The organism is Amycolatopsis sp. cmx-11-12 (assembly GCF_046269425.1).
Classification (GTDB): domain Bacteria; phylum Actinomycetota; class Actinomycetes; order Mycobacteriales; family Pseudonocardiaceae; genus Amycolatopsis.
In genome coordinates, this window is record NZ_JADNQM010000011.1 from 1 (window position 1) to 55,281 (window position 55,281).

Genomic DNA, 55,281 nt, shown 5'->3' on the forward strand with positions numbered 1-55,281 from the left:
CGGCCAGCCGCAGCACCGGCACCAGCCCCGCGCACGACACGAGACTTTCATCATCGAACCTCACCGACACCGATCCGGCAGTATGAGATGATCGCATCCAGCAGATGCCCTCTCGCTCAGTGGTTTTGTTCCGTCGCAAGAACAATCATCCCAAGCCAGAGGGCATTTGCGTACCCGGACACACCCCAAACACCCACGTCACACCGGTGGATCCAGGTTGAGTGTCCCAATTCCTTCATAGACGAGCAGGTGGGGTTCATTCAGCGATGGGTGACCGGATTCCAGCATCAATTTACGGCGCGAATTTCAGACGCACGACACTAGATACAGGAAGGGGTCCTTCACGTACTCGCGGCGCGAGAGCCGCAACAGGAGGGCTAGACGCGATCCTCAGGCAGGGTCGTCCGGCTTCGAGAGGTCCCGGATCAGCGAGACGATCTCCCGGCTCACCGGCCGCAGTACCCGCAGTCGCGACAGTCCCACCAGTCGCGCGATCAGTGGCACCGTCCGTTCCACCAGCACCCGGCTCCGCTTCTGCCCGCGCGACCGGTCGTGGACCCAGAACAGCACGACGCCCATCTGGTACAGCCACAGCAGGTCGGGCAGGTCGTCGCGCAGGTCCGGGTCGAGTTTGACGTCGGAGTCGGCGATGACGTCACGCATCAGGCTGACGGAGGCGTCCCGCGCGGGCGACGACTCCTCGCTGAACGGGCTCAGCGGCGAGTCCGGGTCGGCGGCGTTGACGAACAGTTGGGTGCCGAAGCGGTGGTACGGCTCGGCGACGTCGAGCCAGGTGAGCAGGACCGTCTTGAGCCGGGCGCTGAAGTCCCGCTCACCTTCGATCGCCTGGCGCACCGTCGTCAGGTGCGCGTTGGCTATCTCGTCGTAGAAACCCTGGATCAGCTGGTCTTTCGAGGCGAAGTAGTAGTAGGCGTTCCCGACCGACACGCCCGCTTCGCCCGCGATGGCCCGCATGGTCGTGCGGTCGTAGCCGTTCTCGGCGAACATCCGCAACGCGGTCGCCACGATCAGCGACCTGGTTTCCTCACTCTTCGCCACCATTGCACGTTATCCGGTCAGGGCGCCGGATGTGGAGCGGGCGCCGGGTAGCCGGGGTAGGGCGGCGGCATCGGCACGGGCCGTGCGGCGGCGTGGTTCAGGTGCTTGCGCCGGATTCCGTTGAACACCAGCACGTTCCCGACGTGCATCACGCCGAGCACGAGCGCCACGGTGCCGACCTTGACCGACAGCATCTCGAAGACGTCGCGAGCGTCGAGGACGGTGTCGTTGCTGGTCAGGAACAGGGTCACGAAACCCAGGCTGACCAGGTAGAACCCGACGACGAGCAGTTGGTTGACCGAATGTGCCAGTGCCTGCTTGTCCTGGAAGACATCCTCCAGGAACGTCTTGCCGTGTCTGCTCAGCGTACGGGCGACCAGCACGGTCAAGGGGACGGTGATGGCCAGGTAGAGCGCGTAGGCCACTACTACGGGTTGCATGGGGACCTCCTTTTGAACGTGTTCAAGAAGAACCGTAGCCCAGATTTTGAACACGTTCAAGAGATGCTGTTCACCTGAAGCTCACCCAGGCGGCCGCGCGGGGTGCGTAAGGTCGCATCGGAATCTGGGAGGTAAGACCGTGAAACGCATCGCCGCCGTGCTCACCTCGGGCGCCTTGCTCGCCGGGACGCTGCTGGCCGCCACCCCGGCGGAAGCCACCGTCGGACAGAACGTCCGCTTCGCGACGTACAACGCTTCGCTCAACCGCGGAGCCGCGGGCCAGCTGGTGACCGACCTGTCGCAGCCGGGCAACGCGCAGGCGAACGAGGTCGCCGAGGTGATCCAGCGCAACCGGCCGGACGTGCTGCTGATCAACGAGTTCGACTACGTGCCGGAGAACCGCGCCGCGAACCTGTTCCGCGAGAACTACCTGAAGCGCGGCCAGAACGGCGCCGCGCCGATCGACTACCCGTACGCCTTCACCGCGCCGTCGAACACCGGCGTCGCGACCGGTTTCGACCTCGACCGCAACGGCCAGGTCGGCGGCGGCAACGACGCGCACGGCTTCGGCCTCTTCGAGGGCCAGTACGGCATGCTCGTGCTGTCCAAGTACCCGATCGACACCAAGAGCGTGCGGACGTTCCAGCAGTTCCTCTGGAAGGACATGCCGGGCGCGCTGCTCCCGGACGACCCGGCCACCCCGGCGCCGAACGACTGGTACTCGCCGCAGGCACTCGACGTGCTGCGCCTGTCGTCGAAGTCCCACTGGGACGTCCCCGTCCGCGTCGGCCGGTCCACCGTGCACTTCCTGGCCGCGCACCCGACACCGCCCACCTTCGACGGCCCCGAAGACCGCAACGGCACCCGCAACAACGACGAGATCCGTTTCTGGGCGGACTACGTGTCCCCGGGCAAAGGCCGCTACATCTACGACGACAACGGCCGCCGCGGCGGGCTCGGCGCGCACGAGAAGTTCGTCGTCGCCGGTGACTACAACTCCGACCCGCTCGACGGCGACAGTGTCCCCGGCGCGATCTCCCGTCTGCTGAATGCGCCTCGTGTCATCGAGACGCGCCCGGGCAGCGAAGGCGCGGTGCGCGCCGCACAGGACCAGGCAGGCGCCAACATCGGCCAGAAGGGCGACCCCTTCTTCGACACCGGCGACTTCAACGACAACGCGCCGGGGAACCTGCGGATCGACTACGTCCTGCCGTCGAAGGGTCTGTTCCCCTGGCGTGCCGAGGTTTTCTGGCCGCTGCCCGATTCACCGCTGGCACGGCTCAACGACGCCTCGGACCACCATCTGGTGCGGGTCGACATGATCGTTGCGCGCTGGTAGGTCTCAGACCGAAATCGGCGGATTGCAGTGGGCGCCGATCTGAGCCTTGCCCGAGCCGGTGAGCGCGGCGAGGCCGGCGCCCCGGCCGGTCGCCGCCATGAGCAGATCGGCGAGCGGGCCCCGTACTTCGCCGGGCCCCTCGCCGCCGGTCCAGTCGGCGTCGGTGGCGATCATCTTCACGCCCTTGCAGCGTTTGCGGGCGCCCCAGAACGGGCTGGCGAGGATGTGCTCCAGCGACGCGATCGCCGGCTCCTCGGGCATCGGCCGGGTGCGGCCCAGCGGGCGGACGATGTCCTGGCCGTGGATGAGGACATCGGCGAGCGAGTCGATCTGTTTGGCGCCGGGGGAGCGGCGGTCCGACCCGGCGTCCTTCCGGATCTGGGCGACGAGTTCGGCGGGGGAGAACCGAGTGGCGTGGCCGATGGCCTGATCGGCGGTCATCCGGTCCCAGTTCCCCTTCGCCTTGAGGGCGCCCAGGATGGTGTCCTTGAGGCCGGTCCTTGGCGAGAGCGCCAGGTGGGCGGCCAGTTCGTGGACGGTCCATTTCGGGCACAGGGTGCCTGCCGACCAGTCCTTCTCGTCGAGTCCTTCGAGCAGATCCGCCACGCTCAGCCGCTCGGCCTCGGTCCAAGCCAGGATCTTGCCCTCGTCCGCGTCCATCTCGTCCTCCCCGGGTAGCCCGCGAGCCAGCACCCTAGCCTGGGGGGATGAAGATCGCGATTCTTGACGACTACCAGGAAGTGGCGCTCGGCTTCGGGGACTGGGCCTCCCTCGGCGCCGAGATCGAGGTGTTCACCGAGCCGTTCGTCGACGCCACCGACGTGGTGGCCCGCCTGCGGGAGTTCGACGTCGTGGTCGCGATGCGCGAGCGCACCCGCTTCCCCGCCGAAGTCCTCGACCGGTTGCCCGCGCTCAAGCTGCTGGTGAGCACCGGTCACCGCAACGCCGCGATCGACGTGGCCGCCGCCCGGCGCAACGGCGTGGTCGTCTGCTCCACCGGGTACATCGCGGCCCCGGCGGCCGAGCACACCTGGGCGCTGATCCTCGCCGCCGCGCGGAACGTGCCGGTGGAGTCGCGGAACATGCGCGAGGGCGGCTGGCAGACCACGGTCGGCACGATCCTGCACGGCAAGACCCTCGGGCTGCTCGGGCTCGGCAGGCTCGGCGCCGGTGCGGCCAAGATCGGGCAGGCGTTCGGCATGGAGACCATCGCCTGGAGCCAGAACCTGACCCAGGAGAAGGCCGATCCCCACGGCGTGACGGCGGTGTCGAAGGACGAATTGTTCGCCCGCGCGGACGTCCTGTCGGTCCACCTGGTGCTCAGTGACCGCAGCCGGGGGCTGGTCGGCGCGCCGGAACTCGCCGCGATGAAGCCGACGGCGATACTCGTCAACACCTCGCGCGGACCGATCGTGGACGAGGTCGCGCTGGTGGACGCCTTGCGCCGCAAGGAGATCGCGGTCGCGGCGCTCGATGTCTACGACGTCGAACCGCTGCCGTCGGAGCATCCACTGAGGACACTGGACAACGTCGTGCTCACCCCGCACATCGGCTACGTCACCCGCGAGGCCTACGAGATCTTCTACCGCGACGCGGTCGAGGACATCGCGGCCTTCCAGGCTGGTTCGCCGGTCCGCGTCATGGAGTGAGGCCGCGCAGTTCCGAGAGGACGGCGTCGGTGTAGGGCGGCCACACCTCGGCCGCCCACGGGCCGAAAGCGCGGTCGGTGAGCGCGACACAGGCCACACCGGCGTCGGGATCGACCCACAGGAACGTGCCGGACTGGCCGAAGTGGCCGAAGGTCCGCGGCGAGCTCGACGCGCCCGTCCAATGTGGACTCTTGTGGTCGCGGATCTCGAAACCGAGGCCCCAGTCGTTCGGCTTCTGGTGGCCGAAGCCGGGAAGGACACCGGAAAGGCCAGGGAAGACCACGGAAGTCGCCTCGCGCACCGTCTCGGCGGCGATCAGCTTCGGGGCCTGCAACTCGGCGGCGAACGCCACCAGGTCGTCCACAGTGGACTCCGCGCCCGAGGCGGGGGAGCCGGTCAGCTTGGTGGACTTCATGCCCAGTGGCTGGAAAAGCGCCTCCGCCTGATAGTCGGCGAAGGGGATGCCGGAGTGCTCGGTGAGCGCGTCGGCGAGCTGTTCGAACCCGGCGTTGGAGTAGAGACGCCGGTTGCCGGGCGCGGCCATCGGCTTGTGCTCGTTGAAGGCCAGGCCCGAGGTGTGCGCGAGCAGGTGCCGGATCGTGGAGCCCTCCGGCCCGGCGGGGGTGTCGAGTTCGACGACGCCCTCTTCGATGGCGATCAGTGCGGCGTAGGCCGTCAGCGGCTTCGTCACCGACGCCAGCTTGTACACCTTCGTCGTGTCGCCGTGCGTGCCCAGCACGTCACCGGCGGCGGTCACCACGGCCGTGGCGGCATTGGCAGAAGGCCACTGTTCGATCTCGCGCACGCTCTCCATGCCCAACACCCTACGAAGCCCGGGCCGGTCGGGGCGGCCCGGGCTTCGCAGGGAGTGGATCAGGCGTCGAGGTCGGTCGCCACCAGCTCGGCGATGGCGTCGACGGCCGCCTCGGCGCCCTCACCTTCGGCACTGATGATGACCTCGTCGCCGTAGCCGGCGGCGAGGGTCATCAGGTTCAGCACGCTGCCGGCCGCGACCGGGTCGCCGCCCGCCTTGGCGATGGACACCGCGACGGGCTGCGCCGCGGCCGCCTTGGCGACCGTCGCCGCGGGCCTGGCGTGCAGGCCCACCTTGCTGGCCACGGTGACGCGTTTCTCCGGCATGTTCTTTCCCTTTCGTGCCTTCGGTTCTTCTGAGCTGAAACTACTTGACGGGCTTCGCCGCGGTGGCTTCGAGATCGGCCTCGATCGCGTCGTCCTCACGGCCCGGCGTGCGCAGGTTCCACTTCTTGATCACGAAACGGAAGATCACGTAGTAGATGACCGCGTAGGCCAGGCCGATCGGGATGAGCAGCCAGACGTTGCCGCTCGCCGCCGGGAGACCGCTGTTGAGCGCGAAGTCGATCGCCCCGGCGGAGAATCCGAAGCCGAGGTGGATGTCGAGCGCGTTCACCAGTGCCATCGACGTGCCGGTCAGGACCGCGTGGATCAGGTACAGCGGCCAAGCGACGAACATGAACGAGAATTCGATCGGCTCGGTGATACCGGTCAGGAACGAGGTCAGCGCACCGGCGATCATCACACCGCCGACGATCTTCTTCTGGCTGGGCTTCGCGCTCTGCCAGATCGCCAGCGCCGCGGCGGGGATGGCGAACATGAAGATCGGGAAGAAGCCGGTCATGAAGGTGCCGCGGGTGGGGTCGCCCTCGAAGAACTTGGTGAGGTCACCACCGTCGAAGATGAACCACACCGGCACGTTCAGCAGCTGGTGCAGACCGACCGGGATCAGCAACCGGTTCAGCACACCGTAGATACCGCCACCGACGACCGGTGCGCCGGTGACCGCCTCTCCCGCGGCCTGGATGCCTTCGTTGACCCAGTGGAAGACCAGGCCGAAGGGCACCGCGAGGATCATCAGCGTCAGGGCGGTGATGATCGGCACGAACCGGCGGCCGCCGAAGAAGGCCAGGTACGGCGGCAGCTTGATGCGGTAGAACTTCTGCCACAGCAAGGCGGTGACCAGACCGACGATCACACCGGCCAGCACACTGTAGGGCCACTTCATCGGGTTGAGCATCAAGCCCGCGGGCTTCTCGGGGTTCCAGCCCGGCAGGTCGGAGAACGGCGCGAAGACCTGGAGGACGCTGGTGAACACGAAGAAGCCGACCACGGCGGCCAGCCCGGTCGCGCCGTCGCTCTTCCGGGCGAAGCCTACGGCGATACCCACTGCGAACAGGAGCGGCAGCCAGTTGAACAGCGAGTTGCCCGCCGCACCGAGAACCTCGGCCACTTTGGTCCAGCCGAGCCCTTTCTCGCCGAGCAGGTCAGGCTGACCGAACCTGTTGAGGAGCGCGGCGGCGGGCAGGGCGGCGATGGGGAGCATGAGGCTGCGGCCGAAGCGCTGAAGCCCGGCCAATCCCTTGCCCTTGCTCTTCGCCCCCTCCGCGGTGGTGGAGCTCATCGGGTACCTCCATAGTGAGGATGGTGACCGGAATCCGGGCTGTTCCGGTCCAGCTGCATGGTGACCTGGTAGTGATCGCCCCGGTACCAGGAAGTCATGTCTTCGATCGGTTCCCCGTTGACGCTGGAGACCCGGCGGAAGACAAGAAGCGGACTGCCGGCGCGCATGCCGAGCAGGCGTGCCGTTTCGCGGTCCGCGGATTCGGCCCAGACCGTCTGCCACGCGTGGTCCGGGCGGAGGTCGTACGACTGGGCGAGTTGGACGTACAACGATCGGGTGAGATCGAGGTCGAGCAGACCGGGCATCCGGCCCGCGTGATACCAACCACGTTCGACCGCGAGCGGCACCCCGTCGGCACGGCGGAGCCGTACCAGCCGGTGTGCCGGAGTTCCGGCGGTCAGGCCGAGAGCGTGCGCCGATGGGGCGGGCGGGACCTCGGTGGCGGTCTTGACGACCTCCGTGGTCGGTGTCATCCCGCGACGGCGCATGTCCTCGGTGAAGGACATCAGATAGAGCTGCAGTTCCATCCGCCTCGCGGCGGTGAACGTCCCTTTGCCGCGCACCCGCGACAAGAGCCCTTCTTCGACCAGCTTGCCGATCGCCGACCGGACGGTGAGCCGCGACACCTGATATGTCTCGGCGAGGTCACGTTCCGAGGGGATGGGCGAGCCTGGGGGTAGCTCACGCTCCACCGTGCGGCGCAGGATCTCCCGCAGCTGGGCGTGCTTGGGCGTCGGTCCGTTGATCACACGGTCGGACGGCGGCAGCTGCGCCGAAGCGCTCATGACGGTCACCGTCCTTTCGGGTCGGTCGATTGGGGAACCCGTACTCGCGTCTGGTCCGGAAGATTGGTACGTTCCGGTCTAGACCAATGATCCGATGGGGCAGGATGCTCCGTCGCACGAGCGGGTGTCAACCACCGTTACGCGTTCGTGGCCAGGGATCACGTGCGAGTCGGCGAACGGCGTAGTACAGCTGGTTCGCATGTGGGAAACCGACAGGGAACAGGGAGACCGCGATGGCGGATGACAGGGCGGAAAAGATCCTCGCGGGCCTCGGCGGTGCCGAGAACGTCATCGAGGTGGAGGGCTGCATCACCCGGCTGCGGTGTGAGCTCGAAGACATGAGCCTGCTCGACGAGGCGGCGCTGAAGGCGGCCGGCGCGATGGGCGTCGTCCGCATGGGCGCCGGTGTCCAGGTGATCGTGGGGCCGGAGGCCGACACGATCGCCAGCGACATCGAGGACCTGCTGTGAGCCTCGAAATTCTGAGCCCTGTGAGCGGTAAGACGACCGCTATGACCGAAGTGCCCGATCCGGTCTTCGCGCAGGCGATGGTCGGCCCCGGTCTCGCGGTCCTGCCCTCGGGCGGGCGTCAGGACGCGGTCTCGCCGGTCGACGGGACGGTCGTGACCCTGCACCCGCACGCCTTCGTGGTGGCCACCGAAGACGGCCGCGGCGTGCTGGTCCACCTCGGGATCGACACGGTCAAGCAGAAGGGCGAGGGGTTCACCCTCCACGTCGTCAAGGGTGAGACCGTCCGCGCCGGACAGCCGGTCGTGGAGTGGGACCCAGAGGCGGTCAAGGCGGCTGGCTACTCGCCGATCGTGCCCGTGGTGGCGCTGGACGCGAAGGCCGAGGTCCTTTCCGGACTGCTCACCGGCGGCGACGTCCAGGCGGGCGACCCGATCTTCACCTGGGACAGCTGAAAACACCCGTACCACGAAGGTCCCTTTAGGACGAATTCCGTCCTAAAGGGACCTTTATGTTTTTCAGGCCGTGACGACCTGACCGTTCGTGACCTTGACCGCGACCGAGGGCAGCGGTTTGTCCGCCGGCCCCTTTTTGACCGCGCCGGTCGCCGCGTCGAAGATCGAGTTGTGGCAAGGACATTTGAGCTCCGCGCCGTCCGGGACGACCGCGCAGCCCTGGTGCGTGCAGATCGCGCTGAACGCGGCCGCGGCGCCTTCGGCGGTCCTGGTGACGATGACGTCCTTGCCGTCGGCGGTCTTGGCGGCCTTCGCCTGGCCGACCTCGATGTCGGAGAGCGCGGTCAGGGTCTCGCCCGGAGCCGCGGCGGGCGGTGCGGCGGCAGGGCCGGACGACGGGGCGTCGCTTCCGCAGGCTGTGAGGGCCACGGCACCGACGGCCGCGCCGGCGACGGCGGCCCCGGTGGTCAGGACGGTGCGGCGGGAGTGGAGTTCGGCAGTCATGCCCCTACACACGGTCGGAGCACCCATCCGGTTCAATTTCGCCGACCATCGGGTGCCGGATTGAACCGAACGCCCCTCTTTTCCGTGTTCAAAGGCATAGGGGAACCGAACACGCGGAAAGAGATACGGACATGATCCGGTGGTTGTTGCGGGCGGTGGTGGCGGCGGGCCTGCTCGGCTCGGCGTGGGTGCATTACGTCGTATGGCAGGACTGGGCGTCCGAAACGGATGTGGTCGGCCCACTCTTTCTGGTGAACGTGGTAGCCGGTGTGGTCATCGCGGTCGCCGTCCTGGTGTGGCATCACCGGCTTCCCGCGCTCGCGGCGATCGGCTTCGGCCTGGCCACCCTGGGCGCGTACGTGCTTTCGCTGACGACAGGGTTCTTCGGCGTCTCGGAGCGCTTCACCACCCAGGCCGAGCTCTGGGGCCTGATCACCGAAGTGGTTTGCGTGGTCTTCGCCCTCCCCTTGCTCTTCGCCCGCGAAGGCACGGATCGGTGAAGGAATTCGCGGAGGACCGGCTGATGCGGGCTTTGCACGAAGAGCACGCCGCGGCGCTCTGGTCCTACGCACTGCACCTGACCAGCGGTGACCGGGTCCGCGCGGAGGACGTCGTCCAGGAGACGTTGCTGCGGGCCTGGCGCAACGCCAAGGTGCTCGACCAGTCCGAGGGATCGGCGCGGGGCTGGCTGTTCACCGTGGCGAGACGGATCGCCATCGACGACTGGCGTGCCGCCGAGGCACATCCGGAGGTGGTGACCGGCGAACCGCCCGAAACGGCGGTCACCGACGGCACCGAACGGGCGGTTCAGGGCTGGCTGGTGGCCGAAGCCCTCCGCGAGCTCTCGCCGAGACACCGGGACGTGCTCGTTTTGTGTTATTTCCAGGGCTACTCCGTCGCCGACGCCGCGAAGCGCCTGGGCGTGGCCGAAGGAACGATCAAGTCGCGGACGCATTACGCCTTGCGGGCGTTGCGGCTGGTATTGGAGGAAAGAGGGGTGACTCAATGACCGACCCCTTCGCCACCTACGACGCGGCCTACGTGCTCGGGGCGTTGTCCCCGGAAGACCGGTTCGCGTACGAGAAACACCTTCGCGGGTGTGCCGAGTGCGCGGCGTCCGTGCGCGATCTGGCCGGGATCCCCGGTCTCCTCGCCCAGGCAGGCTCCCCCGCGCTGCGAGAGGAAGAACCGGCGCCCTCGCCGGAGCTGCTGCCGACCGTGCTCAAACGGGTCCGCCGGGGAAGGCGGATCCAACGGGCGATCACCACCTCGGCGGCCGGAGTGGCCGTCGCCGCCAGTGTCACGCTCGCGGTCGTCCTGACCGGGCCGGTCGCGGCGAGCGGCAACCCGATGACCCTGCTCGGCGACTACCCAGTGACCGCCGAGGTCGCCATGTCCGCCACCGACACCGGCACGAAGGTCGACATGACGTGCAGCTACGGCGGCAACCGCACCGGGGACTACATCCTGGTCGCGGTCGGCGGCGACGGCGGCACCAGCGAACTGGCGTCCTGGCGCGCGATGCCCAAGGACACCGCGCACATCGTGGTCGGCACCGCGATGCGCGCCGCGGACATCAAGGCGCTGGAGATCCGCACGCCCTCGGGCCTCCCACTGCTGCGGATGAACCCCTGATCCCAGTGTCCGCTCGCCCGCAATTGGTCACCTACTTGCGACCACCCAGCGCAAGTAGGTGACCAATTGCGGGACGCCCGAAGCGAAAGTGCGTGAAAGTACCTGTCACGAAAAGAAATCCTTGCCTCACCGAGTGCGACGGGCGCACTCTTGATCTTGTGTTCATGCCGATCGCCTTCGCGGTGGCGGGCGCCGGATCGGCGCTCGCCACCCGCTCTTGCCTGCGCCGCGCGGGAGCACCGGTGACGGCTTGGGCGGCGGCGCTCGCGGCGGCGTTGCTCCTCGCGGTCTGCCTCCGGCACCAAGGCGGGGCCTGGCCGTCGTGGTGGCTCGCGGTTCCGGCCGTGCTGACCGTCTTCGCGGTCCCGTTGGCGCTCGCCGACCTCAAGTACCGCCGCCTGCCCGACGTCCTGACCCTGCCCGCGTATCCGGCGCTGGCCATCGCGCTGGCGGTCGCCGCGGCCGGGGGAGGGGCGGGCATCGCCTGGCGGGCCGTGTTCGGCGCGCTGGTCTTCGGAGGTGCGCACGCGCTCGTCCACGCGCTGTCGCCGCGTTCGCTCGGCGCCGGTGACGTGAAGCTGGCCGGGAGCCTTGGCGCGGTCCTCGCCGCGACGGGCTGGCCGTCGGTCGTGCTCGGCGCCGTCGCCGCGGCGCTACTGAGCGTGGCGCTCGCGGTGGGCGGGCCCCGGCATCCCACGGTGCCGCACGGGCCCGGTCTCCTGGTCGCGGCGTGGGTGCTCGCCGTCTTCGCCGGACCTGGTCCTGGATAGCCCGGCCTGTCCAGGAACGGAAGGGAGACTGTGACAGGATCTGTCAGGTGTTGCGCTGGATAACCGCAGGGGAATCGCACGGACCCGCCCTCGCCGCCATCCTGGAAGGGATGCCCGCCGGGGTCGAGGTCACCACCGCCGAAGTGGGCGAGCAGCTCGCGCGACGGAGGCTCGGCTTCGGCCGCAGCCCCCGGATGGGCTTCGAGACCGACCACATCGAGTTCACCGGCGGCGTCCGGCACGGACTCACCCAGGGTGGCCCCGTCGCGGTCCAGATCGAGAACGCCGAGTGGCCGAAGTGGGAGAAGGTCATGTCGGCCGATCCCGTGCCTGCCGAGGAGCTGGAAGGCCTGGCGCGCAACGAGCCGCTGACCCGCCCCCGGCCCGGCCACGCGGACCTGCCCGGTATGCAGAAGTACGGCTTCCCCGAGGCCCGTCCGGTGCTGGAGCGCGCGAGCGCCCGCGAGACGGCGTCCCGCACGGCGCTCGGCACGGTGGCCCGCGCGTACCTCAAGCAGCTGCTCGGGGTCGAGATCCTCAGCCACGTCGTGTCCATCGGCGGCGCCTCGGCGCCGGAGGGCCCGCTGCCCGTGGCGTCGGACCTGCCCGCCATCGACGAGAGCCCGGTCCGGGCCTTCGGCAAGGAGGGAACCGACGCGATGGTCGCCGAGGTCGACGCCGTGCGGAAGGCGGGTGACACCGTCGGCGGCGTGATCGAGGTGATCGCCTACGGGCTGCCGCCGGGCCTCGGTTCGCACGTGCACTGGGACCGCAGGCTCGACGCCCGGCTCGCCGGCGCGCTCATGGGCGTGCAGGCGATGAAGGGGGTGGAGGTCGGCGACGGCTTCACCACGGCCAAGCGCTGGGGCAGCCAGGCCCACGACGAGATCGACCGCGGCACCGGCCCGGTCGGGGTGACCCGCCGGTCCAACCGTGCTGGCGGTCTCGAAGGCGGCATCACCAACGGCGAACCGCTGCGTGTGCGCGTCGCCATGAAGCCGATTTCGACCGTCCCCAAAGCACTGTCCACTGTGGATGTCACGACCGGCGAACCCGCGGTGGCCATCCACCAGCGTTCCGACGTCTGCGCGGTACCCCGCGCCGGGGTCGTGCTGGAGTCGGTGGTCGCGCTGGTCCTCGCGGATGCCGCGCTGGAGAAGTTCGGCGGCGACTCGCTGATCGAGGGCAAGCGCAACGCCGAGGCCTACCTGAAGGCGCTCGAGGAGCGCTGGTGACCCCACGCGCGGTGATCATCGGGCCGCCTGGCTCGGGCAAGAGCACGGTCGGCCCGGCGCTCGCCGCCCGGCTCGGCCTCGCCTTCCGCGACAGCGACGACGACATCGTCGCGAGCGCGGGCAAGCCCATCACCGACATCTTCGCCGAGGAGGGCGAGCCCGCCTTCCGCGTGCTGGAGGAGGAGATGGTCGCGAAGGCGCTGGCCGAACACGACGGTGTCCTCTCCCTGGGCGGGGGAGCGCCGATCACCCCGGGCACCCGTGAGCGGCTGGCCGGGCACACCGTGGTCTTCCTCAACGTCGGGATGGCCGCGGGGGTCCAGCGCGCCGGGCTGTCGACCGCGCGCCCGCTGCTGGCCGGGGTGAACCCCCGCGCCACGTACAAGGCACTCCTCGACGCCCGGCTGCCGGTGTACCGCTCGGTGGCCACGATCGAGATCGAAACCGACCACCGCACCCCGGACGAGGTCGTCGAAGCCGCCTTCGCCGGGCTGACCGAGAAGGAACAGGCATGAAGCGCACCGCCACCGGCGTTCTCCTCGCCGTCATGGCTCTGACCGTGACCGCCTGCGGCGAGGAGAAGCAGCCCGCCGGAGCGGACGTGATCCAGACCAGCGCCGCGGCGACCGGCTCGGCCGCCGCCACGGCCTCGGCAGCACCCGACATGGATGCCGCCGCCGACGTCCAGGTCATGAAGTGCGAGAGCACCAGCTACACCCCGAAGGTCACCATCGAGGTCACGAACAGCACCGGTGAGGACGCGCGCTACGCCGTCACCATCGCGATCAAGGACGCCGAGGGCAAGGCCTCCGGTGAAGCGCTGTTCGCGAAGAACCGGATGACGCCTGGCCAGAAGGTGACCGAAGAGATCCCGGGGGACACCCCTGTCAAGGGCAAGATCTCCTGCGAGGTCGCCAGGGCCAAGCGGCTTCCGCCGAAGTGAGCGCCTGGTGGCGGAGCTGAGAGGTATCCGGAAAACTAGCCACCACGCGTGAACCCGCCCGGCCGAAGGCCCCGCTATCGCGGTGGCAGGGCGCCCCACCCGCCCACTGTCACGTGGATGACCAGCCGGCGCCCTGCCGACGTCGATCGCGGACGCGGGTTCACCCCAGAAACTGAGGAAACGATGACCGAGCCGGTTCGCATCACCGTCAACACCGCCAAGCCGTACGACGTCGTCATCGGCCGGGGGCTGCTCGGCGAGCTCACCCAGCAGCTCGCCGACGCGTCCAAGGTCGCGCTGATCCACCCGCCGACGCTGACCGCCACCGCCGAGGCGATCCGCGACGAACTGGCCGAGGCCGGGATCGACGCGCACCGGGTCGAGATCCCCGACGCCGAGGACGGCAAAGCCCTCTCCGTCGCCAGCTTCTGCTGGGAGGTCCTCGGCCGCATCGGCCTCGACCGCCAGGGCGTGGTCGTCGGGCTCGGCGGTGGCGCCGTGACCGATCTGGCCGGGTTCGTCGCCGCCACCTGGATGCGCGGCGTCCGCCTGGTCAACGTGCCCACCACGCTGCTGGGCATGGTCGACGCGTCCGTCGGCGGGAAGACCGGCATCAACACCGAGGCGGGCAAGAACCTCGTCGGCGTCTTCCACGAGCCGAGCGCGGTCCTGGTCGACCTCGCGACACTGGAGACGTTGCCGCCCAACGAACTCGTCGCCGGGATGGCCGAGGTCGTCAAGACCGGGTTCATCGCGGACCCGCGCATCCTCGAACTCGTCGAGCAGGACTCCGCCGCCGCGCTGGACTCCACCGGCGAGGTACTCGGTGAGCTGGTCCGCCGTTCGATCCAGGTCAAGGCCGACGTCGTCGCCGCCGACCTGCGCGAGTCGAACCTGCGCGAGATCCTCAACTACGGCCACACTCTCGGCCACGCCATCGAACGCCGCGAGAAGTACCGGTGGCGCCATGGTGCCGCGGTCAGCGTCGGGCTGGTGTTCGCCGCCGAACTCGCGCGCCTGGCAGGCCGTCTCGACGACGCCACCGCGGAGCGGCACACGTCCGTGCTCAAACTGCTGGGCCTGCCGACCACGTACGACCCGGACGCGCTCCCGCACCTGCTGGAGACGATGAAGGGCGACAAGAAGACCCGGTCGGGCGTGCTGAGGTTCGTCGTCCTGGACGGGCTCGCCAAGCCCGGCAGGCTGGAAGGCCCGGACCCGTCGCTGCTCGCGGCGGCGTACTCGGTGGTCGCGGGCGACGCCCCCAAGGCCGGCGGGAGCGTGCTGCTGTGAAGGTGCTCGTCCTCAACGGCCCCAACCTCGGCAGGCTCGGCCTGCGCGAACCGGAGATCTACGGTTCGGCCACGCACGCCGACCTGGTCTCGACCTGTGTCGACACCGGGAAGGAACTCGGGATCGACGTCGAGGTCCGCCAGACCGACCACGAGGGCGAGATGGTCGGCTGGCTGCACGAAGCCGCCGACGCCGGCTGGCCGGTGGTGCTCAACGCGGCCGCGTGGACGCACTATTCGATCGCGGTCCGCGACGCCGCCGCCCAGCTCAAGGCGCCGCTGATCGAACTGCACATCTCCAACGTGCACCAGCGCGAGCAGTTCCGGCACCACAGCGTGCTTTCGGATATCGCCACCGCCGTCATCGCCGGGCTCGGGGTCGACGGCTACCCGCTCGCCCTGCGCTGGATGGCCGCGAACGCGGCATGAACAACCCGCCCGAGGTCAAGACCGCGCGGCTGCGGCTGCGCGGGCTGACCGAGGCCGATACCGAGGCGATCGTCAAGCTCTTCGCCGACCCGGCGTTGAGCGCGCATTTCGCGGCTCCGCTGACCGAGCCGGACAAGATCCGCGAAATGGTCGGACGGCGACTGGCGTACAACGGCCCGGCCGGGATGGGGCACTGGGCGATCGAACGTGACGGCGAGGTGATCGGCCTCGCGCATCTGCGGCCGTCGGAAGAGCTGCCCGGCGGGGTGCCGGAGATCGGCTATTACCTGGCGCGTGCGCACGGCGGGCAGGGCCTGGCGACCGAGGCCGCGAGTGCGCTGCTCGACCACGGACTACTCGGACTCGGTCTGTCGTCGGTGTGGGCTCTGGTCGGCGAGTCCAATGTGGCCAGTCTGAACCTGGTGCGGCGCTTGGGTTTCCTGGACGTCGGCAGTGGCGACCATTACGGCAGCGGGCCGCACCGCGTACTCGTCGCGCTGCCGTCGGAGCACGGGCGGGCCCACCACATCGAACTGTGGGTGCCGGATCTCGCGCGCGCCGAAGAGAGCTGGGGCTGGCTGCTCGGCGAACTCGGCTGGCGGGAATTCCAGCGCTGGCCCGCCGGTGTCAGCTGGAAGCACGGCGCGACCTACCTCGTCGTCGAACGCTCTCCCGCGCTCAGCGGCGAAAAGCACGAGCGCACCGCACCGGGCCTGAACCATCTCGCCCTGCACGTCGATACCCGCGATCGGGTGAACGAATTGGCTTCGAAGGCTCTCGAACACGGTTGGTCGGCGATGTTCGCGGACAAGTATCCGTATGCGGGCGGTGATCACCACTACGCCGCCTACCTCGAAAACGCCGACGGCTTCGAGGTGGAGTTGGTAGCCCTCCCAGGGAGTGACGTCACCCAGCTGGGTTAAGTCTCGCTACACTCGGCCATCATGCGCCTTTTTCGTGGGGGTCGGCGACCCGCCCGTGTCGTGGTGGCCGTCCTCGCGGCCGGCGCGGTTCTCGTGGCGTGCAGTGACGGCCTCGCCCAACCCCAGGCCGACGGCAAGGGCGGCGGGATCGGCGGAGCACAGCTGACGCCCGGTGAGAAGCCCCGGCCGATGGACGTCGAACTCGCCACGAGCGATCCCCGGGCCAGCGGTGGCGTGGTCGCCGCGGGCGATCAGGACGCGGTCTACAACTACGGCCCGACCGTGATGCGGGACGGAGGCAAGCTCCGGATGTGGTGGTGCAGCCAGTACGGCAGCGCCCAGCCCCCCGGCGACGACGTCCTCTACGCGGAGTCGGCGTCGCTCGACGGTCCTTTCACCGGTCCGTCCGGTGGCGGTCCGGCGGCGGTGTTCTCGGGCGCACCCGGCGGGTTCGACGGGATGCACACCTGCGATCCCTCGGTGCTCAAGGTCGGCTCGACCTACTACATGTACTACACCGGCGCGGCGGGCGACCACGCGCTCGGCAACTCGATCGGCCTCGCCACCAGCACCGACGGCCTCAAGTGGACCCGCGCCGCGGGCGGGCAGCCGATCGTCGGGCCCGCGCACGACGTGCATCGCGCCAACGTCTACGGCGCGGGCCAGCCCTCGGCGGTGTACCTCGACGGCTGGTTCTACCTCCTCTTCACCGACACCACGGCCAAGGCCGCCGGGTGGAACGGCGCCGGGCAGTTCCTGCTGCGCGCCAAGGACGCGGCCTTCAGCAAGGGCGTGGAGACGCTGGGGGAGCAGGGTTTCGTGCCCAAACCCAGCACGATCTCGCCGCGCACCCGTTCCTTGGTCGACGGGTTCAGCACCGACCTGATGTGGGTCGGCTCGCTCGACGCCTTCGCGATCGCGCACGAGACCGACACCGGCACCACACTCACCTTCTGGACCAGGGACTTCTCCGCGCAGCCGTACCGGCCGGTGGTCGTCCCCGGCGCCTGGAAGGAGGGCCCCGGCCTGGTCCGGCGGCCCGACGGCCACGCGCCGCTCTCTTCGGGCGATGTTTGCGACAGAGTCCCGTTCGACGTCGTCCGCGCCACGATCGTCGGCGGTGCGGCGGCGCCGACCGACCTCAAGCATTTCGGCCTGGACGTCCGGGGCTCGCGGGCCTGCGACGGCGACGCCCGGACCCGGACCGCGTTCGAAGGCGTCGCGATGCCGTCGCCGCAGCGGACGATCGATCTGGTGGCCGACGGGAAACTGGTCAGGGTCGACCGGCGTTCGGTGGCGGCGGCGCTCGCCGGTGAGGTGCTGGACCAGCGGCTCAAGGTCGTCGACAGGTTTCCCCAGGCCGCGCGGCTGAGCGCCGGGGCGAAGATGGTGCGCGCTCCCGGCCGCGGGGTCGGCGTGGTGCTCGACGGCAAGCTGTTCGCCGTACCGGACGCCGGGGCCGCGGCGCTGAATGACTCGACCGTCGAGGAGATCAGCGATCAGGCCTGGGACGGCTTCCCGGCCGGTTTCTCGCTCGCGGGCTGAGCTTCCTCTTCGTCGTCATCCTCAGCGGGTGTCTTCTTGCCGATCAGGCCACCGACGAACAGGCCGAGCCCGGCCGGGATGAGCACCAGCAGGGCCGAGAAGGCGGCGCCGCCGGTGAGCGCGCCGCCGAGTTCGGAGGCGCCGGTCTGGTCGACGAACACCGCGCGGCCGATCACGTACAGCACGCCGGAGACCGGTCCGGCGATCAGCGCCGCGATGAACCAGTTCTTGCCGCGCTCGGGTTTGTCCTGCCAGGCGTCCACGGCGCTCCAGCCCGCCGCCGCGCCGACGAGGACCGCGAGGGCGAGCGAGGTGACGAGGGTCTTGTCGGTGGGGTTGAAGACCTCGTACTTGGCCAGCACGGTGACGGCCGCGCCGTGCAGCAGCGCCATCACGAGTCCACGAGTCAGCCACGGTGCCATGGGGTGAGTTTAACTCGCGAGTAGCGAAGGTCACGCCTGGTCGCGTTTAGCCCGCTAAACGCGATCTTGGCGGTGAGCGTCCGGCAGCGGGCCCCCGGGAGAGCGCCCAACCTCTAAACTCCATTCCGTGCGTGAATACTTCTCTCGCCGCCGCGCGGCGCTGCGTTCCCTGCTGGCCGACTCCGGGGTGGACGCGCTGCTGGTCACGGACCTGCTCAACATCAGGTACCTGACCGGCTTCACCGGGTCCAACGCCGCTCTCCTCGTCCACGGGAGCGGCGACGACAAGACGATCTTCTGCACCGACGGCCGCTACACGGTCCAGTCGGCGACCGAGGTGCCCGATCTCGAACGGGTGCTGGACCGCGCGAGCGCGGCCAAACTCGCCGATCTGGCGGCCGAGAAGGACTTCGGCAAGACCGGGTTCGAGAGCCAGCACGTCAGCGTCGAGCAGCACGAGGACCTCAAGGTGCGCTTCGACCGCGTCCAGCTGGTCCGGACGCCCGGCCTGATCGAGCAGCTGCGGCTGGTCAAGGACGAGCAGGAGATCGAGGCGCTGCGCCAGGCGTGCGCGGCGGCCGACAGGGCACTGGAGGACCTGGTGTCCGCCGGTGGGCTGCGGCCAGGCCGCACCGAGCTGGACGTCGCCCGTGACCTGGAGAATCGCATGCTCGGTCACGGGTCGACCGGGCCGTCGTTCGACACGATCGTCGCGGCGGGCGTCAACTCCGCGATCCCGCACCACCGGCCGACCTCGGCCGTGCTCGCGACCGGCGACTTCGTCAAGATCGACTTCGGTGCCACGGTCGACGGCTACCACTCCGACATGACCCGCACGTTCGTCCTCGGCAAGCCGGCGGCGTGGCAGGAAGAGGTCTACGAGCTGGTCCAGCGGGCGCAGGAGGCGGGCTGCGACGCCGTCCTCCCCGGTGCGGAAGTGTCCGAAGTGGACAAAGCGGCCCGTGGTGTGATCGCCGACGCGGGGCGCGGCGAGGAGTTCGGTCACGGCCTCGGCCACGGGGTCGGGTTGCAGGTGCACGAGGCGCCCAGTCTCGCCACCACCGGCGTCGGTACACTGACCGCCGGTATGGCCGTCACCGTCGAGCCTGGTGTGTATCTGCCCGGACGCGGAGGCGTGCGCATCGAGGACACGCTGGTCGTGCGGGAAGGTACGCCCGAACTCCTCACGCTGAGCACCAAGGAACTCGTGGTCGTCTGACGGCGGCCCGGAAGATCGACACAGGAGACTGCACACTCGTGGCCACCACCAACGACCTGAAGAACGGGCTCGTCCTCAACCTCGACGGCCAGCTCTGGACCGTCACCGCGTTCCAGCACGTCAAGCCGGGTAAGGGCGGCGCGTTCGTCCGCACCACGCTCAAGCACGTGCTGACCGGCAAGGTCGTCGACAAGACCTTCAACGCGGGCACGAAGGTCGATACGGCCACCGTCGACCGCCGCAACATGACGTACCTGTACAAGGACGGCACGGACTTCGTGTTCATGGACGCGGAGACCTACGACCAGATCACCGTGCTGGCCGAGACCGTCGGCGACAACGCGAACTACCTGCTCGAGAACTTCGAGGTCCAGGTCGCGGTGCACGAGGGTGTCCCGCTGTACATCGAGCTGCCGACCTCGGTCGAGCTGATCGTCCAGCACACCGACCCCGGCCTGCAGGGCGACCGTTCCACCGGTGGCACCAAGCCCGCCACCCTGGAGACCGGCGCCGAGATCCAGGTGCCGCTGTTCCTCACCACCGGCGAGAAGATCAAGGTCGACACCCGTGACGGCCGCTACCTGGGTCGCGTCTCCAACTGATGGCCGGTTCAGATAAATCCGGCAAGTCACCGAACCGCGGTGGGCCGATCAGCCGTCGTCAGGCTCGCAAGCGTGCCGTCGAGATGATGTACGAGGCCGCCCAGCGCGGCGCCGACGCGGTGACGCTGCTGGCCGACCGCGTCGGTTCGGTCGAGGTCGATCCGATCGCGGACTACACGATCTCGCTGGTCGAGGGCGTCACCGCGCGCAAGACCCAGATCGACGAGCTGCTCTCGGAGCACGCGCAGGGCTGGACGCTGGACCGGATGCCGCCGGTGGACCTCGCGGTGCTGCGGGTCGGCGTCTACGAGCTGCTGTGGGCCGCGGACGTACCGGACCCGGTCGCCATCGACGAGGCCGTCGGGCTGGTGAAGGAGCTGTCGACCGACGACTCGCCGCGCTTCGTGAACGGCGTGCTCGGCCGGATCGGCACGATCGCCGACCGCCTCAGGGCCGTCTTGTGACAATGGTGACCACGATCAGGTGACCAAGGCTGAGGTGACCAAGGTCTTTTGATCTTTTGGAGTCGCGCGTTTTGGCCGTCAGGCCCCGGAAACGCGGCTGCGGGCCGCCTTCATGTTAACGGGCCGTGCCTTGCCAAGGCACGGCCCGTAGACGCGTTTCCGGTCGCGCGATGGACCATCTAGTCCTCTTTGGACGGTCGAGCCTCGGGCGGCAGCACACCCCAGTCGATCAGCTGCTCGGTGAGTTCACCGGGGGTCATGTCGTAGATGATCGCCAGCGAACGCAGGTCCTCGGTGCGGATGGAGAGCACCTTGCCGTTGTAGTCGCCACGCTGGCTCTGGATGGTGGCCGCGTAGCGGGCGAGCGGTCCGACCTTCTCCGCCGGGAGCTGCTGTAGGCGCTCCAGGTTTATGACGATCTTCGTAGCGGGTTCGGCTCCCGAGGGCACCCGGCCCTCCGGCAGCAGTTCGACCACCGGCACGCCGTAGAAATCGGCCAGTTCGGCGAGCTTCTGCACGGTGACGGCGCGGTCGCCGCGCTCGTACGAACCGACGACGACGGCCTTCCAGCGGCCTCCGGACTTCTGCTCGACCCCGTGCAGGGACAGGCCCTGCTGCTGGCGGATCCCCCGGAGCTTGGCCCCGAGCGCCTTGGCGTAATCGCCCATCTGGTGGTTCTCCGTTTCCTCACCCCCAACCGGTCGAAGTGACCGGTCCAGGGGACTCTAGAGTCGAATACTCAGAGTAATGGTTACGCATAGTTGTCACCAGGTCAAGCGGGTGCTTTCGAGAGGCGTTCGTCACCTGGGGCGCGCCACCCGGAAGACTGAGGTCCCGCTGCTGCTAGTGTCGACTCGATTTCCTCGCCACGCAGGAAGTCGACGTCCTTTAAGGACCCGTCCAGAGAGGCGGGGAAGGAGGTCCGCCTTGTCGTCACGTCCACGTGGCGCGGCGGAACCGGCGGGAGAGCGCGAGCTCCTCTCGTCCGGCGATGTCGCGCGCACGATCGCCCGAATGGCCCACCAGGTCATCGAGAAGACCGCTCTCGGTGCCGGTGGCTCGACTCCGCCCGTGTTGCTGGGCATCCCCACCCGGGGTACCCCGCTCGCCCTGCGGCTCGCGGACAAGATCGCCGAGTTCTCCGGCATCCGTCCGCCGACCGGCGCACTGGACATCACGCTCTACCGTGATGATCTCCGCCGCCGCCCACCCCGCGCGCTCGAGCATTCGCGATTGCCGCCGACCGGTATCGACGACGCGGTGGTGATCCTGGTCGACGACGTGCTGTTCTCCGGCCGCACCATCCGCGCCGCCCTCGACGCCCTGCGCGACCACGGCCGCCCGCGCGCGGTCCAGCTGGCCGTGCTGGTCGACCGCGGCCACCGCGAACTGCCGATCCGCGCCGACTACGTGGGCAAGAACGTGCCCACCTCGCGTGCCGAAGGGATCGAGGTCCTGCTGTCCGAAGTGGACGGACAGGACACGGTTCTGCTCCGGTCGTTGAATGAGAGCGCTTCACCAGAAGGAGACCGATCGTGAAGCACCTGCTCGCCACCGACGGGCTCGACCCGGCGCTCGCGACAGCCGTGCTGGACACCGCCGAAGAGCTCAAGCACACCTTGCTGGGCCGCGAGGTCCGCAAACTGCCGACGTTGCGCGGCCGTACCGTCATCACGCTGTTCTACGAGAACTCGACCCGCACCCGCGTCTCGTTCGAGATCGCGGGGAAGTGGATGAGCGCCGACGTGATCAACGTCTCCGCGTCCAGTTCCTCGGTCAACAAGGGCGAATCGCTGCGGGACACCGCGCTGACGCTGGCCGCGGCCGGCGCCGACTGCGTGATCATCCGGCACCCCGCCTCCGGGGCGGCGCAGCGGCTTTCGGGCTGGCTCGCCGAGGCCGGGACGGCGGTCGTCAACGCGGGGGACGGCACCCACGAGCATCCGACGCAGGCGCTGCTCGACGCGGCGACCCTGCGGGAGCGGCTCGGTTCCCTGGAAGGCCGCCGGATCGCGATCGTCGGCGACGTCCTGCACAGCCGGGTCGCGCGGTCGAACATCCACCTGCTGTCCTCGCTGGGCGCCGAGGTGGTGCTCGTCGCGCCGCCGACCCTGCTGCCCGCCGGGGTGGAGCGCCTTCCGGTCACCGTGTCGCACGAACTCGACGCCGAACTGCCCGCGGTCGACGCGGTCATGATGCTGCGGGTCCAGGCCGAGCGCATGCACGGGGGCTTTTTTCCTTCCGCGCGCGAGTACTCGATCTCGTACGGCCTCAACGAACGCCGGATGAAGCTGCTGCCCGAGCACGCCGTCGTCCTGCACCCCGGCCCGATGCTGCGCGGGATGGAGATCGCCTCGGCGGTCGCCGACTCCCCGGCCTCGGCCATCACCGATCAGGTCCGCAACGGCGTCCACGTGCGCATGGCGGTCCTCTACCACCTGCTCGCCAGCGAAGGAGCCACCGCGTGACCACCGTCCTGATCAAGGGCGCCCGACCCTACGGCGAGGGCGACCCGGTCGACGTACTCGTCGAGGACGGCGTGATCACCGACATCGGTGCCCTTGACGTCCCTGAAGACGCCGAAGTGATCGAGGCGGGCGGCCAGGTGCTGCTCCCCGGTTTCGTCGACCTGCACACCCACCTGCGTGAACCCGGCCGCGAGGACACCGAGACCATCGCCACCGGCTCGGCGGCGGCCGCGCTCGGCGGGTACACGGCGGTGTTCGCCATGGCCAACACCGACCCGGTGGCCGACAACGCGGTGATCGTCGACCACGTGTGGCGCCGCGGTCAGGAGGCCGGGCTGGTCGACGTGCACCCGGTCGGCGCGGTCACCGTGGGCCTCAAGGGTGAGAAGCTCGCCGAACTCGGCACCATGGCGAAGTCCGAAGCCCAGGTGAAGGTCTTCTCCGACGACGGCCTCTGCGTCGCGGACCCGCTGCTGATGCGCCGCGCGCTGGAGTACTCGACCGCGCTCGGCGTGGTCATCGCCCAGCATGCCGAGGAGCCCCGGCTGACCGTCGGCGCGCAGGCGCACGAAGGCGAGCAGGCCGCGCGCCTGGGCTACACCGGCTGGCCCGCTTCAGCGGAAGAGTCGATCGTCGCCCGCGACTGCCTGCTCGCCCAGCACGCCAACGCGCGGCTGCACGTCTGCCACGTCTCGACCTCGGGCACGGCCGACATCCTGAAGTGGGCCAAGGAGCGCGGCACCAAGGTCTCGGCCGAGGTCACCCCGCACCATCTGCTGCTGACCGACGAGCGGCTCGCCACTTACGACCCGGTCAACAAGGTCAACCCGCCGCTGCGCACCGGGTCCGACGCCGAGAAGCTGCGCGCCGCGCTGGCCGAGGGCGTCATCGACTGCGTCGCCACCGACCACGCGCCGCACGCCGTCCAGGACAAGGACTGCGAGTGGAACTCGGCCCGCCCCGGCATGCTCGGCCTCCAGACCGCGCTGTCGATCGTGGTCGAGACCATGGTCCGCACCGGCCTGCTCGACTGGCGGGGCGTGGCGCGCGTGATGAGTGAGCGGCCAGCCGAGATCGGCAACCTGTCCGATCACGGCCGCCCGATCGAGGTCGGCGAACCGGCCAACCTGACGCTGGTGGACCCGGACACTGAATGGACCGTGCGAGGCGTCGAGTTCGCGAGCATCGCGGCGAACACCCCGTACGAAGGAATGCGGCTCCCCGGCGTGGTGATGGCGACGTTGCTGCGCGGGCGGATCACCGCGCGGGAAGGGAAGATCGCACCATGAGTGACCGGATTCTGCTGACCCTGGCGGTCTTCGCCTTCTTCCTCGTCTGCGTCCTCCTGATGTGGCGCGGCTGGCGGCGGAAGTCCCGTGCGCAGAGTGTCCAGGTGCCGCCGTTCGCCGAGATCCCGGCCGAACCCGGCGGCTTTGAACTGGAGTCAAGCGGGGTTTACATCAGCACGACGACCGCGGGGCACTGGCAGGAGCGCGTGGTCACCCGCGGCGCCGGCCTGCGCACCGGCGCGGTCTGGCGGCTGCACGCCGACGGCATCGCCATCGAACGCGGCGGCGCCCCGGACTTCTGGATCCCTCGCACGTCCGTCACCGGCGTCCGCAAGGACAAGGGAATGGCCGGGAAGGTGATGGGCATCGACGCGCTGCTCGTCATCACCTGGCTGGCGGGTGACGTCGAACTGGACACCGGATTCCGCGGCGACGACGTCGACGACTATCCACAGTGGATCGAAGCTTTGCAAGACACTCGCAACGACATCAAGGGAGGTGCCTGATGAGCACCGCGAACGGCATTAGGACCCCCGCGGCACTGGTCCTGGAAGACGGCCGGATCTTCCGCGGCTCCGCGTACGGCGCCCGTGGCCGGAGCTTGGGCGAGGCGGTGTTCTGTACCGGCATGACCGGCTACCAGGAGACGCTGACCGACCCCTCCTACCACCGGCAGATCGTGGTCCAGACCGCGCCGCAGATCGGGAACACCGGCTGGAACGACGAGGACGACGAGTCCTCGCGCATCTGGGTCTCGGGTTACGTCGTCCGCGACCCGGCGCGAACCCCGTCCAACTGGCGCTCGAAGCGCACGCTGGACGAGGAACTGGAGCGCCAGGGCGTCGTCGGGATCTCCGAAGTGGACACTCGCACGCTGACCAGGCACCTGCGCGAACAGGGCGCCATGCGGTCCGGCGTGTTCTCGGGTGAGGCGCTGGGCAGCGACGAGGAAATGCTCGCCGAGGTGAAGGCCAGCCCGCAGATGAAGGGCGCCGACCTCGCCGGTGAGGTCACCACGAAGCAGACGTATGTGGTCAAGCCGCGGGGGGAGACCCGCTTCCGCGTCGCCGCGCTGGACCTGGGCATCAAGTCCAACACCCCGCGCATGATGGCCGCGCGCGGCATCGAGGTGCACGTGCTGCCCTCGTCGTCCACTATGGACGAACTGCTCGCGGTCGAGGCGGACGGCGTGTTCCTGTCCAACGGCCCCGGCGACCCGGCGACCACCGCGCACGCGACGGAGCTGACGAAAGCGTTGCTACAGCGGGAAATCCCGCTGTTCGGCATCTGCTTCGGCAACCAGATCCTCGGTCGCGCGCTGGGACTGGGTACCTACAAGATGCGCTACGGCCACCGCGGGATCAACATCCCGGTGATCGACGTGGCGACCAAACGGGTCGCGATCACCGCGCAGAACCACGGATTCGCCCTCGAAGGCGAGCCGGGACAGCGGTTCGAGACGCCGTTCGGCGCCGCGCAGATCTCGCACTACTGCCCGAACGACGACACCGTCGAAGGTGTCCGCGCGTTCGACGTCCCCGCGTTCTCGGTGCAGTACCACCCCGAGGCCGCCGCCGGTCCGCACGACGCGGCCCCCCTGTTCGATGAGTTCGTCGCTTTGATGGAGAAGGCCAAGTAATGCCGAAGAGGACAGACATCCAGCACGTGCTGGTGATCGGCTCCGGGCCGATCGTGATCGGCCAGGCGGCGGAGTTCGACTACTCCGGCACCCAGGCCTGCCGCGTACTCCGCGAAGAGGGACTGCGCGTCTCGCTGGTGAACTCGAACCCGGCGACCATCATGACCGACCCCGAGTTCGCCGACGCCACCTACATCGAGCCGGTCACCCCGGACTTCGTCGAGAAGGTCATCGCCGAGGAACGCCCCGACGCGATCCTCGCGACCCTGGGCGGGCAGACGGCGCTGAACTGCGCGGTCGCCCTGCACGACCGCGGTGTGCTGGAGAAGTACGGCGTCGAGCTGATCGGCGCCGACATCGACGCCATCCAGCGCGGTGAGGACCGGCAGAAGTTCAAGAACATCGTCGCCGACATCGGCGCCGAGACCCCGCGCAGCCGCGTCTGCAACACCATGGACGAGGTCCGCGCGACCGTCGCCGAGGTCGGCCTCCCGGTGGTCATCCGGCCGTCGTTCACCATGGGCGGGCTCGGCTCGGGCATGGCGCACACCGACGAGGAGCTGGAGCGGCTCGCCTCCACCGGCCTCGACGAGTCGCCGGTCACCGAGGTGCTCATCGAGGAGAGCGTCCTCGGCTGGAAGGAGTTCGAACTCGAGCTCATGCGCGACCGGCACGACAACGTGGTGGTCGTCTGCTCGATCGAGAACATCGACGCGATGGGCGTGCACACCGGCGACTCGGTCACCGTCGCGCCCGCCATGACCCTGACCGACCGCGAGTACCAGCACATGCGCGACGTCGGCATCGCGGTGCTGCGCGAGGTCGGCGTCGACACCGGCGGCTGCAACATCCAGTTCGCGATCAACCCGGCCGACGGCCGCATGGTCGTCATCGAGATGAACCCGCGCGTCTCCCGCTCCAGCGCGCTGGCGTCGAAGGCGACCGGCTTCCCGATCGCCAAGATCGCCGCGAAGCTCGCCATCGGCTACACGCTCGACGAGATCCGCAACGACATCACCGGCGAGACCCCGGCGGCCTTCGAGCCGACGCTGGACTACGTCGTGGTGAAGGTGCCGCGGTTCGCCTTCGAGAAGTTCCCCGGCGCCGACCCCACGCTGACGACGACGATGAAGAGCGTCGGCGAGGCGATGTCGTTCGGCCGCAGCTTCCCCGAGGCGCTCGGCAAGGCACTGCGCTCCATCGACACCAAGGCCACCGGCTTCTGGACCCGCCCCGACCCCGACGGCGCGACGCTGGAGTCCATTTTGGACGCTCTGCGCACTCCGCACGACGGTCGCCTCTACGAGGTCGAGCGGGCGCTGCGGTTCGGCGGCACCGTGGCGCAGATCCACGAGGCGTCGGGTATCGACCCGTGGTTCATCGACCAGATCGCCCTCATCGGCGAGGTCGGCGCCGAGGTCCGTGACGCGCTGGTGCTGGACGAGCCGCTGTTGCGGCGGGCGAAGCGCACCGGCCTGTCGGACCAGCAGATCGCCGCATTGCGGCCGGAACTGGCGGGCGAGGACGGCGTCCGCGCGTTGCGCCGCCGTCTCGGCGTGCGGCCGGTGTACAAGACCGTCGACACCTGCGCGGCCGAGTTCGCGGCCAAGACGCCGTACCACTACTCGGCCTACGAGACCGACCCCGCGGCGCAGTCGGAGATCACCGCGCAGACCGAGAAGCCGAAGGTGCTGATCCTCGGCTCCGGGCCGAACCGCATCGGGCAGGGCATCGAGTTCGACTACTCGTGCGTGCACGCCGCGATCGCGTTGCGCGAGGCCGGTTTCGAAGCGGTCATGGTCAACTGCAACCCCGAGACCGTCTCCACCGACTACGACACCTCGGACAGGCTCTACTTCGAGCCGCTGTCGTTCGAGGACGTCCTGGAAGTGGTCAACGCCGAGCAGGAGTCGGGCACCGTCGCCGGGGTCATCGTGCAGCTGGGCGGCCAGACCCCGCTCTCGCTCGCGAAGCGCCTCGCCGACGCCGGTGTCCCGGTGATCGGCACCTCCCCGGACGCGATCCACCTCGCCGAGGACCGCGGCGCGTTCGGCGAGGTCCTCACCGACGCCGGGCTGCCCGCGCCGAAGTACGGCACGGCGACCTCGTTCGAGGGTGCGAAGCGGATCGCCGACAAGATCGGCTACCCGGTACTGGTGCGGCCGTCCTACGTGCTCGGCGGGCGCGGCATGGAGATCGTCTACGACGAGGAGTCCCTCGCCGGCTACATCCACCGCGCCACCGAAGTCACCCCCGAGCATCCGGTGCTGGTGGACCGGTTCCTCGACGACGCCATCGAGATCGACGTCGACGCGCTGTTCGACGGCGACGAGCTGTTCCTCGGCGGCGTCATGGAGCACATCGAGGAGGCCGGGATCCACTCCGGCGACTCGTCGTGCGCGCTGCCGCCGATCACGCTGGGCCGGACCGACATCGAGACGGTGCGCCGCTCGACCGAGGCCATCGCACGCGGCGTCGGCGTCCGCGGGCTGCTGAACGTCCAGTACGCGCTCAAGGACGACGTCCTGTACGTCCTGGAGGCCAACCCGCGCGCCTCGCGGACGGTGCCGTTCGTGTCGAAGGCGACCGCGGTGCCGCTCGCCAAGGCCGCGGCGCTGATCATGACCGGCTCGTCGATCAAGGAACTGCGCGAGTCCGGCGTCCTCCCGGCCGAGGGTGACGGGGGCCACATGCCCGCCGATTCGCCCGTCGCGGTCAAGGAAGCGGTCCTGCCGTTCCACCGTTTCCGCACCCCCGAGGGCCACGGCGTCGACTCGCTGCTCGGCCCGGAGATGAAGTCCACCGGTGAGGTCATGGGTGTCGACGTCTCCTTCGGGAAGGCGTTCGCCAAATCCCAGGCCGGTGCCTACGGTTCGCTGCCGACGTCGGGCAAGGTGTTCGTCTCGGTCGCCAACCGCGACAAGCGTTCGCTGGTGTTCCCGGTGAAGCGGCTGGCAGACCTCGGTTTCGAGATCCTCGCCACCTCCGGTACGGCGGAAGTGTTGCGGCGCAACGGGATTCCCTGCACCGTCGTGCGCAAGCACTACGAAGGTTCGGCCGAAGGGGAGCAGAACGTCGTGGACGTCATCCTCAGCGGTGAAGTCCAGATGGTGATCAACACCCCTTACGGCAACAGCGGTCCCCGCATCGACGGCTACGAAATCCGTACCGCCGCGGTGTCGCGGGACATCCCCTGCATCACCACGGTGCAGGGCGCGGCGGCGGCCGTGCACGGGATAGAGGCCGTCATCAAGGGAGACATCGGCGTGCGCTCGCTGCAGAGCCTTCAGGCGGCGCTGAAGGCCAAGGCGTGAGCGGGCGGTTCGGGGCGAGGCTGGCGCGGGCGGTCGCGGAGAAGGGACCGCTTTGCGCCGGGATCGACCCCCATCCCGGCTTGCTCCAGGCGTGGGGTCTTCCGGCGGACGCGGGCGGTCTGGAGAAGTTCGCCCTCACGGCCGCTGAGACGATCGCGCCCGAGGTCGCGGTGATCAAGCCCCAGTCGGCCTTTTTCGAGGCCTACGGGCCTGCTGGGGTCGCCGTTCTGGCCAAGACGATGAAGGTGTGCCGGGAAGCGGGCGCGCTCGTCCTGCTGGACGTCAAACGCGGCGACATCGGTTCGACGATGGCGGCGTACACGGCGGCGTTCCTGCCCATGGGGGCGGAACTCGAGGCCGACGCCATCACGGTGTCGCCGTACCTCGGATTCGGCTCACTGGACTTCGCCGTCGAGGTTGCGCAGGCGCAAGGCAAGGGGCTGTTCGTCCTCGCGCGCACCTCCAACCCGGAGGCGCAGGGATTGCAGAACGCCTTGCTGCCCAACGGAAAGACCGTCGCGCAGGACATCGTCGACACGGCGGGCGCGCATAACGCCGGTGTCGGGCCGTTGGGTGACATCGGTGTCGTCGTCGGCGCCACCATCGCGCCGGGAGAGCTCGATCTGAGCAAGCTGAACGGTCCCGTCCTGGCACCCGGTTTCGGGGCACAGGGGGCCACTCCGGCCGATTTGCGGGCGCTTTTCGGGCCGACGCTGCCCGGTGTGCTGCCCGCGTCTTCGCGCGACGTCCTCAAGCACGGGCCGGACCCCGAAGCGTTGCGTGCGGCCGTTCGGAGGACACGGGATTCCCTCGGTTCCCTGGAAAACGGCCAATAGCAGGCCCGGGAATCGGTCATGACCAGCCACCCCCGCATTGTGGGCCGAGGTAACGGGTGGGTACCGTCGCCACACCCACCCAGATTTGAGAACTACCGGAGGAAAACGTGGCACTTCCCCAGCTGACAGAGGAACAGCGCGCTGCGGCGCTGGAGAAGGCCGCCGCCGCCCGCCGCATCCGTGCTGAGCTGAAGGAGCGGCTGAAGCGGGGCGGTACCACTCTGGTCGACGTGTTGAAGCAGGCCGAGGAGAACGAAGTCCTCGGCAAGATGAAGGTCTCGGCTCTGCTCGAGGCTCTTCCGGGCGTCGGCAAGGTCCGTGCCCAGCAGACCATGGAACGACTGGAGATCGCACCCAGCCGTCGTCTTCGCGGCCTCGGCGACCGGCAGCGCAAGGCGCTGCTGGCCGAATTCAGCGGCGAGTGAGCGGCACCGGTCAGGACCACCCGGTGACCCCGGGCGCTGACCGCGGCGGTGAGCCGGTGGCGGGATTCAACTCCCGGCACCGGCTCACGGTCGTATCAGGGCCTTCGGGAGTCGGGAAGTCGAGCGTGGCGGGGGAGCTGCGCAAGCTGGATCCGGAGATCTATTTCAGTGTTTCGGTGACCACCAGGAAGCCGAGGCCGGGTGAGGTGGACGGCGAGCACTACCACTTCATCGACCGCGCCGAGTTCGACCGCATGGTCGCCGCCGGCGAGCTGCTGGAGCACGCCGAGTTCACCGGCAACTGCTACGGCACCCCGCGCGAACCCGTGGAGCGGGCCTTGGCTGCAGGCCGCAACGCCGTACTGGAGATCGAACTCCAGGGCGCGCGGCAGATCCGCAAGGCGATGCCGGAGGCGCGGCTGGTGATGCTGATGCCGCCGTCGTGGGACGAACTGGTCGGCAGGCTGACCAGCCGCGGCACCGAGAACGAGGCCGCGGTGAAGGCCAGGCTGGCCGAGGCGGAGCGCGAACTCGCCGCCGCCGGGGAGTTCGACGAGCGGGTCGTCAACGCCGACGTGCGAGACGCCGCCGAGCAGTTGCTAAACTTGATAACCGGCGACATCTCAACCGAAGATTCGGAGCACCACGAGTGACGACTCAGGCCACGCTGCACGAAGAGCTCGAAGGCATCACCAATCCGCCCATCGACGACCTCCTCGAGAAGGTCAGCTCGAAGTACGCGCTGGTGATCTACTCGGCCAAGCGCGCTCGCCAGATCAACGACTACTACGCCCAGCTGGGCGAGGGCCTGCTGGAGTACGTCGGCCCGCTGGTCGAGCCGGGCCCGCGCGAGAAGCCGCTGTCCATCGCCCTGCGCGAGATCCACGGTGGCCTGCTCGAGCACACCGAGGGTGAGTAGGCCCAAGGTAGTTCTTGGCGTAGGTGGCGGCATCGCCGCTTACAAGGCCTGTGAGGTCCTGCGCGGGCTGACCGAGTCCGGTCACGACGTCCGCGTGGTCCCCACGGAAGCCGCGCTGAACTTCGTCGGCGCGGCCACCTTCGAGGCACTGTCCGGCCACCCGGTGCACACCGGCGTGTTCACCGAAGTGCCCGAGGTTCAGCACGTCCGCGTCGGCAAGGAAGCCGATCTGGTGATCGTCGTGCCGGCCACGGCGAACCTGCTGGCCAAGGCCGCGCACGGTATCGCGGACGACCTGCTGACGAACACCCTGCTCACCGCCCGGTGTCCGGTCGCCTTCTTCCCGGCGATGCACACCGAGATGTGGGAGCACCCGGCCACCCGCGACAACGTGGCGCTGCTGCGCTCACGCGGTCTGGTCGTCGCCGAACCCGCCGCTGGCAGGCTCACCGGCGCCGACACCGGCAAGGGACGGCTCGCCGACCCGGCCGAGATCGTCGACCTGGCCAGGCTCCTGCTCGCCGTGCCGAACGCCCTGCCGCGCGACCTCGAAGGCGTGCGCGTGGCGATTTCGGCGGGCGGCACCCGTGAGCCGCTGGACCCGGTCCGTTACCTGGGCAACCGCTCGTCGGGCAAGCAGGGTTACGCGCTGGCTCGCGTCGCCGCCCAGCGTGGCGCCGACGTCACCCTGGTCGCCGCGCACACCGTCGCGCTGCCGGAGCCGGCGGGCGCGAAGGTCGTCCACGTGTCGACAGCCGAGGAGATGCGCCAGGCGATGCACGCCGAGGCCGCTTCCGCGGACATCCTGGTGATGGCCGCCGCCGTTGCCGACTTCCGGCCGTCGAACCGGGCCGACCACAAGATCAAGAAGTCCGACGACGCGCCGGATCCGGTGGTCGAGCTCGCGCGCAACGCGGACATCCTGGCCGAACTGGTGCGGAACCGGACAGCGGGCCAGCTGGTCGTCGGGTTCGCCGCGGAAACCGGGGACGACAAGGGTGGCGTCCTGGACCACGCTCGGGTCAAATTGAAGCGCAAGGGCGCGGACCTGCTGGTGGTGAACGCCGTCGGCGAGGGAAAGGCGTTCGGGACCGAGGACAACTCGGGCTGGTTGCTCGGGGCCGACGGCACCGAGATTCCGATCCCGCTCGGCGCCAAGGCCGAACTGGCGTCCACATTGTGGGACGCTGTTGTGAACTTGATGAAGCGTTGAGAGGCCCTCCACCGATAGTCAGTACGCTTGAGTTCAAGCTGAGGGGTGCCTGACTTTCTGGGCATCAGACGTCTAGGTGAGGGAGTGACGGCCACCGTGACCGCGTCCACGAGCAGACTGTTCACATCGGAATCGGTGACTGAGGGTCATCCCGACAAAATTTGCGATGCCATCAGTGATTCGATCCTGGACGGCCTGCTGGCCAAGGATCCGCGCAGCCGGGTGGCGGTCGAAACCCTCATCACCACCGGGCAGGTGCATGTCGCCGGAGAGGTGACCACCGAGGCCTACGCGGACATCCCGACCATCGTCCGCGACGTGATCCTGAAGATCGGCTACGACTCTTCGGCCAAGGGCTTCGACGGCAACTCCTGCGGCGTCAACGTCGCGATCGGCTCCCAGTCGCCCGACATCGCGCAGGGTGTCGACACCGCGTACGAGTCCCGCGTCGAGTCCGACGAGGACGAGATCAACCGCCAGGGCGCCGGCGACCAGGGCCTGATGTTCGGCTACGCCTGCTCGGACACCCCCGAGCTGATGCCGCTGCCGATCGCGCTGGCGCACCGGCTCTCGCAGCGGCTGACCAGGGTCCGCAAGGACGGCGTGCTGCCGTACCTGCGCCCGGACGGCAAGACCCAGGTCACCATCGAGTACGCCGGTGACCAGCCGGTGCGGCTCGACACGGTGGTCGTGTCCACCCAGCACGCGGACGGCATCGACCTGGAGCAGATGCTCGGCGTCGACGTCCGCGAGCACGTGGTCGCGCCGGAGCTCGCCGAGCTCGGCCTCGACACCTCCAACGTGCGGCTGCTGGTCAACCCGACCGGCCGCTTCGTCATCGGCGGCCCGATGGGTGACGCGGGCCTGACCGGCCGCAAGATCATCGTCGACACCTACGGCGGCATGGCCCGCCACGGTGGCGGCGCGTTCTCCGGCAAGGATCCCTCCAAGGTCGACCGTTCGGCCGCGTACGCGATGCGCTGGGTGGCGAAGAACGTCATCGCCGCCGGCCTCGCCTCGCGCGCCGAGGTCCAGGTCGCCTACGCGATCGGCAAGGCGGCCCCGGTGGGCCTCTTCGTCGAGACGTTCGGCACCGAGACGGTCGACCCGTCGAAGATCCAGAACGCCATCACGGAGGTCTTCGACCTGCGTCCGGCGGCGATCATCCGCGACCTCGACCTGCTTCGCCCGATCTACGCGCCGACGGCCGCGTACGGCCACTTCGGCCGTCCCGAGCTGAATCTCCCGTGGGAGAGCACGGCGCGGGCCGCGGACCTGAAGTCGGCCGCGGGCGCCTGAGTCGTCTGTGAAGGCCTCCTTGCCTACCTTGAGGGTAGGGAAGGAGGCCTTCGCTACGTCGGAAGTACATGAAGGGGTCCTTCACGGCGCTAGGCGCAAGGAAGGGGGCCTTCATGTACTGAGCAAGAGGTGTGAAGGTCGAGTTTCTGCGGCTGAGCCGCGTGAAGGAGGCCTTCACGGCACTTCGCGGCGAGACGTGCCCAAGCGCCGCGTGCTATGAAAGGTCCCTTCATTGCAAATTTCGCAATGAAAGTCCCGTTCATAACATGGCGGTGACAGGCTGTGTCGGGTCAGTCTGGTAGAGATCACCCGGTGAGCAGCAGTCCCGAACCGACCCCGCTGTGGGACCTCCCGGAGCCGCCGAAGGCCGAACCGGCGCGGAAGGCCAAGCCGTCCCGCGCGAAAAGCGCCAGCCGTCGCGGCGCGCAGAACCCCGCGCCCGAGAACCCGGTCGCGCGGATCGTCGTGGACATCCCGCTCACGCATCTCGACCGGACCTTCGACTACCGGATCCCGGAAAAGCTGCACGGGACCGCCGTGCCCGGCTGCCGGGTGCGTGTCCGCTTCGCGGGCCAGCTCGTCGACGGGTATCTCGTCGAGCGCACTGACACCACGGAGTTCACCGGGAAGCTCGCGTACATCGACCGCGTGACCTCCAGTGAGCCGGTGCTGCCCCCGTCGCTGCACACGCTCTGCCGGTCGGTCGCCGACCGGTACGGCGGCACGCTCAGCGACGTCCTGCGGCTGGCCATCCCGTCCCGGCACGCGAAGGTCGAAGGCGAGCCGCCCGCCGAGTCCGCGCCGACGCCGGAAGCGCCCGAAACCACCGCCTGGGAGAAGTATCAGAGCGGACCTGCGTTCCTGGAGGCCGTCGCGGAGCGGCGTCCGGCCAACGCCGTCTGGCAGGCGTTGCCGGGGGAGGATTGGCCGCGCCGGCTCGCCGAAGCCGCGGCGGTGGCGGCCGCTGCCGGACGTGGCGTCGTGATGGTGGTCCCCGACCATCGTGATCTCACGCGGTTGCACGACGCGTGCGCCGAACTGATGGGTTCGGAGGCCGTGGTCGCGCTGATCGCCGGGCTGGGCCCCGCCGAGCGCTACCGCCGCTGGCTCGCGGTGCTGCGGGGCGCGGTGCGGGTCGTCGTCGGGACGCGCGCGGCGATGTTCGCGCCGGTCGCCGATCCTGGCCTGTTCGTGGTGTGGGACGACGGCGACGACGTCCACCTCGACCAGCACGCGCCGTATCCGCACGTCCGTGACGTGTTGATGGACCGCGCGCACGCCGCGAAAGGGTCCATGCTCGTCGCCGGTTTCGCGCGCACCGCCGAGGCGCAGTTCCTGGTCGAGTCGGGCTGGGCGCAACCACTCGTGGCGGCCCGTCCCGAACTGCGGGCTGCCGCGCCCCGGGTGACGCCGGTCGGCGAGGACTTCGACGTCGCTCGGGACGAAGCGGCGAAAGCGGCACGGCTCCCGTCGGTCGCCTTTGAGGCGGCGCGGCAGTCGCTGGCGGGCGGATTCCCTGTGCTGGTACAGGTTCCGCGGCGCGGGTACGTTCCGGGGCTCGCTTGCGGCAATTGCCGGACGTCCGCGCACTGCCGTCGCTGCGCGGGCCCGCTTTCCTTGCCGGGTGGGCTGATCGACGGCGCGCCGAGGCCGCCCGCCTGCCGGTGGTGCGGTGTCCCCGAGACGAACTTCCATTGCGCCGCTTGCGGTTCCGTGCGGTTGCGGGCGGTCGTCGTCGGCTCCAAGCGGACCGCGGAAGAACTGGGCCGCGCGTTCTCGGGATTTCCGGTGCGGACCTCGGGTGCGTCGGAGGTTTTGGCTTCAGTGCCAGGAAAACCGGCGCTGATCGTGTGCACGCCGGGGGCCGAGCCGGTCGCGGAAGGCGGTTACGGCGCGGCGTTGCTGCTGGACGGCTGGGCGTTGCTGGGGCGGCAGGATCTGCGCGCGGGGGAGGAGACCCTGCGCCGCTGGATGGCGGCCGCGGCGTTGGTGCGCCCGGGTACCGAAGGCGGTCGCGTGTTCGTCGGCGCCGAAGCGGGTCTCTCGGTCGTGCAGGCGCTGGTGCGGTGGGACCCGGGCTGGCACGCGAGCCAGGAACTGGCCGGACGGCGTGAACTCGGCTTCCCGCCCGCGATGCGGATGGCGAGCGTCGAAGGTACCCCGCACGCGGTCGCCGGGCTGCTCGACGACCTCGCCCTGCCGGAGACCGGCGAGGTACTGGGACCGGTGCCGCTCGGCGACGTCGACGAGGACGGCAACGCCGAACGCGAGCGCGCCTTGGTGCGCGTCGCTCGTCCGGACGGGAAGGCGCTCGCCGCCGCCGTCCACGACGCCGCCGCCAAACGGGACGCGCGCAAGGCCACCGAGCCCATCCGGATCCAACTCGACCCCCTCGAACTCATCTAGCGCACCCCACCCACGCCGCAATTCGGCACCTACTTGCGTTCCTTCAGCGCAAGTAGGTGCCGAATTGCGGGGGGGTTAGAGCGTCGTGCCGAGGGTGGCGAGGACGTCGGCGCGGGGCGAAGTGCCCGGAGCGGGCGTAGCGGGCTTCGAGGCGGAGCCGCCGAGGGCGGCCGTGAGCAGCGTGACGATCTGCGACGAGATCGCCGCCCGGCGCGCCTCGAAGTCGGCGTCGGTCAGCGCCGAAGGATCGGCGGGCGTGCCGAGGACGGGCGTGTGCAGGTGCCCGCCCGCGATCCCGGCCAGCCCGAGTCCCGTCCGCAATCGGTTCGCGCGATATTGCGACTCGTTCGAAAGATAGTTTCCGCCCCCGCCGGAAGCCGCGATCTCGCCGGGCTTCGGCGCATCCGTCCGGCAGACCGCCGTCCCCGTCCCCGGTTTCGTGCTGTCCGGCCACACGCAGAACGCCTGGTTGTACAGGACCTGGTACGCCCCGGCGGGCGCGGCGAGCATCTTTTCGTACGGCAGCGTGGTTTCGATGAACTGGACGTCCGGCTGCGGCCAGCCGCGCGCGGGTGGCACCTGGCCGCGGACGGACTCGTCGAGGTTGTCCGGCGAACCACCACGCCAGGCACCGGCCCACCGCTCGATGTCGAACCGGCCGGGACGGCCCTGGCTGATCGTCATGATCAGTTCCGGGCGCCGGAGGCGGTCCTTCAGCGCCTGGCCGTAGGCCGCCTCGACGATGCCGGTGTCGAAGTAGCTCCACACCACCGGGAACGACACGGCCTGCACCAGCGCGGGACCGGTCGGCGTCTGGATCACCTTGCCGTCCAGGTGCAGCGCGGCCGCGCCGGACGGGTTCGCGATGCGGACGCCCGCGCCGTTGAGCGTGAACGGGTCGAATCCGCTCACCATCACCCGGCGAAGCTTCGGACCGGCAGGGAAACGGGAGTCGTCGAGACCGCGGGCGCCGACGTCGAACGTCTTCAGCAGGCCGGCGCGGGCGGGGGCCGACAGCGTGAAGCGCGGCGTCCATTGGCGCAGCGCCTTGCTCATCTGCAAACGCGCCCAGTACAGCGGGCGGTCGTCGGCCTTGTCGATACCGCCGAGATCGGGACGGCGGCCCTGCGCGCGGTCTACGGCGGTCCGCCAAAGCCCGTCACCGGCGGTCTCCGCGAGCTTCTCCGCGCGCAAAGCGGTCTTCGTCGCGCAGAGCCGCGTCGTGAAGTCGGAGACGAGCTTGTCGAACCCGGCCAGCCGGACGAGTTCCGGGCCGACCGCGGGACCGCCCGACGGCATCGTCGCGGTGAGCCGCTTCTCCTCGACGGTGATCGCCGCGGCGTCGTCGAAGCAGCCACGTGCCGTTTCGGCCTGCGCGACGCCGGGGACCGCGAGGACGGGGAGGGCGATGAGCAGCGGGAGGAGAGCGCTCCATCGCCTGCCGGGAGTCTTCATGGACCGCATTCTGCTCATCCCGGCAGGGCCGCACTACCGACCTTCGCAGGTCTGAGCGGGACTTGGCGGGGTCTTGTCCGGGGTGGACAGGCGGGGCAGACTCGCGCCATGGCCGCGCACAGAAGCACTCTGGGACGCATCACCGCAGTCGCCGCGATCGCCGCTCTGGTCGGTGCCGCCGCGCCGGGTACCGCCTCCGCGGCTCCACCGACGCCCAAGTCACCGACCGCCGTCGGCTACCTGGGCGCCGTGTCGAGCATCGACGCGGACGCGACCGCGATCGGCACGAAGATCCTGCGTGAGGGCGGCAACGCCGTCGACGCGGCCGTCGCGACGGCCGCCGCGCTGGGCGTCACCGACCCGTTCTCCGCCGGTGTCGGCGGTGGCGGCTTCTTCGTCTACTACGACGCGCGCAGCGGCAAGGTGCACACCCTCGACGGCCGCGAGACCGCGCCTTCGAGCGCGAACGAGAACCTGCTTGTCGAGAACGGCAAGGCGATCCCGTTCGCCGAGGCCGTCACCAGCGGGCTCAGCGTCGGCGTCCCCGGCACGCCCGCCACCTGGCAGGAAGCGCTCCGCAAGTGGGGGACCAAGTCGCTGGCGAAGGCGGTCAAGCCCGCCGAGGAACTCGCTCGCAAGGGCTTCACCGTCGACCAGACCTTCGCCACCCAGATCTCCAACAACGCCGCCCGCTTCTCTGCGTTCCCGTCGACCAGGTCGCTGTACCTGCCCGGCGGGGCGCCGCCCGCGGTCGGCACGACGTTCAAGAACCCGGATCTCGCCGGCACGTACGCGCAACTCGCCGCGAAGGGCACCGACGTCCTCTATCGGGGGCCGATCGGCGCGGACGTGGTGAACACCGTGCGGAAGCCGCCGGTCGACCCCGCCTCGGCGCTGAACGTGCGACCCGGCGACATGACCGCGGCCGACCTCGCCAAATACCGCGTGGTGGAGCGGAAGCCGACCAAGACCGAGTACCGCGGCCTCGACGTCTACGGCATGCCCGCGCCGTCGTCCGGTGGGCTGACCGTCGGCGAGGCGCTGAACATCCTCGAGAACAAGAAGCTGAGCAAGCTGGAGAAGGCCGACTACCTGCACTACTTCCTGGAGTCGACCCGGTACGCCTTCGCCGACCGCAACCGGTGGATCGGCGACCCGGCCTTCGTCGACGTCCCGGCGAAGGAGCTGATCAGCCAGAAGTTCGCCGACAGCCGCGCGTGCCTGATCGACCCCGCGAAGGCCGGGACGAGCCCGGTCGCGCCCGCCGACCCGCGTAAGCCGGTGCCGTGCGCCGCGGGGACGAACTCCGCGCCGACGCCGTACGAGGGCGAGAACACCACGCATCTCACGGTCGCCGACCGGTGGGGCAACGTCGTCGCCTACACGCTGACCATCGAGCAGGAAGGCGGCAGCGGGATCGTCGTGCCTGGCCGCGGGTTCCTGCTCAACAACGAACTGACCGACTTCTCCTTCACCCCGGTGACGCCGGGCGTGCCCGACCCGAACCTGCCGGGCCCGGCCAAGCGGCCGCGTTCGTCGATGGCGCCGACCATCGTGCTCGACCACGGCAAGCCGTTCCTCGCCGTCGGCTCGCCCGGTGGCGCGTCGATCATCACCACCGTGCTGCAGATCCTCACCGGCCGCATCGACCGCGGCCTGAAACTGGTCGACGCGATCGCCGAACCGCGCGCCTCGCAGCGGAACTCGGCGTCCGCGCAGGTCGAGCAGTCGTTCCTCGACCAGGCCGGGGTGCTCGCGGTGTTGAAGGCCAAGCAGCAGGGCTTCTCGACGACACCAGCTGAGATCGGCGCCGCGACCGGTGTCGAACGGCTGCGGGACGGGCGGTGGCTCGCGGCCGCCGAACCGACCCGGCGGGGTGGCGGCTCGGCGGCCGTCGTCCTGCCCTGGCCGCCCAGGTAGACCGGGCGCAAGTAGTCCTCTAGTTGCGGTGAGGGGTGCCGAGCGGACCTGACTGACGTGCAATGAAGGGGCCTTTCATAGCAAATTTTGCTATGAAAGGCCCCTTCATTGCAGGCGGCCACGCAGCACAGGGACAGCGAGCGCGCCGGGTGAGCGGGGCCCTTCTAGACTGAGCGGCGATGTTCGCCCAGTCAGAGGTACCCGTCCCCCCGGTGGAGGTGCGTTGATGCGCCTCGTCTTCGCCGGTACTCCCGAACCCGCCGTCCCGTCGCTGCGCGCGCTCCTCGCGTCCGAGCAGCACGAGGTCGTCGCCGTCGTGACCCGTCCGGACGCGCAGGCGGGCCGTGGCCGTCATGTCGTGCGGTCCCCGATCGGCGCGCTGGCCGACGAGCACGGGATCGAGGTGCTGACCCCGCCGAAGGCGAGTGACCCCGCGTTCCTCGCCCGGCTCGCGGAGATCGCCCCCGACGCGTGCCCTGTCGTCGCGTACGGGGCGTTGCTGCCCCAGGCCGCGTTGGACATCCCGAAGCACGGCTGGGTCAACCTGCACTTCTCGCTGCTGCCCGCGTGGCGCGGCGCCGCGCCGGTCCAGGCCGCGATCCGCGCCGGGGACGAGATCACCGGCGCCTCGACGTTCCGCATCGTCAAGGAACTCGACGCGGGCCCGGTCTACGGCGTGATCACCGAGCAGATCACCGCCACCGACACCGCCGGGGAACTGCTCGGCCGGTTGTCGGAGTCCGGGGCGAAGCTGCTCGTGTCCACGATGGACGGAATCGCCGACGGCACGCTGCGCGCGGTCGAGCAGACCGGTGACGGCGTGAGTTACGCGCCCAAGGTGACCGTCGAGGACGCACGCGTGTCGTTCGCCGACCCGGCCGCCGCGGTCGACCGGCAGATCCGCGCGGTCAGCCCGGAACCGGGCGCGTGGGCGGAGTTCCGGGGCGAGCGGCTGAAGCTCGGCGCGGTGACGGTCGTCGACGAACCGGGGCCCCCGCCGGGCGAACTGGTCGTGGAGCGCAAGCGGGTCCTGGTCGGCACGGCGTCGAAACCGGTGCGGCTGGGCGAAGTGCAGGCGCAGGGGAAGAAGCGGATGGCGGCCACCGACTGGGCGCGCGGTACGAGGATCGAACAAGGAGAGCGCCTGCAGTGAACGAGCGTAGGGAACGTCGGCCGTCGAGGCCGGAGCGAGGCCGTCCGGCCCCGCGTAAGGAAGGGCCCAGCCGCCCGCCGCAGATCGACCCGGCCCGCCAGGTCGCCTTCGACGTCCTGCGCGCCGTCCGTGAAGACGACGCGTACGCGAACTTGGTGCTGCCGCAACTGCTGCGCAACCGCCGGATCTCCGGCCGTGACGCGGCGCTGGCCACCGAACTGACCTACGGGACCTGCCGCGCGGTCGGCATGCTGGACGCCGTCATCGAGGCCTGCCTCGTCGACCGCCCGCTGGCCAAGGTCGATGCCGTGGTGCTGGACGGCCTGCGCCTCGGCGCGTACCAGCTGCTGCGCACCCGTATTCCCGAGCACGCCGCCGTCGGGTCCACTGTGGACCTCGTCCGCGCCGAAGTCGGTTCCTGGATCGCGGGTTTCGTCAACGCGGTGCTGCGCTCGGTGTCCGAAAAGGACGAAGAGACCTGGCTGAACGAACTGGCCCCCGACGAGGCCGTGGACCCGATCGGCGCCTACGCGCTGCGGACGGCGCACCCCCGCTGGGTCGCGCGGTCGTTCGCGGAAGCGCTGGGGGACAAGGGACCCGAGCTGAAGGCGGCTCTCGAGGCCGACGACGACCGCCCCGACGTGCACCTGGTCGCCCGTCCCGGCGAGATCAGTGCCGACGAGCTGGCCGCCATCACCGGCGGCGACGAGGCCCCGTATTCGCCCTACGGCGTCCGGATGCCCGCGGGCTCCGGCGACCCCGGCGACATCGAGCCGATCAAGGAAAAGCTGGCCGCCGTGCAGGACGAGGGCAGCCAGCTGTGCGCCGTCGCCGTCACCAAGGTCCCGCTCACCGGCTCCGACGAGCGCTGGCTGGACCTGTGCGCCGGGCCGGGTGGCAAGGCCGCGCTGCTGGGCGCGCTGGCGGCGATCAGCGGCGCGACAGTCGACGCCGTCGAGAAGGCGCCGCACCGCGCGAAGCTGATCGAGAACGCCGTCCAGGGGCTTCCGGTGACCATCCACGTCGCCGACGGCCGCGAGAGCGGCCTCGAGCCGGGCTACGACCGTGTCCTTGTCGACGCGCCGTGCAGTGGCCTCGGCTCGCTGCGCCGCCGTCCGGAAGCGCGCTGGCGCCGTCAGCCCAGCGACATCTCGGACCTGACGAAACTGCAGGGCCAGCTGATCACCGCGGCGCTGGACCTGGTCCGCCCCGGCGGCATCGTGACCTACGTCGTCTGCTCGCCGCATCTGGCCGAGACCGAAGGCGTCGTGGGGGAGACCGCGCGCCGCGCCGGCGCCGAGATCGTCGACGCCCGGGAGTTCTTCCCCGGCGTCCCGCAGCTCGGCGACGGCCCGTACGTCCAGCTGTGGCCGCACCGCCACGGCACGGACGCGATGTTCTGCGCCGTCCTGCGGAAGCCGGATTCCGCCGGGTGAGCAAGGTCCTCGGCCTGGTCGCGAGCTCGTGCGGCGGACTGGACACCCGGTTCGCCGCGCAGCTCGCGGAACCGGCCGCGGACCGCGGCTGGGAACTCGCGATCACGCTGACCCCGACCGCGGCCCGCTGGCTGGAGAAGACCGGCGGGATCGGTGACCTGGAGAAGGTCACCGATCTGCCGGTCCGCAGCACCTCCCGGCTGCCGGGCGAACCCCGCCCGCATCCGGATCCCACGGTGTTCCTGTTCGCGCCCGCGTCCGCGAACTCCGTGGCGAAACTCGCGCTGGGCATCGCCGACAACCAGGCGCTGACCCTGCTCGGCGACGTCCTCGGCACGCCAGGGATCACGATCGTGCTCGGCTATCAGATCCAGGACACGCGGGTGCACCATCCGGCGTGGCAACGCCATCTCGACACCCTCGCCTCCGTCGGAGTCACCACCGCGAGGCTCACTCCGGAAGCGCCTTGGACTTCCGTGCTGGATCTGCTCCCTTAGCGAGCGCAGAACGCCGTGTCGAGGGCGGCCGCGAGATGCGCGGACGCCCCGTCCGGCAGCGGGTCCATGTTGGCGACGACGTTCACCCGCCTGCCGTGCGGAACCGCGCCCGAGATGTTCGCGAAGCCGACGATGTTCCCGCCGTGGCCCCAGAAAGTCCCGCCGCAGGACAACGGCACGGACGCGATCCCGAGCCCGTACGCGGCGCCGGGGATGCCCAGGTCGGCGGGCACCGTCCGCTGCAACTCCGCCTGCTGGGCACGCGGCAGGAGACGGCCGTCGGTGACCGCGCCGTAGAAGCGGTTCAGGTCCTCGGCGGTCGAAATGATCCCACCGGAAGCCCCGGCGGCCGAGGGATCGAACTCGGTGAAGTCGACGAGACCCGGCGCGTAGCCCCGGGGGTGCGGGGACGGCAGGCTCTCGTCGCCTCGCAGCGGCAGGTAGGTGTCGCGCAGGCCGAGCGGTTTGGCGATCCTGCTCCGGATCTCGGTGGCGACCGAGCGGCCGGTGAGCTTCTCGATGAGCATCCCGGCGATCACGTAGTTCGTGTTGGAGTAGGACCACTTCGCGCCCGGCTGGAACTCCGGCGGATGCGCGAGGCCGATCGCGACCAATTCCTCTGGTTCGGCACCGCGGTGCCGCCACTCGTCGATGTCGAGATCCCGGACATAGTTGTAGAGCCCGCTGGTGTGCTGGAGCAACTGCCGGACGGTGATCTTGGTGCCGTCGTTGCCGTTCCCGCGCACGAGACCGGGCAGATACCGGTCGATCGGCGTGTCCAGCCGGACTTTCCCCTCGGCGACCAGTTGTAGCACCACGACGGCGACGAAGGTCTTGGTGACGCTGGCCGCCCGGAACTTCGAGCCGCGCGGGAACGGGGTCCCGGTCTCGATGTTTCCGACGCCCTCGCGCTCCGACCATGTCCGCCCGGACGCGCTCGTCACCGTCGCCTGCGCGCCGGGGACACCGTCCTGCACCAGCGTTTTCAGTGCCTTGTCGACTTCGTCGTGCGGTTTGGTCACGGCGAGCGCCGGTGCGGCGGTGGTGGTGGCCAGCAGCGCGATCAGCGAGCCGATGGCGACGATCTTCTTACCTGGCAAGGTTTTCCGCATGATTCAAAGTTAGGGAGGCCGCGATCGGGCGGCCATGGGGCAGGCCCCCACCCCTCAACGGGGGCCTGCCCCACCCTCGGCTCTGCCCTAGGTCCCGTGGGATTCTTGGGGATCAGGGCAGTCCCCTTCGGCCCCGGGCACCGCTAGCGCAGGCTGTGGCCCGGTGCGACGATCCCGGTCTCGTAAGCGAACACGACTGCCTGGCTTCGGTTCGCCGCGCCCAGTTTCCCGAAGATGTTGCCCACATGGGTTTTGACGGTTTCGAGACTGATGACCAGATCGGCCGCTATGTCCATATTGGACATTCCGGTGGCGATGAGCCGCAGTACTTCGGTCTCCCGTTTCGTCAACGACGACGGCTGGGGCGCGAGTCCCGACGCCGCCGGGCGCGCGGTGACCATCCGCCGGATGGCGTCCGGGAAGAGCAGCGTCTCCCCGGCGGCGATGGTCCGGATGGCGTGCGCGAACTCCTCCTTGCGCGCCCGCTTCAGCAGGAACCCGCTCGCGCCGGCCAGCAGCGCGTCGTAGACGTAGTCGTCGTTGTCGAACGTCGTGATCACGAGGACCTTCGGCGGGTCGGGGATTTCGGCCAGCACCCGCCGGGTCGCCTCGATCCCGTCCACGCCGGGCATCCGGACGTCCATCAGGACCACGTCGGGATGCGTGCGCCGGACCAGGCTCACCACCTCGCCGCCGTCGCCCGCCTCGCCGACCACGGTCAGATCGGGCTGGTTCTCCAGCAGCGAACGCAATCCGGCGCGCAGCAACGGTTCGTCGTCGACGATCAGGACGCGCAATGTCATGAGTGCGACCGTAGCGGGATCGTGGTCACCAGTCGCCACAGCGGTTCCCCGTCGATGGCGGGCCCCGCGATGAGTTCGCCACGCAGCGCCTCGACGCGTTCGGTCAGGCCTGGCAACCCGTTGCCACCGCGATCCGACGTGGCGGCCATCTCCATGAGCGGGTTCACGATCTCGATCCGCAACGCGTCCGCCAGCACCGCGACCCGGACGGTCACCGGCCCGGGATGCGCGTGCCGCAACGCGTTCGTCAGTCCTTCTTGGACGATCCGGTACCCCTCCCGCGAAAGGGTCGCGGGCAGTTCGGCGGCCGGGCCGGTCAGCTCGTAGTCGATCACCGCGCCGCCGGAACGCGCCCGTTCGGCCAGTGTCGCGGCCTCGATGAGGCGTCGTTCGGGCTCGCGGGACGACCGGTCCTCGCGCAGCAGGCCGAGGACGTGGTCGAGGTCTTCGAGTGCCGCCCGGGACGATTCCTCGATGGTGCCCAGTGCCTTGCGCACCAGCTGCGGTTCGGAATCGACCAGTTCGGCGGCCGCGGCGGCCTGGATGGTCGACGTCGTCAGGGTGTGGCCGATCGAGTCGTGCAGCTCACGGGCCAATCGGTTGCGCTGCTCGAAGTGGTTCGCCCGAACCTCGGCCGCGGCGACGCGTTCCGCGGCGGACGGCCCGAGCAGCGCGACCGCGCTGTACTGGAAGAGCTTGGTGAACCCGGTGAGGACGTATGCGATGACGACCAGCGTGATCAGCGCGATCGGCAACGTCCACAGCCCCGCGGCGCCGGCTTCGATCGTCACCCGTTCCCCGAAGAACTCGATGGGGCTGCCGCCGCCACCCGCCCACACCACGGCGAACACGAAGCCGATCATCAAGAAGCTGCCGAGACCGAACAGCACCCAGCCGAGTCCGGTGTGCACAAGCAGCCAGACGACCGAGCGCCAGCGCTCCGCCCAGGCGACCTTCGTGTTCGGCGGGGGCTGCGCGATCCGGGTGCCCAGCATCTGGTTGGAGAACCAGATACCGACCCGCCGCATCGGTCCCGGCAAGCCTGCCAGCGCGACCAGCACGCCCATGGCGAGCATGCCGTAGACCATCTTCACCCTCACGTCACCCGGGATGAGGATGGCGGGGATGAGCGCGATCGGGAACGGGATCGCCGTGAGTGCCATGCCGAGGAGTCCGAACGGCACACTCCGATAGCTGCCGATCCGCACCAGGGGTTTCAAGGGGTTGACCATGACGGGAACGCTATTCGGCGCCGCGTGCGCGCACCTCCCACTGCGGTGCCATTTCACATCATCCTCAAGGCCTCCGGCGGCGGTCACAGCCGGTTAGCGGGCGTTAGCGGCGTCCTCCTACACTCGGGCGCGTGGCTCACCGACCTTTGATCGCACCCAGCATCCTCTCCGCGGACTTCGCCCGGCTCGGCGACGAGATCCGCGCCGTCGCGGGGGAGGGGGACACTCGCGCGGACTGGGTCCACGTCGACGTCATGGACGCGCACTTCGTCCCGAACCTGACGCTGGGCCTGCCCGTCGTGCAGTCGCTGATCAAGGCCACCGACGTCCCGATCGACTGCCACCTGATGATCGAGAACCCCGACAAGTGGGCCATCGGGTACGCCGAGGCGGGCGCCTACAACGTCACCGTGCACGTCGAGGCGGCGCACGACCCTGTCGCGCTGGCGAAGAACCTCCGTGCCGCCGGGGCGAAGGCCGGTCTGTCGATCAAGCCGAACACCCCGATCGAAGACCACCTCGACACCCTCAAGCACTACGACACGCTGCTGGTGATGTCGGTCGAGCCCGGCTTCGGCGGCCAGTCGTTCATCGAGGGTGTCCTCGACAAGGTGCGCACCGCGCGGCGCCTGGTCGACACCGGTCACCTCAAGCTCGTCGTCGAGATCGACGGCGGGATCAACGCCGACACCATCGAGCGGGCCGCCGAGGCCGGGGTGGACTGCTTCGTCGCCGGTTCCGCCGTCTACGGCGCCGAAGACCCTGGTAAGGCGGTCGCGGCGCTGCGCGAGCAGGCGGCCCGCGTCCGCGGCTGATCCTGGCTCCTGGGCCGCCATCGGGCCAGGAGAAGGAATCGGTCCCGATGGGTGTTGGATGAGGGGAGCACCGTTTCCAGCGGCGGTGCGACCCAGGAGGAGGGCAGCAGGAGTGTTCACCGGCATTGTCGAGGAACTCGGCGAGGTCACCGCGGTCGAGCAGGTCCCGAACGCCGCGCGGCTGACCGTGCGGGGGCCGCTGGTGACCAGCGACGCCGGCCACGGCGACTCCATCGCGGTGAGTGGCGTGTGCCTCACCGTGGTCGCGGTGGCGGGCGGTGAGTTTACCGTCGATGTCGTGCACGAAACCCTGCAACGCTCCAGCCTCGCGAAGGTGAACGTCGGCGACGTCGTCAACCTGGAACGCGCGACGCCGGCGGGCGGCAGGCTCGGCGGGCACATCATGCAGGGCCACGTGGACGGCACCGGCGTCTTCCTCAAGCGGGACGAACAGGGCCTGACCACGTTCGCCCTGCCGGGGAAACTGGCCAGGTACGTGGTCGAGAAGGGGTCGATCGCGGTCGACGGCATCTCCCTCACGGTCGCTTCGGTGACCGACGAGGAGTTCGCCGTCGCCTTGATCCCGACCACTCTCGAATTGACCACCCTCGGCCGTAACCAGCCGGGCGACCTGGTGAATCTCGAGGTCGACGTGGTCGCCAAGTACGTCGAGAAGCTGACCATGCCGCACCTGCGCGCGCAGGGGGACAATGGCGGTACGGAGGAGCGGGCGTGACCGAGACGAGTGCGATTCCGGGGTCGGCGGATCTGACCCCCTGTGGAGGCGGGGTGGCCGTGAACGCCGAAGCCATCGAGGCGGCGATCGCCGACATCAAGGCGGGCCGTCCGGTCGTCGTGGTGGACGACGAGGACCGCGAGAACGAAGGCGACCTGATCTTCGCGGCGGAGAAGGCCACGCCCGAACTGATGGCCTTCATGGTGCGCTACACCTCGGGATACGTCTGCGTGGCGCTGACCGAGGCCGAGGCGGACCGGCTCGATCTGCCGCCGATGTACCACACGAACCAGGACCAGCGCGGTACCGCGTACAGCGTCACGGTCGACGCCGCCGAGGGCATCACCACCGGCATCTCCGCGGCCGACCGGTCGCACACCGTCCGCCTGCTCGCCGACCCGGCGTCCACGGCGTCGGACTTCCGGCGTCCCGGCCACGTGGTCCCGCTGCGCGCCAAGCAGGGCGGCGTCCTGCGGCGCCCCGGGCACACCGAAGCCTCCGTCGACCTGGCCCGCCTCGCCGGGCTTTCGCCGTCCGGCGTGCTCTGCGAGATCGTGTCGCAGAAGGACGAGGGCGACATGGCCCGCCGCGACGAACTCGAGGTCTTCGCCGCGGACCACGACCTCAAGATGATCACCATCGCCGACCTGATCGCGTACCGGCGCCGCACCGAGAAGCAGGTCGAGCGGGTCGCCGAAGCCCGTATCCCGCTTTCGGCGGGCACGTTCCGCGCGGTCGGCTACGACAGCCTGCTCGACGGCATCGAGCACATCGCGTTCGTCTACGGCGAGATCGGCGACGGTGAGGACATCCTGGTGCGCGTGCACTCGGAATGCCTCACCGGTGACGTCTTCGGCTCGCTGCGCTGCGACTGCGGCCCGCAGCTGGAGGCGGCGCTCGAAGCCGTCGCCAAGGAAGGCCGCGGCGTCGTGCTCTACATCCGCGGCCACGAGGGCCGGGGCATCGGGCTGCTGCACAAACTGCAGGCCTACCAGCTGCAGGACGCGGGCGCGGACACCGTCGACGCGAACCTGCAGCTCGGCGTCCCCGCCGACGCGCGCGACTACGGCACCGGCGCGCAGATCCTGTGCGACCTCGGCGTCCGCTCGATGCGGCTGCTGACGAACAACCCCGCCAAGCGCGTCGGGCTGGAGGGCTACGGCCTGCGCGTCAGCGGCCGGGTGTCGCTGCCGATCTCGCCGAACCCGGAGAACCTGCGCTACCTCAAGACGAAGCGGGACCGGATGGGGCACGACCTGTCCCAGCTGGAGCATTTCGACCAGGTCGGCGCCGAAGTCGACCAGGGCAACGGAGGTGGCACGCGGTGAGCGGCGAGGGCCGTCCGGACGTCGAACTCGACCTGTCCGACTGTAAGAACATCCGGCTCGGGATCGTGGCCACGCGCTGGCACACGAAGATCACGAGCGCCCTGCTGGAACGCGCCCTCGAGGCGGCCAAGGTGGCCGACCTGGAGGAGGAGCCGACGGTCGTGCGCGTCGCGGGCGCTGTCGAACTGCCCGTCGCCGCGCAGGCACTGGCCCGCACGCACGACGCGGTCGTCGCGCTGGGCGTGGTCATCCGGGGCGGGACCCCGCACTTCGAGTACGTCTGCGACGCGGTCACCGCGGGCCTGACCAGGGTGGCGCTCGACGAGAGCACCCCGGTCGGCAACGGTGTGCTCACCTGCGACACCGAACAGCAGGCCCTCGACCGGTCCGGTCTGCCGGACTCCATCGAGGACAAGGGCTACGAAGCGACCGTCGCCGCGCTGGACGCCGCGCACGCGCTGCGGAACCTTCGCCAGCCGTGGACCGAGCGGGGCTTCGTGTGAGCGTCGAGGCGGATGTGATGACAGAGTCCGAGGTCGTGGTGGTGCGGCCTCGCCGTGCCCTGGTGATGTGCTCCGTGCTGGCGGTGTTCCTGCTGGCGACGTTCGTGGTCGTCGCGGTGCTGCTGCGCGGCTCGGACACCGGCGTGATCTTCCAGCCGTCCGACCAGGCGGCGATGATCGGCATCGGGATCCTGCTCGCGGCGGGCACGATGCTGTTCGCGACCGCGCGCGTGAAGGCCGACGCCGACGGCATCGAGGTCCGGAACGTGCTGATGACCAAGAAGTTCGCGTGGAGCGAAGTGCTTTCGGTGAGCTTCCCCGACGGCGCTTCGTGGGCGCGGCTGGAACTGCCGGACGACGAGTACTACTCGGTCATGGCCGTGCAGGCGGTGGACCGGGAACGGGCGGTGGACGCGGTGCGGGCGCTGCGGCGGCTGCACAAGGCGGCCTGGAACGGCTGACTCTCCAATGCCATGAACGGCCCGTTACTTGCAAAATTTGCAAGTAACGGGCCGTTCATGGCGTCCGGAGGTTTCGTTGCCGCAGATCCGAAGGCCGTGAAGGACTCCTTCCCTACCCTCAAAGTAGTGAAGGAGGCCTTCGCGGACCTGGAACGTCACCATCAGCACCACCAGCCACACCTTCCCCAGTACATGAAGGCCCCCTTCCTTGCGCTAGGCGCAAGGAAGGGGGCCTTCATGTACTTCAGGGCGCGCAGCCCAACCCGCCTAAAGCTCGAAGTCCACCACGATCGGCGCGTGGTCCGAGGGCCCCTTCCCCTTCCGCGCGTCACGGTCCACATAGGAATCCGTCACCCCACCCGCGACACGGGTGTCGGCGTAGACGAGGTCGATCCGCATTCCCTTGTTGTTCGGGAAGTTCCCGGCCCGGTAGTCCCAGTACGTGAACGGGTGGTCGTACTTCAGCGGCCGCGGGAACACGTCGGACAGCCCGAGGTCGCGCAGCGCGGCCAGGGCCTTCCGCTCCGGCTCGGTCACGTGTGTCGATTCGGCGAACACGCCGATGTCCCAGACGTCCGCGTCGGTCGGCGCGATGTTGAAGTCGCCGAGTACCGCGAACGGCAGGCCGCGCGTCTGCTCCTCGCGCACCGTCGCCTCCAGCGCCGAGAGCCAGGCGAGTTTGTAGTTGTAGTGCGGGTTCTCCAGCTCCCGCCCGTTGGGCACGTACACCGACCACAGCCGCACCCCGCCGCAGGTGGCGCCGATGGCCCGCGCGTCGGTCTTGTCCTCGAAGGTGGGCTCGCCGGTGAGCCCGCGTGTCACGTCCTCCAGCCCGACGCGGGACACGATGGCGACGCCGTTCCAGCGCCCGATGCCGTACGCGGCCGTCTCGTAGCCCGCCTCCCGTACGGCGTCGAACGGGAAGGCATCCGTGCCGCATTTGAGTTCTTGCAGGCACAGCACGTCCGGTTGCACCGAGCCGAGCCAGTCCACCACCCTCGGCAACCGGGGCCCGATCGAGTTCACGTTCCAGGTCGCGATCCGCATGCCCGCGAGCGTCCCACATCCCACCGACACCCTGACGCGAAAGGGCCCCTCCGAGACGGGTCGCGTCTCGGAGGGGCCCCACCGGGGTGTGAGGTCAGACCCCGGCGGTCGTACGGATCCAGGAGCGGGCCGAAGCGACGCTGCCGTAGTTGTTGGTGCCGCGGATGTTCGAGCCGCTCTGGTTCTGCACGGTCGAAGCGACACCGACCTGGACGCCGTTGGAGACCTGGGGGCCGCCCGAGTCGCCCTTCCACGCCGAGCCGTTGATGCCGACGCTCTGGATGGCCGGGCCGCCGTAGGCGTCGCGCGAGCTGCCGCTGACGCGGACGTTGGCCACCTTCAGCGCCGAGGCGGGCGGGCCGGTCGGGGTCTCACGGCCCCAGCCGTAGAGCTGGTTCGTGCTGCCGACCGACGGGTTCGAGTTGGCCAGCGTGATCGGCGTGACGCCGGCGTCGGAGGCCAGGTGCAGCAGCGAGATGTCGGAGCCCGCCGGCGAGGACACCTTGCGGTCGACGGCGATCACGCGGCCGCCCTGCAGCTGGTTGCTGCCGACGCGGACCCGCATGCCGCTGCCGTCGGAGTCGAGGCAGTGCTTGGCGGTCAGCACCCAGCGCTGCGCGATGACGCTGCCGGAGCAGTTGAAGCCGTCCCACTGACGGCCCGGGGTGTTGACGTAGACCTGGGCGCCCCAGCTCACGGTGGGGGCGGTGCCGCCGCCCACGATGTTCGGCTGGACGCCGGTGGGGGTGCCCGCGGAGGCGACCGCTCCGGCGGTCATGGTGAGGGCTGCGGCGGCGAGGGTGGCGGCGCCCAGCGTGCGAAGACGGCTCACGGTGCAGGAGTCCTTTCGAGCGTCAACTGACGAAGAACCGAGTGAAATGGAACTGGGACGGAAAGTAATCACCCGGTTCACCCGCTAGGAACCAACGAACGTCGGGTCCGGCCGAATATCCGACTTAGGTCGGTATACGTAGTGAAATACGGACCGCATCGTGGTAGTCGCCACCCGGACGAGTGCTAGAGCATGGGGGCTCGTAAGACTGTCGGTGGTGCCCCATAGGCTTGGCGACGTGGCTGACCCGACCACCTACCGTCCCTCGCCGGGGAGCATCCCGGACGCCCCTGGCGTGTACAAATTTCGTGACGCCACGAAGAGGGTCATCTACGTCGGCAAGGCGAAAAGCCTCCGCAGCCGGCTGAACTCCTACTTCGCCGACATCACCGGCTTGCACCCGCGCACGCGCCAGATGGTGACGACGGCGGCGAGCGTCGAGTGGACCGTCGTGGGCACCGAGGTCGAGGCGCTCCAGCTCGAGTACAACTGGATCAAGGAGTTCGACCCTCGGTTCAACGTCCGTTACCGCGACGACAAGAGCTACCCGGTCCTCGCCGTCACGATGAACGAGGAGTTCCCGCGGCTGCACGTCTACCGCGGCGCGCGCAAGAAGGGCGTGCGGTACTTCGGGCCGTACGCGCATGCTTGGGCCATCCGCGAGACGCTCGACCTGCTGTTGCGGGTCTTCCCGGCGCGCACCTGCACGACCGGGGTCTTCAAACGGCACGGCCAGATCGGCAGGCCCTGCCTGCTCGGCTACATCGGCAAATGCTCCGCGCCGTGCGTCGGAAAGGTCTCCGCCGACGAGCATCGCGCGATCGTCGAGGACTTCTGTGACTTCCTCGCCGGCCGCACCGACGCGCTGATCCGCCGCCTCGAACAGGAAATGGCGGCCGCGTCCGAAGAGCTGGAGTTCGAGCGCGCGGCCCGGCTGCGTGACGACCTCGGCGCGCTCCGGCGCGCGATGGAGAAGCAGGCGGTGGTGCTCGGCGACGGCACGGACGCCGACGTCGTCGCCTTCGCCCACGACGAACTCGAAGCCGCGGTCCAGGTCTTCCACGTGCGCGGCGGCCGGGTCCGCGGCCAGCGCGGGTGGGTGATCGACAAGGCCGAGGAGATGGACGTCAAGGACCTCGTCGACCACTTCCTCACGCAGTTCTACGGCGAAGAGGCCGAACGTGCGGACGACCCCGACCTCGGGTCGCCGGTGCCGCGTGAGGTGCTCGTCCCCGAACTGCCCGCCGACGCCGAAGCGGTGGGCGAGTGGCTTTCCGGGCTGCGCGGGTCGAGAGTGAGCCTGCGGGTGCCGCAGCGCGGCGACAAACGCGCGCTCGCGGAGACGGTGACACGCAACGCCGGCGAGGCCTTCACCCAGCACAAACTGCGCCGAGCCGGTGACCTCACCGCGCGGTCGGCGGCTTTGGCGGAACTACAGGACTACCTGGCGCTGGACACCGCACCGCTGCGTATCGAATGTGTCGACATCAGCCACATCCAGGGCAGTGACGTGGTCGCGTCGCTCGTCGTGTTCGAGGACGGCATCCCGCGCAAGTCCGAGTATCGGCGGTTCGCGCTGCGCGAGGCCGCGGAGGAAGGCGACGTCGCGTCGATCGCCGAGGTCGTCCGCCGCCGTTTTTCCCGCTATCTCAAGGAAACGGCCGAAGACGCGCCAGTCGACCCGGACCGCCCGGGCATCGACCCGGAGACCGGCAAGCCGCGCAAGTTCGCCTACGCGCCGAACCTGCTCGTCGTCGACGGTGCGGGCCCGCAGGCCACCGCGGCCGCGGACGTGCTCTCGGAACTCGGCATCACCGACCTGGCCGTGATCGGCCTGGCGAAGCGACTGGAGGAGGTGTGGCTGCCGGGCGATCCCGATCCGGTGATCCTGCCGCGCACCTCCGACGCGTTGTATCTGCTCCAGCGGCTTCGCGACGAGGCGCACCGGTTCGCCATCCGGTACCACCGGGAGAAGCGGTCCAAGCGGATGCAGGTGTCCGCATTGGACGGTGTGCCCGGACTGGGGCAGGCTCGGCGTACCGCGCTGATCAAGCATTTCGGCTCGGTGCGGAAACTCCGCGAAGCAAGGATCGAGGAGATCGAGGCGGTGCCCGGCTTCGGCAGGCGCACCGCGGAGGCGGTCGTCGCGGCGCTCGCAGGGGAACCCGCGACTACAGGGGAGTCCAGTACGTGATCGGGGAAAGGACCATCGTGAGTGCGCAAGAAGAAGGCCGCGGTTCCGGAATGGAGGTCGCGGTCGTCTCCGGGCTGTCCGGGGCGGGCCGCAGTACCGCCGCGAAATGCCTGGAGGACCTGGGCTGGTTCGTGGTGGACAACCTGCCGCCCGAACTGATCGCCACCATGGTCGAGCTCGGCGCGCAGGCGCGCGGCGCGATCACCAAGGTCGCGGTCGTGATGGACGTGCGCTCGCGCGCGTTCACCGACGACCTGGCGTCGGTCATCAAGGACCTCGACGCCCGCGGGTACAAGCCGCGCGTGCTGTTCCTGCAGGCGACCGACGCGGTGCTGGTGCGCCGGTTCGAGGCCGTTCGCCGCGGGCACCCGATGCAGGGCGACGGCAGGCTCGCCGACGGCATCACCGCCGAGCGCACGCTCCTGGAGCCGTTGCGGGACGAGGCCGATCTCGTGCTCGACACGTCGTCGCTCTCGGTGCACGACCTGCGCGCCAAGATCGAGGACGCGTTCGGTTCCGAGGCCAGTACGCAGACCCGCGTCACCGTGCTCTCGTTCGGCTACAAGTACGGCCTGCCGATGGACGCGGACCTGGTGATGGACGTCCGGTTCCTGCCGAACCCATTCTGGATCCCGGAACTGCGCGACCACACCGGTCTCGAGGGCGAGGTCCGCAACTACGTGCTCAGCCAGGAAGGCGCGGACGAGTTCCTCGACCGCTACCACCAGCTGCTGCGCCTGATCGGCGCGGGCTACAAGCGCGAGGGCAAGCGGTACCTGACGCTGGCCGTCGGCTGCACGGGCGGAAAGCACCGCAGTGTCGCCATTTCCGAGGAGCTCGCCCAGCGTCTGTCCAATGAGGACGGTATGGCCGTGAAGGTGGTGCACCGCGACCTTGGCCGCGAGTAGCGACCTGCGCGCGGTCGCACTGGGTGGCGGGCACGGCCTGCACGCCACCCTCACCGCGTTGCGCCGGGTGACCTCGCAGGTCACCGCCGTGGTCACCGTCGCGGACGACGGGGGCTCGTCCGGCAGGCTCCGCCGGGAACTGGGGCTGTTGCCGCCGGGCGACCTGCGGCAGGCGTTCGCCGCGTTCGCCGCCGAAGACGGCGGAATCCTGTGGGCGGAGGTGTTCCAGCACCGCTTCGGCGGCGACGGCGCGCTCGCCGGGCACGCGGTCGGGAACCTGTTGCTGGCCGGGCTGTTCGAGGTGCTCGGTGATCCGGTCGCCGCGCTCGACGAGGCGAGCAGGCTCATGGGCATCTCCGGCCGGGTCCTGCCGATGTCACCCGAACCGCTGGAAATCCAAGGTGAGGTTTCGGGTCTGGACGCCGAG

58 protein-coding genes and 1 pseudogene (1 of these 59 only partly in view) are annotated in these 55,281 nt (G+C 69.5%); 43 read left to right on the forward strand and 16 right to left on the reverse strand.

Translation table 11 applies throughout. The features are described 5' to 3' along the window. Positions 1-390 precede the first annotated feature (390 nt). Complete coding sequence (locus tag ACLARN_RS17145; RefSeq protein ID WP_409492414.1) at positions 391-1,062, reverse strand: TetR/AcrR family transcriptional regulator; 672 nt, start codon at positions 1,060-1,062, stop codon at positions 391-393. 14 nt (positions 1,063-1,076) lie between these two features. Further along, on the reverse strand, positions 1,077-1,499 hold the full coding sequence (locus ACLARN_RS17150) for a hypothetical protein (RefSeq protein ID WP_409492415.1): 423 nt from the start codon (positions 1,497-1,499) through the stop codon (positions 1,077-1,079). Positions 1,500-1,638: 139 nt separating this feature from the next. On the opposite strand from ACLARN_RS17150, the gene ACLARN_RS17155 reads away from it, so the two are divergent. Continuing rightward, a complete protein-coding gene (locus tag ACLARN_RS17155) occupies positions 1,639-2,838 on the forward strand; it encodes an endonuclease/exonuclease/phosphatase family protein (protein ID WP_409492416.1) in 1,200 nt (399 codons plus the stop codon). 3 nt (positions 2,839-2,841) lie between these two features. Here the strand turns inward: ACLARN_RS17155 and ACLARN_RS17160 are convergent, their stop codons facing one another. Then, on the reverse strand, positions 2,842-3,498 hold the full coding sequence (locus ACLARN_RS17160) for a maleylpyruvate isomerase family mycothiol-dependent enzyme (RefSeq protein WP_409492417.1): 657 nt from the start codon (positions 3,496-3,498) through the stop codon (positions 2,842-2,844). 47 nt (positions 3,499-3,545) lie between these two features. On the opposite strand from ACLARN_RS17160, the gene ACLARN_RS17165 reads away from it, so the two are divergent. Continuing rightward, the gene (locus ACLARN_RS17165) at positions 3,546-4,487 is read left to right on the forward strand and encodes a D-2-hydroxyacid dehydrogenase family protein (RefSeq protein WP_409492418.1); all 942 of its coding nucleotides are present in this window, start codon (positions 3,546-3,548) and stop codon (positions 4,485-4,487) included. Here the strand turns inward: ACLARN_RS17165 and ACLARN_RS17170 are convergent. From ACLARN_RS17170 to ACLARN_RS17185, 4 genes are read right to left on the reverse strand one after another with little or no spacing between them, the layout of a single operon-like run. Further along, positions 4,477-5,301, reverse strand: coding sequence for a serine hydrolase domain-containing protein (locus ACLARN_RS17170; protein WP_409492419.1), 825 nt, complete (start codon positions 5,299-5,301; stop codon positions 4,477-4,479). The two genes, ACLARN_RS17165 and ACLARN_RS17170, sit on opposite strands and share 11 nt — an antisense overlap. Positions 5,302-5,360: 59 nt before the next feature. Continuing rightward, complete coding sequence (locus tag ACLARN_RS17175) at positions 5,361-5,627, reverse strand: HPr family phosphocarrier protein (protein WP_076163675.1); 267 nt, start codon at positions 5,625-5,627, stop codon at positions 5,361-5,363. Positions 5,628-5,667: 40 nt separating this feature from the next. Further along, positions 5,668-6,924 carry a PTS transporter subunit EIIC gene (locus tag ACLARN_RS17180; RefSeq protein WP_409492420.1) on the reverse strand — a complete coding sequence of 419 codons (1,257 nt, stop codon included), beginning with the start codon at positions 6,922-6,924 and terminating at the stop codon, positions 5,668-5,670. Continuing rightward, entirely contained in the window at positions 6,921-7,709 is a 789-nt protein-coding gene (locus ACLARN_RS17185) for a GntR family transcriptional regulator (protein ID WP_409492421.1), read from the reverse strand. Before ACLARN_RS17185 ends, ACLARN_RS17180 begins: the two co-directional genes overlap by 4 nt. A 224-nt stretch (positions 7,710-7,933) precedes the next feature. Here ACLARN_RS17185 and ACLARN_RS17190 point away from each other — a divergent pair. Beyond that, positions 7,934-8,179 (forward strand): annotated as a pseudogene (locus tag ACLARN_RS17190) (glucose PTS transporter subunit EIIB); the annotation flags it as partial. After that, entirely contained in the window at positions 8,176-8,631 is a 456-nt protein-coding gene (locus ACLARN_RS17195) for a PTS glucose transporter subunit IIA (RefSeq protein WP_409492422.1), read from the forward strand. The pseudogene ACLARN_RS17190 and the gene ACLARN_RS17195, both read left to right, overlap by 4 nt. A gap of 63 nt (positions 8,632-8,694) precedes the next feature. Here ACLARN_RS17195 and ACLARN_RS17200 read toward each other — a convergent pair whose 3' ends face one another. Continuing rightward, a complete protein-coding gene (locus ACLARN_RS17200) occupies positions 8,695-9,135 on the reverse strand; it encodes a ubiquinol-cytochrome c reductase iron-sulfur subunit (RefSeq protein ID WP_409492423.1) in 441 nt (146 codons plus the stop codon). Positions 9,136-9,266: 131 nt separating this feature from the next. On the opposite strand from ACLARN_RS17200, the gene ACLARN_RS17205 reads away from it, so the two are divergent. The 11 genes from ACLARN_RS17205 (at position 9,267) to ACLARN_RS17255 (ending at position 17,907) form a co-directional block, all read left to right on the forward strand. Next, positions 9,267-9,635 carry a hypothetical protein gene (locus tag ACLARN_RS17205; protein WP_409492424.1) on the forward strand — a complete coding sequence of 123 codons (369 nt, stop codon included), beginning with the start codon at positions 9,267-9,269 and terminating at the stop codon, positions 9,633-9,635. Further along, complete coding sequence (locus ACLARN_RS17210) at positions 9,632-10,144, forward strand: sigma-70 family RNA polymerase sigma factor (protein ID WP_409492425.1); 513 nt, start codon at positions 9,632-9,634, stop codon at positions 10,142-10,144. Before ACLARN_RS17205 ends, ACLARN_RS17210 begins: the two co-directional genes overlap by 4 nt. After that, the gene (locus tag ACLARN_RS17215; protein WP_409492426.1) at positions 10,141-10,770 is read left to right on the forward strand and encodes an anti-sigma factor family protein; all 630 of its coding nucleotides are present in this window, start codon (positions 10,141-10,143) and stop codon (positions 10,768-10,770) included. The genes ACLARN_RS17210 and ACLARN_RS17215 overlap by 4 nt, the downstream gene beginning before the upstream one ends. Positions 10,771-10,928: 158 nt before the next feature. Then, positions 10,929-11,540 carry a prepilin peptidase gene (locus tag ACLARN_RS17220; protein ID WP_409492427.1) on the forward strand — a complete coding sequence of 204 codons (612 nt, stop codon included), beginning with the start codon at positions 10,929-10,931 and terminating at the stop codon, positions 11,538-11,540. Between the two features lie 47 nt (positions 11,541-11,587). Continuing rightward, positions 11,588-12,775 carry a chorismate synthase gene (aroC, locus tag ACLARN_RS17225; RefSeq protein WP_409492428.1) on the forward strand — a complete coding sequence of 396 codons (1,188 nt, stop codon included), beginning with the start codon at positions 11,588-11,590 and terminating at the stop codon, positions 12,773-12,775. Continuing rightward, complete coding sequence (locus ACLARN_RS17230; protein ID WP_409492429.1) at positions 12,772-13,290, forward strand: shikimate kinase; 519 nt, start codon at positions 12,772-12,774, stop codon at positions 13,288-13,290. Before aroC ends, ACLARN_RS17230 begins: the two co-directional genes overlap by 4 nt. Next, positions 13,287-13,718, forward strand: a complete 432-nt coding sequence (locus ACLARN_RS17235; protein ID WP_409492430.1) for a hypothetical protein — start codon at positions 13,287-13,289, stop codon at positions 13,716-13,718. The genes ACLARN_RS17230 and ACLARN_RS17235 overlap by 4 nt, the downstream gene beginning before the upstream one ends. Positions 13,719-13,901: 183 nt before the next feature. After that, entirely contained in the window at positions 13,902-15,011 is a 1,110-nt protein-coding gene (aroB, locus tag ACLARN_RS17240; RefSeq protein ID WP_409492431.1) for a 3-dehydroquinate synthase, read from the forward strand. Next, a complete protein-coding gene (gene aroQ, locus ACLARN_RS17245; RefSeq protein WP_409492432.1) occupies positions 15,008-15,439 on the forward strand; it encodes a type II 3-dehydroquinate dehydratase in 432 nt (143 codons plus the stop codon). The genes aroB and aroQ overlap by 4 nt, the downstream gene beginning before the upstream one ends. Further along, positions 15,436-16,362: a GNAT family N-acetyltransferase gene (locus ACLARN_RS17250; protein WP_409492433.1), complete on the forward strand. Its 927-nt coding sequence runs from the start codon at positions 15,436-15,438 to the stop codon at positions 16,360-16,362. Before aroQ ends, ACLARN_RS17250 begins: the two co-directional genes overlap by 4 nt. Before the next feature lie 60 nt (positions 16,363-16,422). Further along, positions 16,423-17,907, forward strand: coding sequence for a beta-xylosidase (locus ACLARN_RS17255; RefSeq protein ID WP_409492606.1), 1,485 nt, complete (start codon positions 16,423-16,425; stop codon positions 17,905-17,907). On the opposite strand, the gene ACLARN_RS17260 is transcribed toward ACLARN_RS17255, so the two are convergent. Continuing rightward, on the reverse strand, positions 17,862-18,299 hold the full coding sequence (locus tag ACLARN_RS17260) for a B-4DMT family transporter (protein WP_409492607.1): 438 nt from the start codon (positions 18,297-18,299) through the stop codon (positions 17,862-17,864). The two genes, ACLARN_RS17255 and ACLARN_RS17260, sit on opposite strands and share 46 nt — an antisense overlap. Before the next feature lie 157 nt (positions 18,300-18,456). Between ACLARN_RS17260 and ACLARN_RS17265 the strand changes: the two genes are divergently transcribed. Genes ACLARN_RS17265 through nusB form a run of 3 tightly spaced genes read left to right on the forward strand, consistent with a single transcriptional unit; the run spans position 18,457 to position 20,614 of the window. Continuing rightward, complete coding sequence (locus tag ACLARN_RS17265) at positions 18,457-19,548, forward strand: M24 family metallopeptidase (protein WP_409492434.1); 1,092 nt, start codon at positions 18,457-18,459, stop codon at positions 19,546-19,548. 38 nt (positions 19,549-19,586) lie between these two features. Next, positions 19,587-20,150 carry an elongation factor P gene (gene efp / locus ACLARN_RS17270; protein WP_125783626.1) on the forward strand — a complete coding sequence of 188 codons (564 nt, stop codon included), beginning with the start codon at positions 19,587-19,589 and terminating at the stop codon, positions 20,148-20,150. Continuing rightward, positions 20,150-20,614 carry a transcription antitermination factor NusB gene (nusB, locus tag ACLARN_RS17275; protein WP_409492435.1) on the forward strand — a complete coding sequence of 155 codons (465 nt, stop codon included), beginning with the start codon at positions 20,150-20,152 and terminating at the stop codon, positions 20,612-20,614. Before efp ends, nusB begins: the two co-directional genes overlap by 1 nt. A gap of 179 nt (positions 20,615-20,793) precedes the next feature. Here nusB and ACLARN_RS17280 read toward each other — a convergent pair whose 3' ends face one another. Further along, positions 20,794-21,282 carry a transcriptional regulator gene (locus ACLARN_RS17280; protein ID WP_003096372.1) on the reverse strand — a complete coding sequence of 163 codons (489 nt, stop codon included), beginning with the start codon at positions 21,280-21,282 and terminating at the stop codon, positions 20,794-20,796. A gap of 259 nt (positions 21,283-21,541) precedes the next feature. On the opposite strand from ACLARN_RS17280, the gene pyrR reads away from it, so the two are divergent. The 13 genes from pyrR (at position 21,542) to ACLARN_RS17345 (ending at position 36,422) form a co-directional block, all read left to right on the forward strand. Next, on the forward strand, positions 21,542-22,153 hold the full coding sequence (gene pyrR, locus ACLARN_RS17285; protein ID WP_409492436.1) for a bifunctional pyr operon transcriptional regulator/uracil phosphoribosyltransferase PyrR: 612 nt from the start codon (positions 21,542-21,544) through the stop codon (positions 22,151-22,153). Beyond that, positions 22,150-23,082 (forward strand): aspartate carbamoyltransferase catalytic subunit, encoded by a 933-nt coding sequence (locus ACLARN_RS17290; RefSeq protein ID WP_409492437.1) that lies wholly within the window; start codon positions 22,150-22,152, stop codon positions 23,080-23,082. The genes pyrR and ACLARN_RS17290 overlap by 4 nt, the downstream gene beginning before the upstream one ends. Next, positions 23,079-24,371 carry a dihydroorotase gene (locus tag ACLARN_RS17295; protein WP_409492438.1) on the forward strand — a complete coding sequence of 431 codons (1,293 nt, stop codon included), beginning with the start codon at positions 23,079-23,081 and terminating at the stop codon, positions 24,369-24,371. The genes ACLARN_RS17290 and ACLARN_RS17295 overlap by 4 nt, the downstream gene beginning before the upstream one ends. Continuing rightward, positions 24,368-24,877: a transporter gene (locus ACLARN_RS17300; RefSeq protein WP_409492439.1), complete on the forward strand. Its 510-nt coding sequence runs from the start codon at positions 24,368-24,370 to the stop codon at positions 24,875-24,877. Before ACLARN_RS17295 ends, ACLARN_RS17300 begins: the two co-directional genes overlap by 4 nt. After that, complete coding sequence (carA, locus tag ACLARN_RS17305; RefSeq protein ID WP_409492440.1) at positions 24,877-26,010, forward strand: glutamine-hydrolyzing carbamoyl-phosphate synthase small subunit; 1,134 nt, start codon at positions 24,877-24,879, stop codon at positions 26,008-26,010. The genes ACLARN_RS17300 and carA overlap by 1 nt, the downstream gene beginning before the upstream one ends. Next, on the forward strand, positions 26,010-29,324 hold the full coding sequence (carB, locus tag ACLARN_RS17310; RefSeq protein ID WP_409492441.1) for a carbamoyl-phosphate synthase large subunit: 3,315 nt from the start codon (positions 26,010-26,012) through the stop codon (positions 29,322-29,324). Before carA ends, carB begins: the two co-directional genes overlap by 1 nt. Next, positions 29,321-30,160 (forward strand): orotidine-5'-phosphate decarboxylase, encoded by an 840-nt coding sequence (gene pyrF, locus ACLARN_RS17315; RefSeq protein WP_409492442.1) that lies wholly within the window; start codon positions 29,321-29,323, stop codon positions 30,158-30,160. The genes carB and pyrF overlap by 4 nt, the downstream gene beginning before the upstream one ends. A 107-nt stretch (positions 30,161-30,267) precedes the next feature. Then, the gene (mihF, locus tag ACLARN_RS17320) at positions 30,268-30,585 is read left to right on the forward strand and encodes an integration host factor, actinobacterial type (protein WP_003096398.1); all 318 of its coding nucleotides are present in this window, start codon (positions 30,268-30,270) and stop codon (positions 30,583-30,585) included. Then, on the forward strand, positions 30,582-31,238 hold the full coding sequence (gene gmk, locus ACLARN_RS17325; protein ID WP_409492443.1) for a guanylate kinase: 657 nt from the start codon (positions 30,582-30,584) through the stop codon (positions 31,236-31,238). Before mihF ends, gmk begins: the two co-directional genes overlap by 4 nt. After that, complete coding sequence (rpoZ, locus tag ACLARN_RS17330) at positions 31,235-31,504, forward strand: DNA-directed RNA polymerase subunit omega (protein ID WP_005152353.1); 270 nt, start codon at positions 31,235-31,237, stop codon at positions 31,502-31,504. The genes gmk and rpoZ overlap by 4 nt, the downstream gene beginning before the upstream one ends. Continuing rightward, complete coding sequence (gene coaBC / locus ACLARN_RS17335) at positions 31,497-32,717, forward strand: bifunctional phosphopantothenoylcysteine decarboxylase/phosphopantothenate--cysteine ligase CoaBC (RefSeq protein WP_409492444.1); 1,221 nt, start codon at positions 31,497-31,499, stop codon at positions 32,715-32,717. The genes rpoZ and coaBC overlap by 8 nt, the downstream gene beginning before the upstream one ends. 96 nt (positions 32,718-32,813) lie before the next feature. Further along, positions 32,814-34,016 carry a methionine adenosyltransferase gene (gene metK / locus ACLARN_RS17340; RefSeq protein ID WP_409492608.1) on the forward strand — a complete coding sequence of 401 codons (1,203 nt, stop codon included), beginning with the start codon at positions 32,814-32,816 and terminating at the stop codon, positions 34,014-34,016. 312 nt (positions 34,017-34,328) lie between these two features. After that, positions 34,329-36,422, forward strand: a complete 2,094-nt coding sequence (locus tag ACLARN_RS17345) for a primosomal protein N' (RefSeq protein ID WP_409492445.1) — start codon at positions 34,329-34,331, stop codon at positions 36,420-36,422. Positions 36,423-36,497: 75 nt separating this feature from the next. Here ACLARN_RS17345 and ACLARN_RS17350 read toward each other — a convergent pair whose 3' ends face one another. Further along, positions 36,498-37,877: a hypothetical protein gene (locus ACLARN_RS17350; protein ID WP_409492446.1), complete on the reverse strand. Its 1,380-nt coding sequence runs from the start codon at positions 37,875-37,877 to the stop codon at positions 36,498-36,500. 108 nt (positions 37,878-37,985) lie between these two features. On the opposite strand from ACLARN_RS17350, the gene ggt reads away from it, so the two are divergent. The 4 genes from ggt to ACLARN_RS17370 all read left to right on the forward strand — a co-directional run bounded on the left by ggt (position 37,986) and on the right by ACLARN_RS17370 (position 42,883). Continuing rightward, on the forward strand, positions 37,986-39,797 hold the full coding sequence (gene ggt, locus ACLARN_RS17355; RefSeq protein ID WP_409492447.1) for a gamma-glutamyltransferase: 1,812 nt from the start codon (positions 37,986-37,988) through the stop codon (positions 39,795-39,797). A 226-nt stretch (positions 39,798-40,023) separates the two neighbouring features. Further along, positions 40,024-40,950 carry a methionyl-tRNA formyltransferase gene (fmt, locus tag ACLARN_RS17360; RefSeq protein ID WP_409492448.1) on the forward strand — a complete coding sequence of 309 codons (927 nt, stop codon included), beginning with the start codon at positions 40,024-40,026 and terminating at the stop codon, positions 40,948-40,950. Then, a complete protein-coding gene (locus tag ACLARN_RS17365) occupies positions 40,947-42,386 on the forward strand; it encodes an RsmB/NOP family class I SAM-dependent RNA methyltransferase (RefSeq protein ID WP_409492449.1) in 1,440 nt (479 codons plus the stop codon). The genes fmt and ACLARN_RS17365 overlap by 4 nt, the downstream gene beginning before the upstream one ends. Beyond that, entirely contained in the window at positions 42,383-42,883 is a 501-nt protein-coding gene (locus ACLARN_RS17370) for a flavoprotein (RefSeq protein ID WP_409492450.1), read from the forward strand. Before ACLARN_RS17365 ends, ACLARN_RS17370 begins: the two co-directional genes overlap by 4 nt. Here the strand turns inward: ACLARN_RS17370 and ACLARN_RS17375 are convergent. The 3 genes from ACLARN_RS17375 to ACLARN_RS17385 all read right to left on the reverse strand — a co-directional run bounded on the left by ACLARN_RS17375 (position 42,880) and on the right by ACLARN_RS17385 (position 46,030). After that, positions 42,880-43,995, reverse strand: coding sequence for a serine hydrolase domain-containing protein (locus tag ACLARN_RS17375; RefSeq protein WP_409492451.1), 1,116 nt, complete (start codon positions 43,993-43,995; stop codon positions 42,880-42,882). The two genes, ACLARN_RS17370 and ACLARN_RS17375, sit on opposite strands and share 4 nt — an antisense overlap. A gap of 143 nt (positions 43,996-44,138) precedes the next feature. Beyond that, the gene (locus ACLARN_RS17380; protein ID WP_409492452.1) at positions 44,139-44,798 is read right to left on the reverse strand and encodes a response regulator; all 660 of its coding nucleotides are present in this window, start codon (positions 44,796-44,798) and stop codon (positions 44,139-44,141) included. Continuing rightward, positions 44,795-46,030 carry a sensor histidine kinase gene (locus ACLARN_RS17385; RefSeq protein ID WP_409492453.1) on the reverse strand — a complete coding sequence of 412 codons (1,236 nt, stop codon included), beginning with the start codon at positions 46,028-46,030 and terminating at the stop codon, positions 44,795-44,797. Before ACLARN_RS17385 ends, ACLARN_RS17380 begins: the two co-directional genes overlap by 4 nt. Before the next feature lie 146 nt (positions 46,031-46,176). Here ACLARN_RS17385 and rpe point away from each other — a divergent pair, with 146 nt between their 5' ends. The 5 genes from rpe to ACLARN_RS17410 all read left to right on the forward strand — a co-directional run bounded on the left by rpe (position 46,177) and on the right by ACLARN_RS17410 (position 49,873). Further along, complete coding sequence (gene rpe, locus ACLARN_RS17390; RefSeq protein ID WP_409492609.1) at positions 46,177-46,845, forward strand: ribulose-phosphate 3-epimerase; 669 nt, start codon at positions 46,177-46,179, stop codon at positions 46,843-46,845. A 112-nt stretch (positions 46,846-46,957) separates the two neighbouring features. Continuing rightward, complete coding sequence (locus ACLARN_RS17395) at positions 46,958-47,581, forward strand: riboflavin synthase (protein WP_409492454.1); 624 nt, start codon at positions 46,958-46,960, stop codon at positions 47,579-47,581. 53 nt (positions 47,582-47,634) lie between these two features. Continuing rightward, positions 47,635-48,909 carry a bifunctional 3,4-dihydroxy-2-butanone-4-phosphate synthase/GTP cyclohydrolase II gene (locus tag ACLARN_RS17400; RefSeq protein WP_409492610.1) on the forward strand — a complete coding sequence of 425 codons (1,275 nt, stop codon included), beginning with the start codon at positions 47,635-47,637 and terminating at the stop codon, positions 48,907-48,909. Further along, entirely contained in the window at positions 48,906-49,412 is a 507-nt protein-coding gene (gene ribH, locus ACLARN_RS17405) for a 6,7-dimethyl-8-ribityllumazine synthase (protein ID WP_409492455.1), read from the forward strand. The genes ACLARN_RS17400 and ribH overlap by 4 nt, the downstream gene beginning before the upstream one ends. Before the next feature lie 17 nt (positions 49,413-49,429). Next, positions 49,430-49,873, forward strand: coding sequence for a PH domain-containing protein (locus ACLARN_RS17410; RefSeq protein ID WP_409492456.1), 444 nt, complete (start codon positions 49,430-49,432; stop codon positions 49,871-49,873). A 267-nt stretch (positions 49,874-50,140) separates the two neighbouring features. On the opposite strand, the gene ACLARN_RS17415 is transcribed toward ACLARN_RS17410, so the two are convergent. Beyond that, positions 50,141-50,920 (reverse strand): exodeoxyribonuclease III, encoded by a 780-nt coding sequence (locus tag ACLARN_RS17415; RefSeq protein ID WP_409492457.1) that lies wholly within the window; start codon positions 50,918-50,920, stop codon positions 50,141-50,143. Between the two features lie 94 nt (positions 50,921-51,014). Continuing rightward, on the reverse strand, positions 51,015-51,752 hold the full coding sequence (locus tag ACLARN_RS17420; RefSeq protein ID WP_409492458.1) for a S1 family peptidase: 738 nt from the start codon (positions 51,750-51,752) through the stop codon (positions 51,015-51,017). Positions 51,753-51,990: 238 nt separating this feature from the next. Here ACLARN_RS17420 and uvrC point away from each other — a divergent pair, with 238 nt between their 5' ends. The 3 genes in view from uvrC to yvcK are tightly spaced (at most 50 nt apart) and all read left to right on the forward strand, a layout consistent with a single transcriptional unit that may run on beyond the window. Next, positions 51,991-53,946 carry an excinuclease ABC subunit UvrC gene (gene uvrC, locus ACLARN_RS17425; RefSeq protein WP_409492459.1) on the forward strand — a complete coding sequence of 652 codons (1,956 nt, stop codon included), beginning with the start codon at positions 51,991-51,993 and terminating at the stop codon, positions 53,944-53,946. Between the two features lie 50 nt (positions 53,947-53,996). Then, a complete protein-coding gene (gene rapZ / locus ACLARN_RS17430; protein ID WP_409492611.1) occupies positions 53,997-54,854 on the forward strand; it encodes an RNase adapter RapZ in 858 nt (285 codons plus the stop codon). 4 nt (positions 54,855-54,858) lie between these two features. After that, positions 54,859-55,281, forward strand: the 5' end (the start) of a protein-coding gene (gene yvcK / locus ACLARN_RS17435; RefSeq protein ID WP_409492612.1) for a uridine diphosphate-N-acetylglucosamine-binding protein YvcK. The gene runs 564 nt beyond the window's last position; 423 of the gene's 987 nt are visible here — the first part of the coding sequence; the start codon lies at positions 54,859-54,861; the stop codon falls past the right edge of the window.

What these genes read in the sequence shown, in the direction of transcription:
- ACLARN_RS17145 (WP_409492414.1), bottom strand. Translation starts at nt 1,062, where the DNA reads ATGGTGGCGAAGAGTGAGGAAACCAGGTCGCTGATCGTGGCGACCGCG.
- ACLARN_RS17150 (WP_409492415.1), bottom strand. Translation starts at nt 1,499, where the DNA reads ATGCAACCCGTAGTAGTGGCCTACGCGCTCTACCTGGCCATCACCGTC.
- ACLARN_RS17160 (WP_409492417.1), bottom strand. Translation starts at nt 3,498, where the DNA reads ATGGACGCGGACGAGGGCAAGATCCTGGCTTGGACCGAGGCCGAGCGG.
- ACLARN_RS17165 (WP_409492418.1), top strand. Translation starts at nt 3,546, where the DNA reads ATGAAGATCGCGATTCTTGACGACTACCAGGAAGTGGCGCTCGGCTTC.
- ACLARN_RS17170 (WP_409492419.1), bottom strand. Translation starts at nt 5,301, where the DNA reads ATGGAGAGCGTGCGCGAGATCGAACAGTGGCCTTCTGCCAATGCCGCC.
- ACLARN_RS17175 (WP_076163675.1), bottom strand. Translation starts at nt 5,627, where the DNA reads ATGCCGGAGAAACGCGTCACCGTGGCCAGCAAGGTGGGCCTGCACGCC.
- ACLARN_RS17180 (WP_409492420.1), bottom strand. Translation starts at nt 6,924, where the DNA reads ATGAGCTCCACCACCGCGGAGGGGGCGAAGAGCAAGGGCAAGGGATTG.
- ACLARN_RS17185 (WP_409492421.1), bottom strand. Translation starts at nt 7,709, where the DNA reads ATGAGCGCTTCGGCGCAGCTGCCGCCGTCCGACCGTGTGATCAACGGA.
- ACLARN_RS17200 (WP_409492423.1), bottom strand. Translation starts at nt 9,135, where the DNA reads ATGACTGCCGAACTCCACTCCCGCCGCACCGTCCTGACCACCGGGGCC.
- ACLARN_RS17205 (WP_409492424.1), top strand. Translation starts at nt 9,267, where the DNA reads ATGATCCGGTGGTTGTTGCGGGCGGTGGTGGCGGCGGGCCTGCTCGGC.
- ACLARN_RS17215 (WP_409492426.1), top strand. Translation starts at nt 10,141, where the DNA reads ATGACCGACCCCTTCGCCACCTACGACGCGGCCTACGTGCTCGGGGCG.
- ACLARN_RS17235 (WP_409492430.1), top strand. Translation starts at nt 13,287, where the DNA reads ATGAAGCGCACCGCCACCGGCGTTCTCCTCGCCGTCATGGCTCTGACC.
- aroB (WP_409492431.1), top strand. Translation starts at nt 13,902, where the DNA reads ATGACCGAGCCGGTTCGCATCACCGTCAACACCGCCAAGCCGTACGAC.
- ACLARN_RS17250 (WP_409492433.1), top strand. Translation starts at nt 15,436, where the DNA reads ATGAACAACCCGCCCGAGGTCAAGACCGCGCGGCTGCGGCTGCGCGGG.
- ACLARN_RS17260 (WP_409492607.1), bottom strand. Translation starts at nt 18,299, where the DNA reads ATGGCGCTGCTGCACGGCGCGGCCGTCACCGTGCTGGCCAAGTACGAG.
- nusB (WP_409492435.1), top strand. Translation starts at nt 20,150, where the DNA reads ATGGCCGGTTCAGATAAATCCGGCAAGTCACCGAACCGCGGTGGGCCG.
- ACLARN_RS17280 (WP_003096372.1), bottom strand. Translation starts at nt 21,282, where the DNA reads ATGGGCGATTACGCCAAGGCGCTCGGGGCCAAGCTCCGGGGGATCCGC.
- ACLARN_RS17300 (WP_409492439.1), top strand. Translation starts at nt 24,368, where the DNA reads ATGAGTGACCGGATTCTGCTGACCCTGGCGGTCTTCGCCTTCTTCCTC.
- carA (WP_409492440.1), top strand. Translation starts at nt 24,877, where the DNA reads ATGAGCACCGCGAACGGCATTAGGACCCCCGCGGCACTGGTCCTGGAA.
- carB (WP_409492441.1), top strand. Translation starts at nt 26,010, where the DNA reads ATGCCGAAGAGGACAGACATCCAGCACGTGCTGGTGATCGGCTCCGGG.
- ACLARN_RS17350 (WP_409492446.1), bottom strand. Translation starts at nt 37,877, where the DNA reads ATGAAGACTCCCGGCAGGCGATGGAGCGCTCTCCTCCCGCTGCTCATC.
- ggt (WP_409492447.1), top strand. Translation starts at nt 37,986, where the DNA reads ATGGCCGCGCACAGAAGCACTCTGGGACGCATCACCGCAGTCGCCGCG.
- fmt (WP_409492448.1), top strand. Translation starts at nt 40,024, where the DNA reads ATGCGCCTCGTCTTCGCCGGTACTCCCGAACCCGCCGTCCCGTCGCTG.
- ACLARN_RS17375 (WP_409492451.1), bottom strand. Translation starts at nt 43,995, where the DNA reads ATGCGGAAAACCTTGCCAGGTAAGAAGATCGTCGCCATCGGCTCGCTG.
- ACLARN_RS17380 (WP_409492452.1), bottom strand. Translation starts at nt 44,798, where the DNA reads ATGACATTGCGCGTCCTGATCGTCGACGACGAACCGTTGCTGCGCGCC.
- ACLARN_RS17385 (WP_409492453.1), bottom strand. Translation starts at nt 46,030, where the DNA reads ATGGTCAACCCCTTGAAACCCCTGGTGCGGATCGGCAGCTATCGGAGT.
- ACLARN_RS17410 (WP_409492456.1), top strand. Translation starts at nt 49,430, where the DNA reads ATGACAGAGTCCGAGGTCGTGGTGGTGCGGCCTCGCCGTGCCCTGGTG.
- ACLARN_RS17415 (WP_409492457.1), bottom strand. Translation starts at nt 50,920, where the DNA reads ATGCGGATCGCGACCTGGAACGTGAACTCGATCGGGCCCCGGTTGCCG.
- rapZ (WP_409492611.1), top strand. Translation starts at nt 53,997, where the DNA reads ATGGAGGTCGCGGTCGTCTCCGGGCTGTCCGGGGCGGGCCGCAGTACC.